Genomic DNA, 57671 nt, shown 5'->3' on the forward strand with positions numbered 1-57671 from the left:
CAGCGGAGCGCCGAAGATCAACGCGCACAGGGTCGGGATCACCAGCGCAATCGCCAGGCCAGTCCAGAACTTGTGGAACGGCACACCGGTTTCTTCGAAGCGCTTGTTGGCCCAGCGGCACATCAGCACGATGCCGACAATGGCCAGCACGATGCTGACCACGAAGGCCCAGAAGCCATCAGCGGCGAGTGCGGCCGGCATGTTCAGGCCACGGCTGCTGACGAAGAAGGTGTCGCCGAAGTTGTGGCTGTTGCGCGGCCCCGGCATGGTCAGGAACACCGCGAAGTACCAGAACAGGATCTGCAGCAGCGGCGGAATGTTGCGGAATACTTCCACATACACCGTCGCCAGTTTGGCGATGATCCAGTTCTGCGACAGCCGCGCCACGCCGACGATGAAACCGAGAATCGTCGCCAGGATCACGCCGATAAAGGTCACCAACAGGGTGTTGAGCAGGCCGATGACAAACACCCGGGCGTAACTGTCCGCTTCGGTGTAGTCGATCAGATGTTGAGCGATGCCGAAACCGGCACTGCGCTCCAGAAAGTCGAAACCGGAGGTGATGCCCCGGTGTTGCAGGTTGGTCTGGGTGTTATCGAACAGATACCAGCCCAGCGAGACCACCGCGATAATCGTGATGATCTGGAATACCCACGCACGCACTCGTGGATCGCTGAGGCTGAGCCTCTGCTTTGGTGCGCCGATTGAATTTTGCATGAAGTGCCCCGGAAATAATGGAACAGAACATCACCCGGTGGTTGGCCCACCGGGTGATAGAACCATCAGCGCACTGGTGGTGCGTATTGAATGCCGCCAGCGTTCCACAGAGCGTTCAGCCCGCGGTCGATTTCCAGCGGAGTGCTCTTGCCGAGGTTTTTCTCGAACACTTCACCGTAGTTGCCGACTTGCTTGACGATTTGTACGACCCAGTCTTTCTTCACTTTCAGGTCTTTGCCGTACTCACCGTCGGTACCCAGCAGACGAGCAACGTCCGGGTTCTTGGTGCCCTTGGCTTCGGCTTCGACGTTTTTCGACGTCACGCCCGCTTCTTCGGCGTTGAGCATGGCGTAGCCAACCCAGCGCACGATGGCCAGCCACTCGTCGTCACCGTTACGCACGACCGGGCCCAGAGGTTCTTTGGAAATGGTTTCCGGCAGAACCACGTAGTCTTTCGGCGAAGCCAGCTTGCTGCGCTGGGCGAACAGTTGGGACTTGTCGGAGGTCAGCACGTCGCAACGACCGGATTCCAGCGACTTGGCGCTTTCGTCGGAGGTGTCGAAAGTGATCGGGGTGTATTTCAGACCGTTGCCACGGAAGTAGTCGGAAACGTTCAGCTCGGTGGTGGTACCGGCCTGGATGCAGATGGTCGCGCCATCCAGCTCTTTGGCGCTCTTGACGCCCAGCTTGTTGTTTACCAGGAAGCCGATGCCATCGTAGTAAGTGATGAAGCCCGGGAATTTCAGACCCATGCCTGCGTCACGGGAGCTGGTCATGGTGGTGTTGCGCGACAGAATGTCGATTTCGCCGGACTGCAGCGCGGTGAAGCGCTCTTTGGCGTTCAACTGACTGAACTTGACCTTGGTCGCGTCGCCGAATACCGCAGCGGCCACGGCACGGCAGTAGTCAGCATCGATACCGACGATCTTGCCGGTGGCGTCTGGAACCGAGAAACCAGGCAGGCCATCGCTGACGCCGCACTGTACAAAACCTTTCTTCTGCACTGCATCCAGGGTCGCGCCCGCCTGAGCGAACCCACTGACGCCGAGTACTGCGGCTGCAGTCACGACTGCCAGGGTGGATTTCAACATCTTCATTCAAACCTCCAGTTTTGCTCTTGTTGTGTCGGAGCGTGAGTCCTGTCGCACCCTTTTGAGGCGTTGTTGACCCGTGTTGGTTTTTTTTAGGGTCAACCGACGTAGGACCGTAGCCATGAGTCTAGTAGGAGAAAATCCACATCATGGACAACTCACTTCTCACCAATCGGCCGAACGGGCTGTAGCCCTTTCACGTTCGCGAAGCCCGTAGCGGCCACTGGCGAACATCCATTACCGGATTTTTTGCTATCCCACTGCCAACAATGGCCTGATAGTGTTACCGACAGTTGTGGGATTCTTCATACGCGCTTCCCTATAGCAAAGCCCGTACCACACCGCCCGCTTAAGCGGTTAAGCGACAGGTCAATAGCAAAACTTGTAACCTTGCGACATCTTCGTAACTGATCAACCAGACACGCACTCACCCCTCGCACTGAATGAGAGCGCATGCACAATATTGGAGCAAACATGACCGAGCCCTTGATCCTAGAACCCGTCAAGCCCGCAGACGCCTGCGTGATCTGGCTCCACGGCCTGGGCGCCGATCGCTATGACTTCCTGCCCGTGGCTGAAGCCCTGCAGGAAACCTTGTTGAGCACACGCTTCGTTCTGCCTCAGGCGCCAACCTGTGCGGTCACCATCAATGGTGGCTACGAGATGCCCAGCTGGTACGACATATTGGCCATGAGTCCGGCTCGCGCGATCAACCGTGAGCAGCTGGAAGAGTCCGCACAAAAAATCATTAAGTTGATCGACACGCAGCGAGCCATCGGAATAGACGCCTCGCGCATTTTCCTGGCCGGTTTCTCCCAAGGTGGCGCGGTGGTCTTGCACACCGCTTTCCTGAAATGGCAGGGACCGTTGGGTGGCGTACTAGCCCTCTCCACTTATGCCCCGACCTTCAGTGACGAACTGGAGCTGTCCGCCAGTCAGCAGCGTATTCCGGTGCTGTGCTTGCATGGCCAGTACGACGATGTAGTGCAAAACTCGATGGGCCGCAGCGCCTACGAGCATTTGAAGCAGCGTGGTGTCACCGTGACATGGCAGGAATACCCAATGGGTCACGAAGTGTTACCCGAAGAGATCCGCGACCTTGGTGTCTGGCTTGCCGAACGCTTGCGTTGAACTTTCCTGCGATTTTTTGCTTAAAACAGCCCTTTGATCCATCCCACTACGCCGCGCCCGTTTCTTGCATTACACTGGCCGGCGTACATTCCTTAACCAATTGATGAGATGACCGTGCTCAAAGCACTCAAGAAAATGTTCGGTAAAAGCGAGACTGAGCAACTCGCGCCAGTCCCCAGCGCTCCGTCTCACACTCCCGGCCACCGCACCGACGGTAAACAGCCTGGCCGGACCGCCCCTGTAGCGGCACCGAAACACGAGCCCAAGAGCGCGCCGGCCGCCGAGCCTGTTGCGCAAACCGCCGCCGAGCAACCGCGCAGCGAAACCCCGAAACCCGTTAAACCCCGCCGTGAACCGAAGCCAAAAGCCCCGGTCATTCCCTGGAAACTCGAAGACTTCGTCGTCGAACCCCAGGAAGGCAAAACCCGCTTCCACGATTTCAAACTCGCTCCTGAACTGATGCACGCCATTCAGGACCTGGGCTTCCCGTATTGCACGCCGATCCAGGCGCAAGTACTGGGTTTCACCCTCGCCGGTAAAGACGCCATCGGTCGGGCGCAAACCGGTACCGGTAAAACCGCGGCGTTCCTGATTTCGATCATCACCCAGCTGCTGCAAACCCCACCGCCGAAAGAGCGCTACATGGGTGAGCCGCGGGCCTTGATCATCGCCCCGACCCGCGAACTGGTCGTCCAGATCGCCAAGGACGCCGCCGACCTGACCAAGTACACCGGGCTCAATGTCATGACGTTCGTCGGCGGCATGGACTTCGACAAGCAGCTCAAGCACCTCGAAGCCCGCCACTGCGACATTCTGGTGGCCACTCCCGGCCGTCTGCTGGACTTCAACCAGCGTGGCGACGTGCACCTGGACATGGTCGAAGTGATGGTGCTCGACGAAGCCGACCGCATGCTCGACATGGGCTTCATCCCGCAAGTGCGCCAGATCATTCGCCAGACGCCGCCAAAGGCCGAGCGTCAGACGCTGCTGTTCTCCGCGACCTTCACTGAAGACGTGATGAACCTGGCCAAGCAATGGACCACTGATCCTGCGATCGTCGAAATCGAAGTCACCAACGTGGCCAGCGAAAACGTCGAGCAGCACATCTACGCCGTGGCCGGTGCCGACAAATACAAACTGCTCTACAACCTGGTCAACGACAACGGTTGGGAACGGGTAATCGTATTTGCCAACCGCAAGGATGAAGTGCGGCGCATTGAAGAACGCCTGGTGCGCGATGGCATCAACGCTGCGCAACTGTCCGGCGATGTGCCGCAACACAAGCGCATCAAGACTCTGGAAGGCTTCCGCGAAGGCAAGATTCGCGTACTGGTTGCTACCGATGTTGCCGGTCGCGGTATTCACATCGACGGCATCAGCCACGTGATCAACTTCACCCTGCCGGAAGTCCCGGACGACTACGTGCACCGCATCGGTCGTACCGGTCGCGCCGGTGCTGATGGGGTGTCCATCAGCTTTGCCGGTGAAGATGACTCCTACCAGCTACCGTCCATCGAGGCGCTGTTGGGCAAGAAAATCAGCTGTGAAACACCACCGACGCATCTGTTGCGGGCGGTTGAGCGCAAGCGTCCGTAACGGACAACGTGCAAAAAAGGCGCAGCCGGAAACGGACTGCGCTTTTTTTTCGTCCGGCTTTTTCGACAGGGCTTGCTCGTTAAAACAAAAAGTCCATAATAGACAAATTAGTTTACTTCCATGTCCGGAGCCGCCCATGTCCAGTACGCCTCATGTGATCACCCAAGCCCAGGCTCGCGATTTGCTGACACAGATCGACGTGCCGCAGATCATGCGCAAACTGTTTCGCGACCTGGCCGCCGGACAAGCCGTGCAACCGGCGCAGCATCTTGTGGAGTTTCCGAATGGCGCGGGCGACTTCATCAACTACTTGGGCGTGCTGGCGCAAGACGGTGTTTACGGCGTCAAGACGTCGCCCTACATCGTGCGCGAACAGGGGCCGTTGGTGACCGCCTGGACCCTGCTGATGTCGATGCAGACCGGTCAGCCGCTGCTGTTGTGTGATGCCGGCGAACTGACCACGGCGCGCACCGCCGCGACTACCGTGGTGGCGGTCGATGCACTTGCACCTTTGAACGTGACTCGCCTGGCGATCATCGGCAGCGGCAAGGTTGCTCAAGCGCACCTGCATTACGCGAAAAACCTGCGCGACTGGCAGAGTATCAGCCTGTACTCGCCAGGCCTGAGCGAAGATGCGCAAACCATGAGCCAGCTCAAGAGCATCGAACCTCGTCTGAAGATCGTCGACAGCCGCGAAACGGCTATCCAGGACGCGGATGTGATCATGCTCTGCACCTCATCGGCCGGCCCGGTGATCGACCCGTCAAACCTGAACAAACCGGCGCTGATCACCTCGATCAGCACCAATGCTCCTCGTGCCCACGAAGTGCCACCACAGAGCCTCAATGACATGCAGGTGTTCTGTGACTATCACCTGACCACCCCAGGCTCGGCCGGTGAAATGCTGATCGCCGGCGAGCAGCATGGCTGGGACAAAAACGCGATCGTCGGCGACCTGGCGGATCTGCTCAGCGAGAAGGTGGCGCGTCCCGTTTACGACCGTCACGTGTTCTTCCGCTCGATTGGCCTGGGCCTTGAAGACATTGCGCTGGCCAATGCCATTTACCGTCTCACCCCTGACATCAGATAAACCCGTAGGAGCAAAGCTTGCTCGCGATGACGGCATGTCAGTCAACACTCATGTTGAATGTGCTGGCGTCATCGCGAGCAAGCTTTGCTCCTACAGGAGTTTTCAACCATTTCGGCAATTGCGCCCCTACAGGAGACGTTCATGAGCCAGGCAGACTTCATCATCATCGGCGGCGGAATTGCCGGCGCCTCCACGGGCTTCTGGCTGTCGCAGCACGGGCGAGTGGTGGTACTCGAGCGTGAATCCCATCCGGCCTATCACTCCACCGGACGTTCCGCTGCGCTGTACACCGCGGCTTACGGCACCCCACAGGTTCGTGCATTGACCCAGGCCAGCCGGGATTTTTTCGACAACCCGCCCAGCGGTTTCTGCGAGCACCCGCTGCTGACGCCGCGCGGTGAAATGACCGTGGACTTCACCGGTGATCCGGCCGAATTGAACAATCAATACCTGAGCGCCAAAGCCACGGTCCCGGAGATGCAATTGCTCAGCGCCGAGGAGGCCTGTGTACGCCTGCCGATCCTGCGCCGGGAAAAAGTCCACGGCGCCATCTACGACCCGACCGCCAGCGACATCGACACCGACGCCCTGCATCAGGGTTACTTGCGTGGCATCCGTCGCAATAACGGCGAAGTGCACACCGACACTGAAGTGCTCGGCCTGAGCCGTGATACCGACGGTGCCTGGCAGGTGCAAACCAACAGCCAGACTTTCAGCGCTCCCCTCATCATCAATGCTGCGGGCGCGTGGGCCGACAAGATCGGCACGCTAGCCGGTGCACAACCACTGGGCCTGCAACCGAAACGCCGGGCCGCGTTCATTTTCGCTGGCCCCGAGGGTGTGGATATCCATCATTGGCCGATGCTGGTCAGCCTCGACGAGTCCTTCTATATGAAACCCGACGCCGGGATGTTCCTCGGCTCGCCGGCCAACGCCGACCCGGTTGAACCCCACGACGTGCAGCCTGAAGAGCTGGACATCGCCATGGGCATCTACCAGATCGAAGAAGCCACCACCCTGACAATCCGCCGCCCGACCCGCACCTGGGCCGGCCTGCGCAGCTTCGTCAGTGATGGCGACTTGCTCTCGGGTTTCGATCCGCAGGTGCCGGGGCTGTTCTGGGTGGCGGCTCAAGGGGGTTATGGCATCCAGACCTCACCCGCGATGGGTCAGGCCAGTGCCGCGCTGGTCCGTGGTGAAGCCCTGCCCGAACAACTGACCCGCTTCGGTCTGAGCGCCGAAATGCTCTCCCTCGCTCGTCTGGGTTGATTCACCACCTCAGGTGACGCGCCGACATGATTGCGGCACACTTTCAGAGCTCCGTATTGCGGGGCGCTGAAGTTGCCCGGAGTTCTACTGTATGAAGAGCCGCACCCCATGAACGCCCCAGAAAATGACCCGGCCCTGAACGACTCGTCCCTGGATAACTTCCATGCGATCGCCGATGCCATCGCCACGTTGTTCTTTCCCCATGCCGAGGTGGTGCTGCACGACCTGCGCACGCAAAAGGTCGACTACATCGCCAACAACCTGTCGAAACGGGAAATCGGCGACGACTCCGCACTGGAGGACATGCTCAGCGACGACGTCAGCGAACGAAACATCGGGCCGTACGAAAAGCTGAATTGGGATGGACAGAAGATTCGCAGTCTCAGCACGGTACTGCGCGACAGCGAAGGTCACCCGCTGGCCGTGCTGTGCATCAACCTGAATATTTCGCTGTTCGAAAACGCCAAGACCGCGCTGGACCTGTTCCTGTCGCCGACCAAGCTGATCCCGCAACCGGACTCACTGTTCCGCGATGACTGGCAGGAACGGATCAACACCTTCCTCCACGCCTGGCTGCGCGAGCGCCAGCTGAGCCTGAACCTGCTGACCCGCGACCACAAACGCGAGCTGGTGCTGGCCCTGCATGCCGAAGGTGCCTTCAAGGGCAAGAGCTCGTCGAACTATGTCGCCAATGTGCTGAACATGGGACGGGCGACGGTGTACAAGCATTTGAAGGAATTGAAGGGTTAGAGATCTGCATTGGCAGTTCCAACCTCATCGCTGGCAAGCCAGCTCCCACAGATTCTGCGGTGATCACATATGTGTGCACGGCGCAGACAATGTGGGAGCGGGCTTGCCCGCGAAAGCGATCTATCAGTCGCCGTAGATATCGGATTTGAAGTACTTCTCGGAAATTTTCTGATACTCGCCATTCGCCCGAATACCGTCGATGGCTGTATTCAGTTGGCTAACCAGTTCGGTATTGCCCTTGCGCACTGCAATCCCCGCGCCCTCGCCCACGTATTTCGGGTCTTTCAGCTCTGGCCCGACAAACGCATAGCCCTTGCCGCGCGGCATCATCAGGAAGTCATTGAGTGGAATGGTATCGGCAAAAATCGCATCGAGACGACCGGCCGCCAGGTCCATGTAGATCTCTTCGTTGTTGCCGTAACGCTTGACGTTGATGCCCTTAGGTTCAAACACCTCGGTGGCATAACGGTCCGTGGTGGTGGCGCGCTGCACTCCGACGGTCTTGCCCTTGAGGCTGGCGTACTGGTCGTCCACCACCGCACCTTCTTTCATCACCAGACGCGATGAAGTGAAGTAGTACTTGTGGGTGAAATCGACTGACTTCTTGCGATCTTCGTTGATGGTCATGGACGACAGGGCCATGTCGATTTTCTTCACTTTCAGGGAAGGAATCAGACCGTCGAACTCGCCTTCGACCCACACACACTTGACCTTCATCTGCGCACACAGGGCGTTGCCGATGTCGTAGTCAAAACCCACAATCTCGCCTTTTTCGGTTTTCGAAGCGAACGGTGGATATGCCGCTTCGATACCGATGCGCAAGGTTTTCTCGGCGGCAAATACAGAGCTGCACGCCAACAGGCTCAGGGCCAGACCGGTGATGAGGGGGAATTTCTTCATGTTCGTTCTCTCGCGGGTTGTTGTTGGTTTGGCAAGACAGAAGAAAGAGCAGAAACAGGGCAAAGCCTTTTTTGTACTTATAATTCCATACTGGACTTTTATGTATAGATCGTCAATCGGACAAATGCAGCCCGTGCCGGCCGGTGGTCGGGTGGTAAATAGATGAGTCGTTGGCGATGCAGATGGCCCCTTCACGGGCAAGCCTCGCCCCTACAGGTTTCGCGTCATGATGGGACGGCGCGAAACTTTTAGGAGCAAGGCTTGCCCGCGATGATTGACTGAAGGACGCTACAGCAATTACTGCTTCCAGCGATCCGCCGCAGCATGATCGCTGTCACGCCCTTCCACCCAGCGCGGTCCGTCGCTGGTATTTTCCTTCTTCCAGAACGGCGCGCGGGTTTTCAGGTAGTCCATGACAAAGGCGCAGGCATCGAACGCCGCCTGGCGGTGGGCGCTGGCGGCGCCAACGAAGACGATCGGCTCACCCGGTTCCAGCGCGCCGATGCGGTGCAACACTTGCAGCTTGAGCAACGGCCAGCGCTGCTCGGCTTCGAGGGCGATCTTGCCCAAGGCTTTTTCGGTCATGCCAGGATAGTGTTCGAGGAACATTCCGGCCACATCGAGGCCGTCATTGAAGTCGCGAACGTAACCGACAAAACTCACCACCGCGCCGACGCCGACATTCGCATCGTGCATGGCGTTGACTTCAGCGCCGGGATCAAACGCCGTGGATTGCACACGAATGGCCAAGATTCAACCTCCGGTCACGGTCGGAAAAAACGCCACTTCATCGCCGTCGCTGACCGGTTCGTCGAGCTGGCAAAGGTCTTCATTGCGCGCGCACATCAGATTCTGCTCGCGGAGCACCTCGGCGCCGTCGCGCTGGGCCAACAACACTCGCACGTCATCGACGGTGGCGAAGTTGCCCTCGACGTTTACCGAATCCACACCCAATGCTTCCCGATACCGGGCAAAAAATTTCACAGTGATATTCATGACGGGTCCGCCTGAAAATGCCCGCTCTTGCCGCCGACTTTTTCCAGCAAGCGTACGCTTTCAATGGTCATGCCGCGATCCACGGCCTTGCACATGTCGTAGATCGTCAGCGCCGCGACGCTGGCGGCGGTCAGGGCTTCCATTTCGACACCGGTCTGCCCGGACAATTTGCAGCGCGCGACAATTCGCACGCTGTCGTCACCTTCGGCACTGAGCTCGACTTTCACACCCGTGAGCATCAGCGGGTGGCACAGCGGAATCAAATCACTGGTTTTCTTCGCCGCCTGAATGCCGGCAATGCGCGCTACCGCAAATACATCACCCTTGGGGTGACCGCCACTGACGATCATTTGCAGGGTTTCGGGGAGCATGCGCACCAGCGCTTGGGCCGTCGCCTCACGGAACGTCACGGCTTTTTCAGTGACGTCGACCATGTTGGCGCGACCTTGGGAATCGAGATGAGTCAGCACGGGATTACTCCTGATCAGGAGCGTCGATTGTAAACCTGCGGGTCAATTTTCCGCACGCACGATTATCGGACGTCCCCCTGTAGGAGCGAGCCTGCTCGCGAAAAACGCAAGAACAACGTGGTCATTCAGGCAACACGCATTATCGTTCACGTCCATCGCAAGCAGGCTCGCTCCTACAGGGGTTATATGTCGGGCATAAGAATCCGGGCGGCTTTGTCGGCCGCCCGGTTTGGGTGAAGGATTACAAATGCGATTCGGCGTATTCGGCCAGGATCGAACGAGGCACCCCTTGCAGGGTGATGTGCACCCCGTTCGGGAAATCCTTGAAGCGCTCAGTGAGGTAGGTCAGCCCGGAACTGGTCGCGGACAGGTAAGGGGTGTCGATTTGCGCCAGGTTGCCCAGGCACACCACTTTCGAACCGGCGCCGGCACGGGTGATGATGGTTTTCATCTGGTGCGGCGTGAGGTTCTGGCATTCATCGATCAGGATCAGACTCTGCTGGAAGCTGCGGCCCCGAATGTAGTTGAGGGATTTGAACTGCAACGGCACTTTGCTGAGGATGTAGTCGACGCTGCCATGGGTGCTTTCGTCATCCATGTGCAAGGCTTCGAGGTTGTCGGTGATGGCGCCCAGCCACGGCTCCATTTTTTCCGCTTCAGTGCCGGGCAGGAAACCGATTTCCTGGTCCAGGCCCTGCACGCTGCGGGTGGCGATGATCCGCCGGTAACGCTTGCTGACCATGGTCTGCTCGATCGCAGCCGCCAGTGCCAGAATGGTTTTACCGGAACCGGCAGCACCGGACAGGTTGACCAGGTGGATGTCCGGATCGAGCAAGGCGAAAAGCGCCAGGCTCTGATAGATGTCACGCGGTTTGAGACCCCAAGCCTCCTGATGCAACAGCGGTTCCTGGTGCAAGTCCAGAATCAGCAGCTGGTCGTTCTCAATCTCCTTGATCCAGCCGACAAAGCCCTGCTCATCAATGATGAACTCGTTGATGTGCACCGCTGGCAAATTGTCGATCAGCTTCACCTGATGCCAGGTGCGACCATGCCCCTGACGAGTCTCGACCTTGCTCACCAGATCCCAGAAGGAGCCCGTCATGTTGTGGTAGCCGTTGGGCAGCAGCGACACATCGTCGACCAGTTGGTCGGTGCTGTAGTCCTCGGCCGCGATCCCGCACGCGCGAGCTTTGAGGCGCATGTTGATGTCTTTGGTGACCAGCACGACAGGTTTTTTCGGGTCGTGGGTATGCAGATCGATCAACTGGTTGATGATTTTATTGTCGTTCAGATGCTCGGGCAGAATGATGCTGGGCTCGGCACGCTTACTCATCAGAATTGACAGCAAACCTTTCGGCCCGCCCTTGCCCCGCTGAATCGGCACGCCCTGCTCAACGTCCTCGGGTGAGGCATCGCCCAGGGTCTTGTCGATCAGCCGGATCGCCTGACGGCATTCGGCGGCAACGCTGTGATGGCCGCTCTTGAGCTTGTCCAGCTCTTCCAGCACGGTCATCGGGATGGCGACGTGGTGTTCTTCGAAATTAAGCAGGGCGTTTGGATCGTGAATCAATACGTTGGTATCGAGTACATAAAGGATTGGCTGGTTGGAAGAAGAGCTACGTCCGTGATCATCCATACTCGGTCACCTTTGTGGGAGCCAGTCGACGCAGTACCATGACAGTGCTGCGCCTCGAAGTGGCCACCGAATTCACCTGCGAGGAGTCAAGTGAACTGCACACAAACTGGGTCTTGGGAGACGCCACCTGTGTTGCAGGTTTCGGCGGTCTGTCTTCGTAATACTCCAAAACCCATGACAGAAAAAAGCACTTTGACGTTTTTTTGAAGTTTATTTTTCAGAGTGACGAAAAGCGCTTGGCGGACTGCCATCACCCGTTTAAAGTCGGAGATCAACCTGCAACGAATCCCCTCCTGAAATCGCCTTTTGCCCAATGTTTACGGGGTTTTGACCTTTTCAGCGAAACCCGCTCTGACAGTCTTCCCAACCGATCCCGCTTTGCGACGTTTGCGTCATCAGCCAAGGCAGCGCCGTTTTCACGCCATCCTGCTTCACATTGAAATTGATCACGCCATGACGCCACAGCAGCATCAAGGTCAGCACCCGCTGTGCGCTCTGATTGGCCTTGAGTTTGCCTGCGCCGTCCTGGGCATCGATATCCCATAGCGCCACCTGCAAGCCCTGAGCCTTGAAGAAACCTTCGGCATCGGCGCGGCGCTGACCATCGGGCGGGCGAAACAGCGGCACAAAATTTTCCGGCAGCTTGCCTTTGATCAGCTCGACACTGCGCCGCACAGAGTCCTGCCAGTCCTGCCAGTGGCTGTGGGAACGAAACTCCCAGCCTTGCACACCGACGCATTGGGCCGAGTACGTCGATTGCAGGCTGGCGACCGAACGCTCCGTCAGCCGGGCCTGGATGTCCCTGCCGAGCACGAAGAACGTGCCGCTCATGTTGGCCTTGCGCAGGTATTCGCTGACCCAGGCCGTGTTATCCGGTGCTGCATTGGCCGCGCTGTCGAACGTCAGCAAAAACAACCGGTCATGCATTGCCTCGCCGTTGCGCTCAAAGTCACCAAAACGATCGACTTCGCTGCTGGTCTGCGGGAAGAGCGCAGCCTTGCGCAGTTGCTCGTCGAGGTACTGGCCATGGAACGCACGACTCGGTTCCGCCCAACGGGTGTAGTAGCTGTCTTCGCTGATCTGGAACTTGGCGGCTTGTTCACGCAGGGTGGGCATGTCCTCGACCAGGAAACAGAAGGACGCATCCTGATCGCAGCTCTGTTGAGCGAAATTGTAATTGGCAAGCAAGCGCTGCCACAGGCGTTGGCGAACCCGGTTGACCGAGTCCAGATTGATCGTGCGCAAGCCCAAACGCTGGGCCAACGCGGGTTCGTCGAGGGACTCGCTGGCCAGCAGCACACTGGCGAACATGAGGATTTCCGCACGCGAGGCGACATCGAACAATGTCGGGTTGCCGAGTTGTTCCGGCCAGGTGCTGCGATCGAGCGTCGCCACGTCGCCCGGCGCCGCCAGGGCGCCGAAGCTCAAAAGCCAGGCCGAGAGTAGAAAAACAATGCGCAATGGGATGTCTCCATAACAAAACCCGCGCGGCACTATAGCTGATCCGACCGCAACTCCCGCAGCCAAGCCGAACGCCTTGTGCGAGGGAGCTTGCTCCCGCAGCCAAGCCGACTCATTGTGGCGAGGGAGCTTGCTCCCGCTGGGCTGCGAAGCAGACCCAACCCGGCGACCTCATTCCGCCAGGCTAAATACGTGCCCCCTCTTGCGACCGCTTCGCGCTCGAGCGCGAGCAAGCTCCCTCGCCACAGAAGCCCATCCTGGCAAACCATCGATCACCTATCACCTTGATAGCTGGAGTCATTGAGGCCAACCCCCTAGAATCGCCGCCACGATTAAAGGAGACGACTTCATGCTGATGGTGATTTCCCCCGCCAAGACCCTCGACTACGAAACACCGCCGGCGACGCAGCGCTTTACCCAGCCGCAGTATCTGGACCACTCCCAGGAACTGATCATGCAGCTGCGCGACCTGACGCCGGCGCAGATCAGCGAGTTGATGCACGTCTCCGACAAAATCGGTGGCCTCAACGCTGCGCGCTTCGGCAGCTGGACACCCGCCTTCACTCCGGATAACGCCAAGCAGGCGCTACTGGCGTTCAAGGGCGATGTGTACACCGGGCTGAATGCGCAAACCTTCAGCGAAGCCGATTTCGATTACGCCCAGCAACACCTGCGCATGCTGTCGGGCTTGTACGGCCTGCTGCGCCCACTGGATTTGATGCAACCGTATCGGCTGGAAATGGGCACCAAACTGGCCAATGCCCGTGGCAAGGACCTGTACGCCTTCTGGGGCACGCGGATCAGCGAATGGTTGAACGAAGCCCTGGCCGATCAAGGTGACGACGTATTGCTCAACCTCGCGTCCAACGAGTATTTCTCGGCGGTCAAACGCAGCGCCTTGAACGCGCGCATTATCAATACCGAGTTCAAGGACCTCAAGAACGGTCAGTACAAGATCATCAGCTTCTATGCGAAAAAGGCCCGAGGCATGATGAGTCGCTTCGTCATCGAAGAACGCATCGACGACCCGGCAGCGCTCAAAAACTTTGATGTGCAGGGCTATCGTTACAGCGCCGAGCAGTCAAAACCGGACAGTCTGGTGTTCCTGCGCGACCACGCACCAGAGTGATGCGCAAGCACCGCGCAGGAAGGGTCAACCCCCCTCCTGCGCCGTCACTGATCGTCCGACAATCTCCCCGCCAGTTCGCCAGTCAATTGGCGCCAAAAAACCATCGATCATTTTTCTAACTTTAGTTTCACTCGACTTCAATCATTTTTTTACGTAGTGGCACTGACTTTTTTTAACAGTAGTGGCACAAAAATATCCCCTCCGACGATCCGCCTATATATAAAGGGCGAAACGGCAAGTGCTATCAAAATGAGAGCAGTGCCATCTTTCTCAATATTTCAAAAAATTTCAGATTTCGCGATGGGCGGGCTGGAACTATGTCCAAATGCACCGCTCATACCACCGGTAACGATTCTCGCCGAGACTGTACGAGATAACTTACGCAGAGAAGTGATTCATGTAGCGAAGTTGCAATACAAACTTTCGCCAACTAATCCCTGATTTGGGCAACATCAAGCGGACAGGAGATAACGCATTAACACTATCCCCTACAAGGCCAAGGCCGCGCCCCTATAAACGTGCTCACCCGAGCACCCAACCGCTTGATCCACGGGCTATCTGCCTGAGATCGAGCGCGCAGCACCCGTGCACGAACACCCTCTGAACAGGGGGGGGTGGCTGCATAACAGGGCAAGTCATAACAACAAGGCCTAGTTGCGCACACCTTGAGTGCACTTATTTAGACACTCGGAACTTTTATGCCAGCACACGGCACAGCTGCGCCTGTAAGCCGCACTTCCGAGTGCACTTTGACCGCTGAAAACATTAACTCCGGCCATCTAATGGCTTGGTAAAACACAAGCTTGATAACGAGGTAATTTCGATGCGCATCAGCATATTTGGTTTGGGTTACGTTGGCGCAGTGTGTGCCGGTTGCCTGTCTGCACGGGGTCATGACGTCGTTGGCGTCGATGTTGCCAAAGACAAGATCGATATGATCAACGCGGGCAAATCGCCAATCGTTGAACCAGGCCTGGGTGAACTTCTGGCGCAAGGTATCCAGACCGGTCGCCTGCGTGGCACCACCAATTTCGCCGAGGCGATTCGCGACACCGACCTGTCGATGATCTGCGTCGGCACGCCGAGCAAGAAGAACGGCGACCTGGAGCTGAACTACATCGAAGCCGTGTGCCGCGAGATCGGTTTTGTCCTGCGTGACAAGTCCACCCGCCACACCATCGTGGTGCGCAGCACAGTGTTGCCGGGCACCGTGGCCAACGTGGTCATCCCGATTCTCGAAGACTGCTCCGGCAAGAAGGCCGGCGTTGATTTCGGCGTGGCCGTGAACCCTGAGTTCCTGCGTGAAAGCACCGCGATTGCCGACTACGACCAGCCGCCGATGACCGTGATCGGTGAGTTCGACAAAGCATCGGGCGACGTTCTGCAATCGCTGTACGAAGAACTCGACGCGCCGATCATCCGCAAGGACATCGCCGTTGCCGAGATGATCAAGTACACCTGCAACGTATGGCACGCCACCAAGGTGACCTTCGCCAACGAGATCGGCAACATCGCCAAGGCTGTCGGCGTCGACGGCCGCGAAGTGATGGACGTGGTCTGCCAGGACAAGACCCTGAACCTGTCGCAGTACTACATGCGTCCAGGCTTCGCTTTCGGCGGTTCCTGCCTGCCCAAAGACGTGCGTGCCCTGACCTACCGCGCCGGTTCGCTGGACGTGGAAGCGCCGCTGCTGAACTCGCTGATGCGCAGTAACGAATCCCAGGTTCAGAACGCCTTCGACATCGTTTCCAGCCACGACAAACGCAAAGTCGCCCTGCTGGGCCTGAGTTTCAAGGCCGGTACCGACGACCTGCGCGAGAGCCCGCTGGTTGACCTGGCGGAAATGCTGATCGGCAAGGGCTTCGACCTGAAGATTTACGACAGCAACGTTGAATACGCCCGCGTCCACGGTGCGAACAAGGACTACATCGAGTCGAAGATCCCGCACGTCTCGTCCCTGCTCGATTCCGACTTCGACGCGGTGATCAACAACTCCGACGTGATCATCCTGGGTAACCGTGACGAGAAATTCCGCGCCCTGGTCAAGGACGTTCCGCACGGCAAGCAGGTGATCGACCTGGTCGGCTTCATGTCCAAGGCCACCAGCGCCAGCGGCCGCACCGAAGGCATCTGCTGGTAACACGGAATCCCGTCTCGGATAGCGCACTTTCGCGCATGAAAAACCTGTAGGAGCAAGGCTTGCCCGCGATGGCGATCTCAAGTGTGTCATCGCCGGCAAGCCGCGCTCCTACAGGGGGCGAGGGGCTCGCAAATGACTTTAGGATTCCGATTATGCACAGGCTAAAGCACGGCCTACTCCAGGCCGCCGGTTGGCTGTTTTATCTAAGTTTACTGATGGGCATCGCCATGGCGTTGCCTGTGTCCACATTCGACTCCGAGTCGAAGGACTTCATTTTCCTGATCGGTATCGTCGGTATCTGGCGCTACTCGATGGGTGCCACGCACTTCCTGCGCGGCATGCTGTTTCTGTACGTGGTCTACCCGCACCTGCGGCGCAAAGTGCGCAAGCTGGGCAAGGCGGCGGACCCGTCCCATGTCTTCTTGATGGTCACCAGTTTCCGTATTGACGCCCTGACCACCGCGCAGGTCTACAGCTCGGTGATTCGCGAAGCGATCGACTGCGGCCTGCCGACCACCATGGTCTGCTCCATCGTGGAAATGTCCGATGAGCTGCTGGTGAAAAGCCTGTGGAAACGGATGAATCCGCCACCGCATGTGAAGCTCGACTTCGTGCGCATTCCCGGCACCGGCAAGCGCGATGGCCTGGCTTACGGTTTCCGCGCCATCTCCCGTCACCTGCCGGATGACCGCGCGGTCGTGGCGGTGATCGACGGCGATACCGTGCTCGGCGAAGGCGTCGTGCGCAAGACCGTGCCGTGGTTCCAACTGTTCGGCAACGTCGGCGGCCTGACCACCAACGAGTTCTGCGAAGTGCGCGGCGGCTACATCATGAGCGAATGGCACAAGCTGCGTTTCGCCCAGCGCCACATCAACATGTGCTCGATGGCCCTGTCCAAGCGCGTGCTGACCATGACCGGGCGCATGTCGGTGTTCCGTGCCACCGTGGTGACCAACCCGGAATTCATCGCCGACGTGGAAAGCGACTCGCTGCAACACTGGCGCCTGGGTCGCTTCAAGTTCCTGACCGGCGACGACAAATCGAGCTGGTTCAGCCTGATGCGCCTGGGCTACGACACGTTCTACGTGCCCGATGCCGCGATCAACACCGTTGAGCATCCGCCGGAAAAGAGCTTCATCAAGGCCAGCCGCAAGTTGATGTTCCGCTGGTACGGCAACAACCTGCGCCAGAATTCCCGCGCCCTGGGCCTTGGCATCAAGCGCCTCGGTGCGTTCACGTCGGTGGTGCTGTTCGATCAGCGCGTGTCGATGTGGACCTCGCTGCTCGGCCTGACCGTAGCGCTCATCGCCAGCTTCAAGTACGGCACCGCCTTCATCCTGGTGTACCTGCTGTGGATCGGTATCACTCGCCTGATCCTGACCCTGTTGCTGTCCTGTTCCGGCCACCGGATCGGGCCGGCTTACCCGGCGATTCTCTATTACAACCAGATCGTCGGCGCGCTGGTGAAGATCTACGTGTTCTTCCGCCTCGACCAACAGTCCTGGACTCGCCAGCCCACATCCCTGACCCGTGATCTCGCCAGCTTTCAACGTTGGTTCAACACCTGGTCGTCTCGGACCATGACCTTCTCCGCCGGCAGCATTTTTGTCGCCGTGCTGCTGATGATGGTCTGACCGCCCCCTTATTGAATTAACAAGGAAATCGCCTCTATGAATACCGCCGTCAATGCCAACGTAGTCCATGAATCCGAAGCCCAGCGCCAACACGCCCGCGTGAAAATTCCGGCCAAGCTGCGTTTCTTCGGCCCCGACCGGACACCGGTCGAAGCGCGAGTGATCGACCTGTCCGCCGGTGGCCTGGCCTTCAATGCCGGGCAACTGCCACTGAAGGTCGGCGACAAATACAAGGCTCGTCTGCAATTCGTCATCGACAACCTTGGCCTGGCCATGGATGTGGAGCTGCAGGTGCGCTCCAATGATCGCGAGACCGGTCGTACCGGTTGCCAGTTCCAGAACCTGGAACCGCAAGACATCTCGACCTTGCGCCACCTGATCACTTCGCACCTGGCCGGCGACATCGTCACCATCGGCGAAGTGCTGGCGACCCTGCAGCGCGACAACTTCACCAAGGCGCGCAAGAGCAAGGACGGCGGCCACGGCATGAGCGCGTTCGGCCGCATGAAAGCCGTGACCTTCAGCCTGGGCATTTTCGTCGTCGGCCTGGCGGCATTCGGTTTCATCTTCAAGTCGGTGTACGGCATGTACTTCGTCAGCCACGCCCAGGCCGGCCTGGTCAGCGTGCCGGGCGTGAACATCACCATGCCCCGCGACGGTACCGTGCAGAGCCTGGTGAAGTCCGACGGCGTGGCCGCCAAAGGCGCACCGCTGGCGACGTTCAGCACCAGCATGCTCGACGTGCTCAAGGGCCATCTGGAAGACGACCAACTGTCGCCAGCCAAAGTTGAAGAGCTGTTCGGCAAGCAAATGACCGGCACCCTGACCTCGCCATGCGATTGCACCGTGGCCCAGCAAATGGTCGCCAACGGTCAGTACGCCAGCAAGGGCGACGTGATCTTCCAACTGGTGCCGCGCAACACCGAAGCCAACGTTGAAGCGCGCTTCACCTACCGCCAGTTCGCTGACGTGCTGCCAGGCACCGCCGTGCGCTTCCAGATCGCCGGTGAAGACAAGACCCGCACCGGCAAGATCGTCAGCAGCACCAGCCTGAAAAGCGCCGACCTGTCGTCCGACATTCGCGTGCTGATCCAGCCTGACGAAGCCCTGGACAGCACCCTCGCCGGCCGCCCGGTTGAAGTCAACAGCGACCGCGGCCCGAACCTGAACTGGCTGATCGACAAAGCCATGGCTGCTGGTCTGTAACCGGAGGACATGCCCGTGACTACCCCACCAACCCCAAGAACACCGCTGTCCCTGTGGGAGCGAGCCTGCTCGCGATGGGATCCGCGCGGTTTGTCTGATGCACCGAGCCGTCTGCATCGCGAGCAGGCTCACTCCTACAGGGGTTCTCTGTGTGCCGTCGCATTGGCCGTCAGCCTTGCCGGTTGCGCCGGCCTGCCTGACCAGCGCCTGGCCAACGAAGCGCTCAAGCGCGGCGACACAGCCACCGCGGCAGCGAACTATCAACAGTTGGCAAGCCTGGGTTACAGCGAAGCCCAGGTCGGCCTGGCCGACATTCAGGTCGACAGCCGCGACCCGGCGCAAATGAAACAGGCCGAGGCGACCTACCGCGCCGCTGCCAGCGTTTCGCCGCGGGCCCAGGCGCGTCTCGGTCGCCTGCTGGTGGCCAAGCCCGGCTCCACCGAAGCCGAGCAGCACGAAGCCGAGACTCTGCTCAAGAAAGCCGCCGCCGCTGGCGAAGGCAACACCTTGATCCCGTTGGCGATGCTGTACCTGCAGTACCCGCACAGCTTCCCCAACGTGAATGCCCAGCAGCAGATCAGCCAATGGCGCGCCGAAGGCAAGCCGGAAGCCGGTCTGGCGCAAGTGCTGTTGTATCGCACCCAAGGCACTTACGATCAGCACCTGGACGACGTGGAAAAGATCTGCAAAGCCGCGATCAACACCACCGATATCTGCTACGTCGAACTGGCCACGGTCTACCAGAAAAAAGCCCAGCCTGAACAACAGGCCGAGTTGATCAAACAGATGCAGGCCGGTCATGCCCGCGGCACCGTAACGGCCCAACGTGTCGACAGCGTCGCCCGTGTCCTGGCCGATGCGAACCTCGGCACGCCTGACGAAAAAACCGCACAGTCGTTGCTCGAACCGATCGCTCCGGGTTACCCGGCATCGTGGGTCACCCTCGCGCAACTGCTCTACGACTTCCCCGAACTGGGCGACGTCGATCAGATGATGAAGTACCTGGACAACGGCCGCGCTGCCGACCAACCGCGTGCCGAGTTGTTGCTGGGCAAACTCTACTACGAAGGCAAGATGGTCCCGGCCGACGCCAAGGTCGCCGAAGAACACTTCCAGAAAGCCGTCGGCCGCGAAGTCGCCGCCGATTACTACCTCGGCCAGATCTATCGCCGTGGCTACCTGGGCAAGGTCTATCCGCAAAAGGCCCTCGATCACCTGCTGACCGCTGCGCGCAATGGTCAGAACAGCGCCGACTTTGCCATCGCCCAGCTGTTCTCCCAAGGCAAAGGCACCAAGCCTGACCCGCTCAATGCGTACGTCTTCAGCCAATTGGCCAAGGCCCAGAACACTCCGCAGGCCACCGAGCTTGCACAAACACTCGAAGCGCAACTGCCGCCTGCGCAACTGGCCCAAGCCCAACGTCTGTTGAAACAGGAACAGGCCGTGCGCGGCAACTTGAGCCAGAACACGCTGCCGCTGCATGCCCTGCAAGAAGAAGATGGCGAGGAATCCCTATGAAATTGAATCCATTCATGAAGGCCGGTATCGGTCTCACGTTCGCGCTGATCTGGTCTTGCCCGACACTCGCGGCGATGACTGAAGACACCAAGAACTTTGGCCTGGACGTGAAGATCACCGGTCAGTTCGAAGACGACCGTGACCTGGGCACCCAGAGCGGTGGCGATGTCAACGGCCTCGGCCTCGACTTGCGTCCGTGGGTCTATGGCGAAAGCGGCGCGTGGAGCGCCTACGCCATGGGTCAGGCGGTGACGTCTACCGACATCATCGAGACCGACACCCTGCAACAGTCCGACGGTGCCGAGAACAGCAACAACAACGACCGCGAAACCAAGAAAAACTACCTGGCGATGCGCGAGTTCTGGGTCGGCTACAGCGGCTTCACGCCCTACCCCGGCGAGATCCTGAAGTTTGGTCGCCAACGCCTGCGCAATGACGACGGCCAGTGGCGCGACACCAATATCGAGGCCCTGAACTGGACCTTCGACACCACGCTGTTGCGTGCCAACGTGGGTATCGCCGAACGCTTCAGCGAGTACCGCACCGACTTGAAAGAACTGGCCCCTGAAGACAAGGATCGCCTGCACGCTTACGCCGACGCGGCGTACCAGTGGACACCGGGCAACTGGGTCGGCATTCGTGGTCATCACACCCACGACGATGGCAAGCTCGATTACCCGACGCCCGGCGAAGCCAGCGATTCGCTGGACAAGAAACAGAACGGCGACATCAGCTGGCTGGGCCTCACCGCCGACAGCGACGCCTACAACTGGCGCAACACCAACACCGTCAACTACTGGGGCAGCATCACCGGCATGAGCGGTGACCGCGACACGGTCAACCCGCTGAACGCCGATGGCAGCGCTCCGGCGCAAGCCAAGCGCAGCGGCGATGTCGACGGCTGGGCCACGGACCTGGGCGTGCGTCTGCGCCTCGATCCGCAATGGCAAGTGGGTGCTGCCTATGCCCGTGCCAGCGAAGACTACGAACAGAACGGCCTGGAAAGTAACCGCTCGAACTACACCGGTACCCGCTCGCGCGTGCACCGTTTCGGCGAAGCGTTCCGTGGCGAAATGAACAACCTGCAATCGGCCACGCTGTTCGGTTCGTGGATGCTCAACGACGAATACGACGCCAGCCTGATCTACCACAAATTCTGGCGTGTCGACGGCAACAAACCGGTCGGCAGCAACGGCATCGACGCGGTGCAGAACAACACCGACGACGTGACCGGCGCAATCCTTTCCAGCACCTCCCTGCCGCTGAACGATGGCGAGAAAGACCTCGGTCAGGAAATGGATCTGGTCGTCACCAAGTACTTCAAGCAAGGCTTGCTGCCGGCCTCGATGAGCCAGGCGATCGACGAGCCTTCGGCGCTGGTGCGCTTGCGTGGCGGCGTGTTCAAGCCGGGTGATGCGTACGGCAAGGAAGTCGACTCGTACATGCACCGCGCATTCATCGACGTGATCTGGCGCTTCTGATGCACATTGCGAAGGGAGTCTCCCAGATGAATCATCAAGCCCGAAAAGGCTCGATCAGCCTGTTGGCCGGCGCCATGCTGCTGGCCAGCGCGACTGCCTTCGCCAATGTGGAGCCAGCGGCTCCTCTAGCCGGCAAGCAGGCGACCGTGGCCAAGGAGCTGCAACAGGCCAAGACCTATACCGTCAGCAGTGCACCGACCGCGCCGCTGGAACTGGCCACGCCGAAGCTGCCGGACGTTTCCGGCTACACCGCCGAGGCCATCGCGGCGAAAATCGTGCGCGGCAAAGCGGGCAAGATCAGTGTGCGCCGGATGATGCAGGAAGACGCTCTGAAGGACTTCATCGGCGGCGACAACAAGATGGCCGAATGGGTGGTGCGCCAGCACGGCATCCCTCAGGCGATCTTTGTCGACGACGGCTACATGAACCTCAAGGACCTGGCGAAGAAGCTGCCCAAGCAGTATTTCAGCGAAACCTCGCCGGGTGTGTTCCTGGCCAGATTGCCGATCGTGGTCGGCCGTAACGGCATCCTCGAAATCGACAAACAGACCCAGGAATTGCGTCTGTCCCAGGAAGCCGGTTCGTTCCTGGTCAACGACGGCAAATTGTTCGTGCGTGACACCAGGATCACTGGCTGGCGCGAGAAGGACAACGGCCCGGCGACGTTCAAGTCGCCAAAGGAATTCCGTCCGTTCCTGCTGGCATGGGGCGGCACCGAGACCTACATCGCCAACAGCAAGCTCGCCAGTTTCGGTTATGCCAACAGTAAGTCCTACGGCGTGAGTATTTCCCAGTACACGCCGAACATGGCCAAGGTGCTCAAGCGTCCTGAGCCGACCGGCTGGATCGTCGGTTCCGAATTCTCGGACATGTGGTACGGCTTCTACTGCTACGAAACCAGCAACTTCGTAGTCAAGGGCAACACCTACAAAGACAACATCGTCTACGGCATCGACCCCCACGACCGTTCCCACGGCCTGATCATTGCCGACAACACGGTGTACGGAACGAAGAAGAAGCACGGGATCATTATTTCCCGTGAAGTCAACGACAGCTTCATCTTCAACAACCGCAGCTACGACAACAAGTTGTCGGGCCTGGTGATCGACCGTAACAGCGTCAACAACCTGATCGCCTACAACGAGATCTATCAGAACCACACCGACGGCATCACCCTCTACGAGAGTGCCGACAACCTGCTGTGGGGCAACAAAGTCGTCAGCAACCGCCGCCACGGCATCCGCATTCGTAACAGCGTGAACATTCGTCTCTACGAAAACATCGCCATGGCCAACGGTTTGACCGGCGTCTATGGCCACATCAAAGACCTGACCAACACCGACCGAGACATCAAGCTCGACCCGTTCGACGCCCAGGTGTCGCTGATCGTGGTCGGCGGTGAACTGGCGGCCAACGGCAGCGGCCCGCTGTCCATCGACTCGCCGCTGAGCGTCGAGTTGTATCGCGTGTCCATGCTCGCCCCGACCAAATCCAGTGGCATCAGCTTCTCGGGGATTCTCGGTGAGCGCCAGGATGAAATTCTCGACTTGCTGGTACGCCAGCAGAAAGCCGTGCTGATCGACCCTGTCGAACGCCAGACCGAAATGCAGGACTGAGGATAATTTTATGCACCCACACTTGATCAAATTACTCAGCCTGTCGGCCCTGACCGCGGGCATTCTCGCGGCCAGTGGCGGCGCCCGTGCCGATGAAGTCCAGGCACCCAAATTTTCCGCTGAACCGTGCTGCAGCCTCTGCCCGGCCGCTCACGATGCGAAGAATTACACCACACGTTATCAGCAGAATTTCACCACGCTGGTGCAGGCCCAGGGCGACTGGTTGTTCCGTACGCAAGAAGACTTGCGCACCGAGTTCGACACCACCCCCGCCGGCTACAAACGCATGAAACAACTGCACGATGCGTTCAAGAGCAAAGGCGTGGAACTGGTCATCGTTTACCAGCCGACCCGTGGCCTGGTGAACCGCAACAAGCTCAACCCGGCGGAGAAAGCCAGCTACGACTTCGACAAGGCGTTGCGCAACTACAAGACCATGCTCGGCCGTTTCGCACAGATGGGTTACGTAGTGCCGGACCTGTCGCCGCTGACCAACGAACAACTGCCCGAGACCCTGCCCGCTCACGACTTTTACTTCCGTGGCGACCAGCACTGGACACCGTACGGCGCGCAGCGCACAGCGAAAATCGTTGCCGAAAAGGTCAAGCAGATCCCGGCCTTCGCCGACATTCCCAAGCGTGAATTCGAGACCCATAAGTCGGGTCGCATGGGCAAGACCGGAACATTGCACAACATGGCCGGTCAACTCTGTGGCACCAGCTACGCGATCCAGTACATGGATCAATTCACCACCGAGCCAAAAGGTGAAGCAGGCGATGGCGATCTGTTCGGCGACTCCGGCAATCCGGAGATCACCCTGGTCGGCACCAGCCACAGTGGCAAGAACTACAACTTCGCCGGTTTCCTCGAAGAGGCCATCGGCGCCGACATTCTAAACGTGGCGTTCCCCGGCGGTGGCCTGGAAGGTTCGATGCTGCAGTACCTGGGCAGCGAGGAGTTCCAGAAGAACCCACCGAAAATTCTCATCTGGGAATTCTCGCCGCTCTATCGCCTCGACCAGGAAACCATCTACCGCCAGATGATGGCGTTGCTGGACAACGGTTGCGAAGGCAAGGATGCACAGATGTCCGGGAGCGCCACCCTGAAGCCGGGCAAAAACGAATTGATGGTCAACAGCAAAAACCTCGACCTGCGTAACAGCAGTCACCAGGTCGACATCCGCTTCGCCGACACGTCGGTGAAAACCTTGCAAGCCACCCTCTGGTACATGAACGGTCGCCACGAGGACATCAAGATCGAAAAACCGGAAACCTCCGAGACTGACGGACGTTTCGCCTTCGAGTTGCGCACGGACGAAGACTGGGCCTCGCAGAATCTGCTGGCCGTTGAAGTCCAGGGCCCGGAAAAAGCGGGCGCCGCGCCACAGAAAGTCGAAGCGAAAATCTGCAAACGCAACGTGTTCCCGGGCGCTGAGCAACGTACCGCTTCAGCCGGGCAATGAGGTCTGCTATGCGAAATCCGAAACTGGCAACACTGACGCTTTTGAGCCTGGCGATGTTCGCCGGTGCGACCCAGGCGGCGGCGCCTTTGCGTCCGCCACAGGGTTACTTCGCGCCGATCGAGAAAGTCAAAAACGGCGACAAGAGCGAAGGCTGCGAAGCAATGCCGACGCCGTACACCGGCTCGCTGCAATTTCGCAGCAAGTACGAAGGTTCGGACAAGGCCCGTTCGACCCTGAACGTGCAATCGGAAAAAGCCTTCCGCGACAGCACCGCCGATATCACCAAGATCGAGCGCGGCACCAGCAAGCGCGTCATGCAATTCATGCGTGACGGTCGCCCGGAACAACTGGAATGCACGCTCAACTGGCTTACGGCATGGGCCAAGGCGGATGCGTTGATGTCCAAGGACTTCAACCACACCGGCAAGTCGATGCGCAAATGGGCACTGGGCAGCATGGCGTCCTCGTACATTCGCCTGAAGTTTTCCGACTCCCGTCCGCTGGCCAATCATCAGCAAGAGTCGCAGCTGATCGAGGCCTGGTTCAGCAAGATGGCCGACCAGGTGGTCAGCGATTGGGACAACCTGCCGCTGGAAAAAACCAACAACCATTCGTACTGGGCCGCCTGGTCGGTGATGGCAACCGCCGTCGCCACCAACCGCCGCGACCTGTTCGACTGGGCCGTGAAGGAATACAAGGTCGGCGCCAATCAGGTCGACGCCCAGGGCTTTTTGCCTAACGAACTCAAGCGTCAGCAACGTGCGTTGGCCTACCACAACTATGCCCTGCCGCCACTGGCGATGATCGCCAGTTTCGCCCAGGTCAACGGAGTGGACTTGCGTCAGGAAAACAACGGCGCACTGAAACGCCTGGGTGATCGGGTACTCGCCGGGGTCAAGGATCCGGACGAATTCGAGCAGAAGAACGGTAAGGAACAGGACATGACCGACCTCAAGGTCGATTCGAAATTCGCCTGGCTCGAACCGTTCTGCTCGCTCTACACCTGCGCGCCGGACGTACTTGAGAAGAAGCATGACATGCAACCGTTCAAGACTTTCCGTCTGGGCGGTGACTTGACCCGGGTCTACGACCCGGCCAATGAAAAGGGCAAAAAGGGTTCATGAAGCTGACTGTATTCACCTGTGGCGAGGGAGCTTGCTCCCGCTCGGCTGCGAAGCAGTCGTAACCCAATGAACGCGTATTGACTGACACACCGCGTCATCGGGTTTCAGGGGCGCTTCGCACCCTAGCGGGAGCAAGCTCCCTCGCCACGGGCAAAGACGCAGCATGCAACACATCCTCCTGATTTCGGTGGGGGGTTTGGGGGGGCCGTTGGCCCTTGACTGTTGGTTCAAACAAGGAGAGATCGGGATGGTTTTTTCGTCCAACGTGTTCCTGTTTTTGTTCTTGCCGATCTTTCTCGGCTTGTACTACCTGAGCGGGCAACGCTATCGCAATCTGTTGCTGCTGATTGCCAGCTACGTGTTCTATGCCTGGTGGCGTGTGGACTTTCTGGCGCTGTTCGCAGCGGTCACGCTGTGGAACTACTGGATCGGCCTGAAGGTCGGTGCCGCCGGTGTCCGGACCAAACCGGCACAACGCTGGTTGCTGCTCGGCGTGGTTGTCGACCTGTGCATCCTCGGCTACTTCAAGTACGCCAACTTCGGCGTCGACAGCATCAACGCGATGATGACGTCGGTGGGCCTGGAGCCGTTCATTCTGACCCACGTGCTGTTGCCGATCGGTATCTCGTTCTACATCTTCGAGTCCATCAGCTACATCATCGACGTCTACCGTGGCGACACCCCGGCGACCCGCAACCTGATCGACTTCGCGGCGTTCGTGGCGATCTTCCCGCACTTGATCGCAGGTCCCGTGTTGCGTTTTCGCGACCTCGCCGACCAGTTCAACAACCGCACGCACACCCTCGACAAATTCTCCGAGGGCTGCACGCGGTTCATGCAGGGTTTCATCAAGAAAGTCTTCATCGCCGACACCCTCGCGGTGGTGGCCGACCATTGCTTCGCCCTGCAAAACCCGACCACGGGCGATGCCTGGCTGGGGGCACTGGCCTACACCGCGCAGTTGTACTTCGACTTCTCCGGCTACAGCGACATGGCCATCGGCCTGGGCTTGATGATGGGTTTCCGCTTCATGGAAAACTTCAAGCAGCCGTACATCAGCCAGTCGATCACCGAGTTCTGGCGCCGCTGGCACATCAGCCTGTCGACCTGGTTGCGTGACTATCTGTACATCACCCTGGGCGGCAACCGTAAAGGCACGCTGACCACCTATCGCAACCTGTTCCTGACCATGCTGCTCGGTGGTCTGTGGCACGGCGCCAACATCACCTACATCGTTTGGGGTGCGTGGCACGGCATGTGGCTGGCGATTGAAAAGGCCCTGGGCCTGAACACTTCGCCGCGCAGCTTCAACCCGATCCGCTGGGCGCTGACCTTCCTGCTGGTGGTGATGGGCTGGGTGATCTTCCGTGCAGAAAACCTGCACGTCGCCGGTCGCATGTATGGCGCGATGTTCAGCTTCGGCGACTGGTCGCTGTCGGAACTCAACCAGGCCAGCCTCACCGGTCTGCAAGTGGCAACGCTGATCGTCGCCTACGTGACCCTGGCGTTCTTCGGCCTGCGTGACTTCTACAGCAACCAGCCTGCGGTCAAGACCAAGCCTGCGGTGAACGTGGACAGCGACGGCCCGGCCGCCAGCGAACCGGGTCTGATCAAGGCCGCGCCTGGGGATAACCCGGCGAGCATCCACCAGCCTGGCTACACCGTCGGCGTCGACGCCCAGGTGCAACCGGCCTACTGGACCGCTGACTGGTCGCGTTATGTGATGCGGGCGCTGGTGCTGCTGCTGTTCATCGCCTCGATTCTCAAACTCTCGGCGCAAAGCTTCTCGCCGTTCCTTTACTTCCAGTTCTGAGGGATCTGACCATGACCCGCTCATTACGCATCTTCTACATCGCCCTGTTCCTGGTGACGCTGCTCGCCCTCGGCCTGTGGTCGGTTCGCAGCTTCCTGGGCTTCAGCACCAATGCCGATGCGACGGTGCTCAACGGCCGCTGGACCAAGGCGGTGGAAACCCACTACGACGACGAGTTTCCGATCAAGCGTCTTGGCACCAACCTCTGGGCGGCGCTGGATTTCAAACTGTTCAACGAAGGTCGTCCGGGCGTGGTGCTCGGGCGCGACCAGTGGTTGTACAGCGATGAAGAATTCCACCCGACCGTCAACGAAGAGCTGAACCTGCAAGGCAACTACGCGCTGGTCGAAGGCGTACGCCAGACCCTCAAAGAGAAAGGCGTGAAACTGGTAATGGCGGTGGTACCGGCCAAGGTGCGTCTGTATCCGGAGCATCTGGGCGAGGAAAAACCGGCCAGCATCCACGCCAACCTTTACCAGGACTTCCACAAGCGTCTGGCTGCCGACCGCATCCTTGCTCCTGACCTGCTTGGCCCGCTGCAACAGGCCAAGCAGAACGGTCAGCAGGTGTTCCTGCGCACCGACACCCACTGGACACCACAAGGTGCCGAGATCGCGGCCAACCGTTTGGCCAAGACCATTGCCGACAAGTACCCGCTGAGCGGCGAGCCACAGCGCTTCGTCACCGAGCCTGCGGAAACCGTTACGCACAAGGGCGACCTGCGGCTGTTCCTGCCACTGGACCCGCTGTTCGAAAACCTGATGCCCAAGCAGGAGCCTCTGCAGAAGCGCAATACGGTCGCGGCTGAAGATCAAGCGGCCGGTGACGACGCTTTGTTCGCCAACACCGAAGTGCCGGTGGCCCTGATCGGCACCAGTTACAGCGCCAACCCCAACTGGAACTTCGTCGGTGCGCTCAAGCAAGCGCTGAACAGCGACGTGGTCAATTACGCCGAAGACGGCCACGGCCCGATTCTGCCAATGCTCAGCTACCTCAAAAGCGATGCTTTCAAGAACAGCCCGCCACAAGTGCTGATCTGGGAGTTTCCTGAACGATATCTGCCTGTGAACAACGAAATCGGCGACGCCGACCCGCAGTGGGTCGCAGAGCTTAAACAAGCCGGCGCCCGCCAACAAAACGTAGCCGCAAACACTAAATCCGAGACGCCCGACCGGGCGCAAAACTGAAAGAGAGAGGTACTACCATGACTTTCACTACTCCTCGTCGTCTCGCCAAGACCTTTGCACTGGTTGCTGGTATGAGTGTGCTCTCGATGCAGGCCTTCGCCGGTGGCGATGCTGCGCTGTACGGCCCGACTGCACCGAAAGGTTCATCCTTCGTGCGTATCTACAACGCCAGCAACGCCGAAGTCAGCGCCACCGTCGGCAGCACCAGCCTGAGCGACGTCGCACCGCTGTCCAGCAGTGACTTCAGCTTCATGCCGGGCGGTGACTACAGCGCCAAGGTCGGCAGCCAGACCCTGCCGGTGAAACTGGCCGGCGATCACTATTACACCCTGGTCAACAACGCCAGCGGCGCGCCGCAACTGATCGAAGAGCCGCCGTTCAAGAACAAGCAGAAATCCCTGGTGCGCGTGCAGAACCTCAGCGACAAGGCACTGACCCTGAAAACCGCCGACGGCAAGACCGATGTGGTGCCGAACGTCGCACCCAAGGGCCGTGGCGAACGTGAAATCAACCCGGTGAAAGTCAGCCTGGCGCTATACGATGGCGCAACGAAAGTCGGCGACGTGAAACCCGTCGCCCTGGAACGCGGTGAAGCGGCAGTGCTGTACGTCACCGGCAACGGCAGCAGCCTGTCGCCAGTCTGGGTAAAACGCCCGGTATCGACGCGCTAATTAATTCGTCCGGTTGACCCATTTCCCTGTGGGAGCGGGCTTGCCCGCGATGCAGACGACTCGGTGAAACAGATGCACCAAGTTGATGCCATCGCTGGCAAGCCAGCTCCCACAGGGATCGAGGAATCAACGGGGACACGGAACAAGAACAAGAGTGAAACGACAGAACGAAGTAGCTCTAACCAAACGATTTTCAAGGAGTAACAACATGATTCCGGTGATCTTGTCAGGTGGTAGTGGCTCACGTCTTTGGCCGCTTTCCCGTAAGCAGTTCCCTAAACAGTTCCTGGCGCTGACCGGCGAACACACGCTGTTCCAGCAAACCCTGGAACGCCTGGTGTTCGAAGGCATGGACACGCCGATCGTGGTCTGCAACAAGGACCACCGCTTCATCGTCAATGAGCAACTGGCGGCCCGCAAACTGGAAACCCAGCGCATCCTGATGGAGCCGTTCGGTCGCAACACTGCGCCGGCCGTGGCCCTGACCGCGATGATGCTGGTTAACGAAGGTCGTGACGAACTGATGCTGGTGCTCCCGGCCGATCACGTACTGGAAGACCAGAAAGCCCTGCAACGCGCCCTGGCCCTGGCCACTGTGGCGGCGGAAAACGGCGAAATGGTGCTGTTCGGCGTACCGGCAACTAAACCGGAAACCGGTTACGGCTACATCAAGTCGACCAACGATTCGCTGCTGCCTGAAGGCGTCAGCCGTGTATCGCACTTCGTCGAAAAACCCGACGTGAAACGTGCCACCGAATACGTGCAATCCGGCGGCTACTTCTGGAACAGCGGCATGTTCCTGTTCCGCGCCAGCCGCTTCCTCGAAGAACTGAAAAAGCACGACCCGGACATCTACGACACCTGCCTGCTGACCCTGGAGCGCAGTGCCCAGGACGCTGACACCGTCAGCATCGACGAAGCCACTTTCGCCTGCTGCCCGGACAACTCCATCGACTACTCGGTGATGGAAAAAACCCAACGCGCCTGCGTCGTACCGCTGACGGCCGGCTGGAGCGATGTCGGCTGCTGGTCGTCGTTGTGGGAAGTGAACGAAAAAGACGCCAACGGCAACGTCACCAAAGGCGACGTGGTCATCCAGGACAGCAAAAACTGCATGATCCACGGCAACGGCAAACTGGTGTCGGTGATCGGCCTGGAAAACATCGTCGTGGTCGAAACCAAGGACGCCATGATGATCGCGCACAAGGACAAGGTCCAAGGCGTGAAACAAATGGTCAACACCCTCAACGAACAGGGCCGCACTGAAACCCAGAACCATTGCGAGGTCTACCGTCCGTGGGGCTCCTACGACTCGGTGGACATGGGCGGCCGCTTCCAGGTCAAGCACATCTCGGTCAAGCCGGGCGCGTGCCTGTCGCTGCAGATGCACCACCACCGTGCCGAACACTGGATCGTCGTCAGCGGCACCGCCGAAGTGACCTGCGACGAAAACGTGTTCCTGCTCACCGAGAACCAGTCGACCTACATTCCGATTGCTTCGGTGCACCGCCTGCGTAACCCGGGGAAGATTCCACTCGAGATCATCGAAGTGCAGTCTGGTAGTTACTTGGGTGAGGACGATATCGAGCGGTTTGAAGATATCTACGGTCGCTCGACCCCGATCGAGCGTGGCGTGTCGGTGAAAACTATCGCGCAATAAACTTCTGTAACTTAAGCCCTCGACCAACTCGCTGCGTTCCCTATCCGCAGCGGTTTGGCCGGGGGCTTTTTTTGTCCGGATTCTTTCGCTGGCTCGACTGGCGCCATCGCTGGCAAGCCAGCTCCCACAGGTTTGTGAGTCGGTCACAAATTCTGAGCACATCCGTCCACTGTGGGAGCTGGCTTGCCAGCGATGGGGCCGGCACGCCCTGTAAAAAGATCTCGCCCATCGCCACCTCATCTGCGCTTAGGTAGGATGACCTCCTCTGCTCCCGAGGTTTTCGCGTCATGTTCATCGGCATCCTGCTGGTCATTACCTGGCTGATCCTGTTGCTGCGCTATCCGGCCAAAGCCTTGCCGGTGTCCATGGCCGCCGCCGCAGGGCTGGGCATCGTTGCTACTTGGGTCATCTGGATGGACCACCGCGAACTCAAGCAATTGCAACGCCTGGAGCTGCGCATCAGCTATGCGCCGCAGCACTGCCCCGCCGACCGGCCGTTGCAATTGACCCTGAACAACGGCAATGACGTACCGCTGACCGAACTGCGTTGGCGAGTCGCTGCCTATGCGCCGGGGGACACGGTCAACCTGGCCGACAATCAATACAGCGCCCCGCGTTATCGTGGCCCCGGCGAACTGCAGGCCGGCGGCAACTGGGAAGACTGCTTGCCACTGCCGCCGCTGCGCCCCGGCTACCGTCCGGAAACCCTGGAGTTTCGCGCCGAGCGATTGCAGGGTAGTTTCTCCGATTGATCTCTTTTCCATTCTGCACAAGGACCGCGCCATGCCCGTTGCGTTGATTACCGGTTGTTCCAGCGGCATCGGCCGCGCCCTCGCCGATGCCTTCAAGGCGGCCGGCTACGAAGTCTGGGCCAGTGCGCGCAAGGCTGAAGATGTCGCCCTGCTCAGCGCTGCCGGATTTGTCGCCGTGCAACTGGACGTCAACGACGGTGCTGCGCTTGAGCAGTTGAGCGAGCGCATCAACCAGCAATGCGGTGGCCTCGACGTGCTGATCAACAACGCCGGTTATGGCGCCATGGGGCCGTTGCTCGACGGCGGCGTACCGGCCATGCAACGCCAGTTCGAGACCAATGTGTTCGCCATCGTCGGTGTCACTCGGGCGATGTTTCCCGTGCTGCGCCGGACCCAAGGCATTGTGGTGAATATCGGCAGTGTGTCCGGTGTCCTGGTCACGCCGTTCGCCGGTGCCTACTGCGCGTCCAAAGCCGCCGTGCATGCCTTGAGCGATGCCCTGCGCATGGAGCTGGCACCGTTCGGTGTGCGGGTCATGGAGGTTCAGCCTGGTGCCATCGCCTCCAGTTTCGCCAAAAATGCCGGCCACGAAGCCGAGCAACTGATCAGCGAACAATCGCCATGGTTCCCGCTGCGCGAAGGCATTCGCGCACGGGCCAGGGCATCCCAGGACAAACCGACACCGGCCAGTGAATTTGCCGCCGGGCTGCTCAAGGCTGTGCAGCAGGACAAGCCGCCACGATTGATTCGCCTGGGCAATGGCAGCCGGGCGTTGCCAATGCTGGCAGCCTTGTTACCCAAGGGCTTGCTGGAATCGGGATTGATGAAGCGGTTCGGGTTGCGGGGTCAGCTCTAGTTCCGCGAGATCGTTCTTCGCGGGCAAGCCTCGCTCCTGCAGGATATTGAATTGGCATTAATCCTGTAGGAGCGAGGCTTGCCCGCGATGGCGTCAGCACCGTCACCACCGACTTCAGGAATCCATCATGAGCGACTACACCGAATACTTCGACGAAGTGATCCAGGCCCACGTAGCCATCGAACAATGGCTGGCCGAGGAGCGCGACGCTGTCGAACTGGAACAACTGCTGGCGCGTTTCTCACCGCAATTTTCCATGGTCTCGCCGCTGGGGCGGGTGCTGGATTTCGACGCGCTCAATGAGCTGTTCATGCTGGCGGGCGGCAAGAAGCTCGGGTTCCGCATCGAGCTCAGCGAACTGTCTGGCGTGGCGCTGCACGACGGCGGCGCAACGGTCAGCTACCGCGAACAACAGACCGATGCCACCGGTCTGCATTCCGATCGCCGCTCCACCGTGGTGTTCGAGAAGATGAAAGGCAAGATCTTCTGGCGGCATTTGCAGGAGACTTTTTGCCAAGGCTGACGCAATCGCTTTTTTTGTGGCGAGGGAGCTTGCTCCCGTTGGACTGCTCGGCAGTGCCATCCTGGGGCCGCTACGCAGCCCAGCGGGAGCAAGCTCCCTCGCCACAAGAGCGTTTCTGTCTTGGTTTTATCCGCCTGCCGCAGGATTCACCACCACGGTGCAGGTAATCCCCGCCGCCAACAGCACACCCTCCGGCACTTCATCGATGTGTATCCGCACCGGCACCCGTTGCGCCAGACGCACCCAGTTGAACGTCGGGTTCACGTCCGCGATCAGTTCGCGGCTCTCTGGATTATCGCGATCGTAGATACCGCGCGAGATGCTTTCCACGTGGCCCTTGAGCACTTCGCCGCTCATCAGCTGCATGTCGGCTTGGTCGCCAACGCGCACATGGGGCAATTTGGTTTCTTCGAAAAAGCCATAGACCCAGAACGAGTTCATGTCGACTACCGCCATCTTCGCTTCACCGATGCGTGCGTAGTCGCCGCGATGCACATTGAGGTTGGTCACGTAACCGTCCACTGCTGCGCGGACCTCGGTGCGTTTGAGATTGAGTTCAGCCGCTTCCAGTTGCGCTTGTGCATGCTGATAATCGGCCAGCGCCGAGTCGGCGAGGTTGCTGGCGTCGTCGCGGTTTTCCCGGGAGATCACCAGGTTGTCCATATCCGCGCGACGATGGGCGTTGACCTTGCGCATTTCCCAGGTGGCCTTGCGCGAAGCCACCAGCGACTGCGCCTGTTTGACCGCAAGCCGATAATGTTCGGGATCGATTTGCATCAGCAGGTCGCCCTTTTTCACCAACTGATTGTCGCGGACCGGCACGTTCACCACTTCGCCGGTGACATCGGCGGCGACATTGATGATATCGGCGCGCACCCGGCCATCGCGAGTCCATGGGGTTTGCATGTAATGCACCCACAGGGTCCGGCCGATCCATATCGCAAGGGCCAGCACCAGCAAGGTTGCGAGCAGGCTGAAAAGCTTTTTCATCAGGGCCTTCTTCAGAGATAGAGAGTCAGTGGTAGACCGTCAGCGCCAGCGCGCCGAACAGACAGGTAAACAGGCTCAGACGCAGCAGCGCCGGGTGCCAGAAAAAGCGGTACAGGTCGAACCCGGAGAGGAACCTGTCCAGCGCCCAGGCCACCACTGCGGCAATCAGGAACATCAGGGTCATGGTCGGCATGTACACGCCGTGGAAGGCGATTTCACGAGGCATGTTCAAGTCCTTCAGGCTTGGCATTGGCGTGGGCGGCAAGGGGCGATTGCGGGTCGAGCAGCGATGTGCGGATGAAGTGCAGGTAGCTCTTCACCCGACGCAACGCCGAGGTGTCGAAGTGCGGAGCAAAAGGTTCGTCAGTGGACTGCACTCGGCTGATCGCGTGGTCGACAGCGATCAGAGCACGTTCGAGGTTGCTGCTGCCCGGTTGCAAAAACAACCGCACCAGCGCGCGCCCCATCACGCGGATCGCCTGGCGCCAGGGCTGGGATTCGGCATACGCCGGGTGCACCGGCAGGATCGCCTGTTCCTTGCGCAATTCGATGATCGCGTGACCGACTTCCAGTACCACAAACATCCAGCGCAGCAGGTTGCGCTGCACCTGTGGCTGGCCCGCCGCGAAGCCGTAGGCCTGGTGCACCAGGTCGCGGGTGCGACTTTCGAAACTCGACGCCAGCCCCTTGAGCTTGCCGCTGATGGCGTACACCACCTGGCCACGCAGATCCTGCTCCAGTCGGCGCCACAGCCAGCGACTGTTGGGCGGCAGAATGATCGCCCCCGCCGCCGCGCACACCAGCATGCCGAGCACCATGGCGATGTAGTCGTTGATGAAGGTGTAGGGGTTGTAGACGGTGAGGTTGTCCGGCACCGAACCGGTACTGAAAAAGATCAACAAGCCCAGGCCGACGCCGGCATATTGCGGTCGCGACGCCAGGAATGATCCGAGCACGATGACCGGGGCGAGCATCACGCACAGCAAGGCAAAACCATCGATCCACGGGAAGATGAAAAACATCTCGACGAAGCCGATCAACGCGCCGAGCAGCGTGCCGCACGCCATCTGAAACGCCATGCGCTTGGGGTTCGGCGTGGCGGCGGACAGGCCCACAGTGGCGGCGGCGATCAGGGTCATGGTCGCCCCGCTCGGCCACGCCGTTGCCACCCAATAGCTGCCCAACACCACCAGGATAAACGCCGCGCGAATGCCCGAGGCCGCCGACACCAGCCAATTGGTCTGCGGGGTGAACGGCTCGTCCCAGCGCTCCCGTTCATGACTGTGATCGGCCAGGGATGCGTGAGTCTGTGCATAACTGTGCAGGTCGTCGACGAAGCGATACAGCAGTTCATACGCGGTGTGGAAGTCCAGCAGTTCGTCGTCGCTCGGCCCGCTCTCCTGAAAAATCGCCCGCAGGCTGCGCACCCGCGCCGGCAACCCTGCCTGATAAACGTTCAGCGCCGTGACCAGGCGTGCCGCGTCGGCGCTGGTCAGCGCTCGGCCACTGAAGCCGTCGAGTAATTCGGCAAGGTCTTGCAAGCCCGGTTTGATCGCCGCCACCGCGTGGTCCGTGTCGTGGCTGCGCAGGCGTTCGAGCAACTGGTGCAAGGCATTGAAACGCGTAGTGATGCCCATGAATTCACTGTTCAGGCGGCTGAGTCGGCCATTGCGTCGACGCATGTGCGGGTCTTCGAATACCGTGACGCTGCGCAGCCCTTCCAGGCCGACAGCCTCGGCAATGAAGCGCACATTGCCGGCTTCGAACGCCTCGCGTTGACTGCGACCGCGCAAGCCATCGGTGACGAACAGGGCAAACACGCCGAAGCGCTGATACAAGGCGTTGCGCATGGCGGCGCTGGCGGTTTGCGGGAGGATCGCGGCACTGATCAGGGTCGAGCAGAGAATCCCCAGGGAAATTTCCAGCACCCGCCACACCGCCGCCATGAATGCACCTTCCGGGTGAGCCAATGCAGGCAGCCCGACCATCGCCGCGGTGTAGCCGGCCAGCACAAAACCATAGGCGCGAAAGTTGCGGCAGCGCGCCGCACCGGCGGTGCAGATGCCAACCCAGATCGCCAGTGCGCCGAGAAACAGTTCGGTGTTTTGCGCAAATAACGCAATCAGCGCCACCATCACCGCCGACCCCGTCAGGGTGCCGAGGAAGCGGTAGAAACTCTTGGCGAACACCTGGCCGCTCTGCGGCTGCATGACGATGAACACGGTGATCATCGCCGTGCGCGGTTGTGGCAATTCCAGGCGCATGGCCAGCCACAGCGTGAGGAACGCCGCGATCAGCACCTTGAAAATGTAGACCCAGGTCACGCCGTCGCTGCGTGCCCAATCAAAGAAACCCCGGCGCCATTCCAGGGAGTACAGCCAGCGCAGAGGGGCGGGCAAGGGAGTCATGGAGTCTTGTTCACTCAGGAAAGTCTGGAAACGATTGAAACCCTGTGGCGAGCGCGCTTGCTCGCGCCGGGCAGCGAAGCGGCCCCAGAACTCTGGTAGCCCAAAGATCTTGTGAGTGCTTCGCACTCAAGCGGGAGCAAGCTCCCTCGCCACAAAAGTGGCCTTGCCTGACGAGTCACTTCAGAAGGCTCGGGGTTTTCGGTGGCTGGGTCTGCTGGGCATTCGGCACATCGTCGCCCGCACCAAGCCCACCGCCCAATGCCGTCACCAGCTCGGCATGGGCGCTCAAACGCGCCGCCTGCACCTGCTGCTGCACCTGTTGCTGCTTAAACAACAAGGTCTGTGCGTTGAGCACATTGAGGTAATCGGTAAGCCCGCGCTGATAGGCAATCATCGCGATGTCGTAGGTCTTCTGCGCAGTGGCTACCGACTCGGCAGCGAAAGTTTGCTGCTTGTCCATCGACTCGCGACGGATCAACTGATCAGAGATGTTTTTCAGCGCGTTGACCAGGGTTTGGTTGTAATGCGCCACCGCGATGTCGTACCCGGCCGAGGCTTCACCCAACTGCGCGCGCAAACGCCCGCCATCGAAGATCGGCAAGGAGATCGCCGGGCCAACGCTGTAGTTGAGCTTCTTGCCGGTCAAAAACTCCAGCGCCCCGCCGCCGGTGGCCATGTAGCCGAGGCTGCCGACCAGATCGACGTTCGGATAAAAACCGGCATGAGCGACATCGATGCCGCGGGCCTGCGCCGCCACCTGCCAACGACTGGCGACCACGTCCGGCCGTTGACCGAGCAACTGCGCCGGCAGCGCCGACGGCAGCTTCAGCGCCGCGCCCAACGACAGCGTTGGCCGCTGAAGCTGCGCGCCCTCCCCCGGACCTTTACCGGCGAGCGCGGCCAATTGATTGCGACTCAGGGCGATTTCTTCGTCCAGCGCATCGATCTGCCGATGGGTTTCCGGCAACGGCGTCTCGGCCTGGCTCACTTCGAAATGGGTGCCGATGCCGCCGCTCAAACGCTTCTGCGCCAGCTCGAGAATTTGCTGTTGCTGCTTCAGCGTCGCTTCGACGATGTCCCGTTGCGCGTAGTGCAACGACAGCTCGATGTAGACGCGCACGATATTGTTCTGCAATTCGAGTTGGGCCTGGCGCGCTTCGGCGACCGTCATATGGGCCAAATCCACGGCGCGCTCGGTGGCATTGCTTTCACGGCCCCAGAGGTCGAGGGCATAGCTGAAACCCAGCGCGGCGTTGTTATCCCAAGTGGTGCTGTTGGCCAGGTCACCGGGACCGTAGAACGGATCGGTGGGCCAGTTGTGGCGTTTGAGCGTGGAATCGCCGTTGATCTGCAACGACTCTGCTGCTTCGGCGATGCCGGCCATCGATTTGGCTTGACGCACCCGTGCGGCGGCCATGGCCAGGGTCGGACTGCCTTGCATGGCGGTTTCGATCCAGCGGTTCAGTTGCGGATCGCCATACGCCTGCCACCATTGTGCGGTGGGCCAATGCGCATCCTGTGCGGCGCTCTGGATGGCTTCGTCGGTGACCAGTGAATCGGCCTCCAGCGCCTTGCCCTGCGGGCCAATACCTCCGGTTCCGATGCAGCCGCTGATTGCCAGGGTTAAAGCGAAAACACTGAGCGGCTGAAGCGCTCTGCTGATGCGACGCGGCACTGCTGCGATTTCCTGAGGTGGGGAGTTTTGCGGGATGCGCAATTCTATGGGGCCACCGGAAGGGCGATAAGCTGGGAATCCTGTGAATCTTTGTTACCGTTAACGAGATAATCCGGAAGTCATCTTTAGTCGCCTGTAAAAAAACAGAAACTTCGTGTCACAATTTGCTATTCGCCAAGAGAGCACCCCATGGACACATTGCAAAACATGCGCGCCTTCAGTTACGTGGCCGAGGCCGGCAGTTTCACCGCCGCCGCGGTGCAACTGGACACCACCACGGCCAACGTCTCGCGCGCGGTCTCCAACCTGGAAGCCCACCTGCAAACCCGTCTGCTCAACCGAACGACCCGTCGCATCGCCCTGACCGAAGCCGGCAAGCGTTATTTGCTGCGCTGCGAGCAGATCCTGGCCTACGTCGAAGAAGCCGAAGCCGAAGCCAGCGACGCCCACGCACGCCCGGCCGGGCAGCTGAAAGTGCACACCATGACCGGCATCGGCCAGCACTTCGTGATCGACGCCATCGCCCGCTATCGCAAAACCCATCCGGACGTCACCTTCGACCTGACCATGGCCAACCGCGTACCGGACCTGCTCGACGAGGGCTACGATGTCTCCATCGTGCTCGCCAGCGAACTGCCGGACTCGGGCTTCGTCTCCCAGCGCCTGGGCATCACCTACAGCATCGTTTGCGCCTCGCCGGCCTACGTCAAAGCCAACGGCTGCGCACAAAAACCCAGCGACCTGCTCAACCATGCCTGCCTGCGCCTGGTGAGCCCGGTCATCCCCCTCGAGAAATGGGCCTTCGACGGCCCGGATGGCCAGGAAATGGTCACCATCAACAGCTCACCGTTCCTGGTCAACTCCGCCGACGCCATGAAAACCGCGATCACCAGCGGCATGGGCGTCGGCGTCTTGCCGCTGTACGCGGCCATCGACGGCCTGCGCGACGGCACGCTGGTGCGTGTGATGCCCAAATACCGATCCCAGGAACTGAACCTGTACGCCATCTACCCTTCGCGGCAATACCTGGATGCGAAGATCAAGACGTGGGTGGAGTACCTGCGTGGGTCGCTGCCGGAGTTGTTGGCGGCGCATCAGGCGGAGTTGGCGGCGTATGAACTGAGCGGGAGCCTGGGTGGGGTTCGGGTGGCGAATTGAGGTTGGCGGTGCCGAGTGGAACTTGATTGAGTGCATATCCATGCTCGGGGGGCGGGCTACCGGCCGGCCTAATTGCTTGGGCATATGATGATCCCCTGTAGGAGCCAGCCTGCTGGCGATGGTCGTCAACGATAATGTGTCCTGTCTGAATGAACGCAGTGTCTGGGGTTTTTTCGCGAGCAGGCTCGCTCCTACAATGGGATGGGGGGCATATGGTGGAAATTGGTCGGCTGGCAGGCCGCCATCGCTGCGATGCGGCGACCCGACAAGCCAGCTCCCACAGAAGGGCAAAAGCAAGCAAAAGCAAAAGTAGAACACCATACAACCGCCGTTGCTTCTCACCACTCAACAGGCCGAGCGTTAGCTCGCCTGCAGCTTTTGATCTTGATCCACCCGCCCCCTCGGCAGGCTGAGTGGAGGCGTTTATCCGGGGGTGGGCGCGCAGCGCCGTGCGGCGCAGCCGCACACATCGAGAGGAGGTCGTCGCGAAGCAGACCGGAGGCGATGCCCCCGGATGAATGCCGGAGCGAAGGAACCCCGAGCCTCAGCGAGGGGCCGTACGTCAGGGGCAAGCGTTTTTTTGGTTACTTTTTTTTGGCGCTTGTAAAAAAAGTCACTCGCCGTAAGGGCGAAACCCTAAGCCGCCGTTACCGCAGCAACGGATATGTACACGTTCTATCCAACGCCTGGCCGGCCCAGAGGCCGCCAAGGCAAGGCCAAACTGACAGCGCCGTCAGTTAGCAGTCACCTTCCCGACCCCCAAACAGGTTTATAAAGGGACATACCCTTCGCCCAAAAACCAGCCCCGGCGCCCCACTCGCATGCGAATCCAGCAAAAACCCGCCCTGCTCGTCGCCCTCCTGATTCTCCTGGCAGCGCTGGGCGTGTGGTTCGCCACCAAACCCGCCAAGGCAAAACTGGCCACCCCCACCGCCATCCCTGTGCGCGTTGTCAACGTCACCGAAAAAGACGTCCCGCGCTTCGTCAGCGGCATCGGCTCGGTGCTGTCACTGCACAGCGTCGTGGTCCGCCCCCAAATCGACGGCATCCTCACCAAAATCATGGTCAAGGAAGGCCAATTGGTGAAAAAAGGCGACCTGTTGGCCACTATCGACGATCGCTCGATCCGCGCCAGCCTTGACCAGGCCCGGGCGCAACTGGGCGAAAGCCAGGCGCAACTGCAAGTGGCGCAGGTGAACCTCAAGCGCTACAAACTGCTGAGTGTCGACGACGGCGTTTCCAAGCAGACCTACGACCAGCAACAAGCGCTGGTCAACCAGCTCAAGGCCACCGCTCAAGGCAACCAGGCCTCCATCGACGCCGCTCTGGTGCAACTGTCCTACACGCAGATTCGCTCTCCGGTGACCGGTCGCGTCGGCATTCGCACTGTGGATGAAGGCAACTTCCTGCGCATGACCGACACCCAGGGCCTGTTCACCGTGACCCAGATCGACCCGATCGCTGTGGAGTTCTCGCTGCCGCAACAGATGCTGCCAACCCTGCAGGGCCTGATCAACGACCCACAGCGCGCTCAAGTAAAGGCTTACATCGGTGCCGATACCGACGGCGAAACCGGCAATCTGCTGGGCGAAGGCCATTTGACCTTGATCGACAACCAGATCAACGCCAACACCGGCACCATCCGCGCCAAGGCCGAATTCAACAACCCGGGACAGAAGCTCTGGCCCGGCCTGCTGGTGACGGTAAAAATTCAGACCGCACTGGATAAAGATGCGCTGGTCGTACCGCCCAACGTCGTACAGCGTGGCCTCGATCAGCATTTCGTCTACCGCCTCAAGGGCGACAAGGTCGAAACCGTCCCGGTGCAAATGGTCTATCAGGACAGCGGCCAGAACATCATCAAAGGCGTACAGCCCGGGGATAAGCTGGTCAGCGACGGTCAATCGCGCCTCAAGCCCGGCTCGACGGTGCAGGTGCTGACCGATCCGCCGCAAGTAGTGCAATCGGAGTCGGCGCCATGAAGGGCCATGGTTCGGTTTCAGCCTGGTGCATCGATCATCCGGTGGCGACCATTCTGCTGACCTTTGCCCTGGTGCTGCTGGGCGCGATTGCCTTCCCGCGTTTGCCCATCGCGCCGTTGCCGGAAGCGGAATTTCCGACCATCCAGGTGGCCGCGCAATTGCCAGGTGCCAGCCCGGAAACCATGGCGTCGTCGGTGGCCACGCCTCTGGAAGTGCAATTCAGCGCCATTCCCGGCGTGACCCAGATGACCTCGAGCAGTGCTCTGGGCTCGACCAACCTGACCCTGCAATTCACCCTCGACAAGAGCATCGACACCGCCGCCCAGGAAGTCCAGGCCGCGATCAACACCGCTGCCGGCAAACTGCCCAAGGACATGCCGAACCTGCCGACCTGGCGCAAGGTCAACCCGGCCGACAGCCCGGTGCTGATCCTCAGCGTCAACTCGTCACTGATGCCCGGCCCGGAGCTCAGCGACCTGACTGAAACCCTGTTGTCCCGTCAGCTCAGCCAGGTCGATGGTGTCGGACAGGTCGCCATCACCGGTCAGCAGCGTCCGGCAATTCGCGTCCAGGTCTCCGCCGATAAACTGGCGGCCATCGGCCTGACCCTGGCCGACATCCGTCTGGCCATCCAGCAAACCAGCCTCAATCTGGCCAAAGGCGCGCTATACGGCGAGTCAAGCATCTCGACGCTTTCGACCAATGATCAACTGTTCCATCCCGACGAATACAGCCAACTGATCGTTTCCTACAAGGATGGCGCACCGGTTCACCTCAAGGATGTCGCCAAAGTCGTCAACGGTTCGGAAGATGCCTACGTTCAAGCCTGGGCGGGGTCGCAGCCGGGGGTCAACCTGGTGATTTTCCGCCAGCCAGGCGCCAACATCGTCGAGACCGTGGATCGCATTCAGGCGGCACTGCCGGCGCTGGAAGCCATGTTGCCGGCTTCGGTGCAGGTCAAGGTGCTGATCGACCGCACCCAGACCATCCGCGCGTCCTTGCATGAAGTGGAAATCACCTTGCTGATCGCCGTCCTGCTTGTAGTGGCGGTGATGGCGCTGTTCCTGCGCCAGTTGTCAGCCACGTTGATCGTGTCGGCGGTGCTTGGTGTGTCGCTGATCGCCAGTTTTGCCCTGATGTACGTCATGGGCTTCAGCCTGAACAACCTGACGCTGGTGGCGATCGTGGTGGCCGTGGGGTTTGTGGTCGACGATGCGATCGTGGTGGTGGAGAACATTCACCGTCACCTGGAGGCCGGCGACGGTATGCGTGAGGCGGCGATCAAGGGTGCGGGGGAAATCGGCTTCACCGTGGTCTCGATCAGTTTCTCGCTGGTGGCAGCATTCATTCCGCTGCTGTTCATGGGGGGCGTGGTCGGGCGGCTGTTCAAGGAATTTGCGTTGACCGCCACCTCCACCATCCTGATCTCGGTGGTGGTGTCCCTGACGTTGGCGCCGACCCTGGCCGCGCTGTTCATGCGCGCACCTGTGCATCACGCCCACGATAAACCGGGCTTCGGCGAGCGTCTGCTGGCGTGGTACGAAAAAGGTCTGCGCCGCGCCCTCGCCCACCAGAAAACCATGATCGGTGTGTTTGCGTTGTCGCTGGGGCTGGCCGTCGCTGGTTACATCTTCATTCCCAAGGGCTTTTTCCCGATTCAGGACACCGGTTTCGTCCTCGGCACCACTGAAGCCGCCGCCGATATTTCCTACGGCGACATGGTGAAAAAACACCTGGCAATGGCCGAAATCGTCGCTGCCGACCCGGCAGTCGAAACCTTCTCGCACTCGGTCGGGGTGTCAGGCAGTAACCAGACCATCGCCAACGGACGGTTCTGGATCACCCTGAAAAAACGCGGTGACCGCGATGTCTCGGCCAGCCAGTTCATTGACCGGATTCGCCCGCAACTGATGAAAGTGCCGGGCATCGTCCTGTACCTGCGCGCCGGCCAGGACATCAACCTCAGTTCCGGCCCGAGCCGTGCCCAATACCAATATGTGCTCAAGAGCAACGACGGCGCGACCCTGAGCACCTGGACCCAACGCCTGACGGAAAAACTGCGCGCCAACCCGGCCTTCCGCGACATTTCCAACGACCTGCAGTTGGGCGGCAGCATCACCCACATCAACATCGACCGTAGCGCCGCGGCCCGTTTCGGCCTGACCGCCAGTGACGTCGACGAAGCGCTTTATGACGCGTTTGGCCAACGCCAGATCAATGAATTCCAGACTCAGGTCAACCAATACAACGTGATCCTGGAACTGGACACCCAGCAACGCGGCAAAGCCGAAAGCCTCAACTATTTCTACCTGCGCTCGCCCCTGAGCGGGGAAATGGTGCCGTTGTCGGCCCTGGCCAGGTTCGAAGCGCCGACCATAGGCCCGCTGTCCATCGCCCACGACGGCATGTTCCCCGCCGCCAACCTGTCGTTCAACCTGGCCCCCGGCGTGGCGTTGGGCGATGCGGTGATCATGCTCAACCAGGCCAAGGCCGACATCGGCATGCCAACCGCCATCAGCGGTAACTTCCAGGGCGCGGCCCAGGCGTTCCAGAGTTCGCTGGCCAGCCAGCCTTGGCTGATTCTCGCGGCGCTGTTGGCGGTGTACATCATTCTCGGTGTGCTCTACGAGAGCTTCGTGCATCCGCTGACGATCATTTCGACCTTGCCTTCGGCGGGCCTCGGCGCAGTGATCATGCTGTGGATCTGCGGTCAGGATTTTTCGATCATGGCCTTGATCGGCTTGGTGCTGTTGATCGGTATCGTCAAGAAAAACGGCATCCTGATGATCGACTTCGCCCTCGAAGCGCAGCGCAATGGCGGCCTGTCGCCGGAAGAGGCGATCTTCAAGGCCTGTATCACGCGCTTCCGGCCGATCATCATGACCACCCTCGCCGCCCTGCTCGGCGCCCTGCCGCTGATGCTCGGCTACGGCACCGGCGCCGAATTGCGCCAGCCGTTGGGTATCGCTGTAGTCGGCGGCTTGCTGGTGAGCCAGGCGCTGACGCTGTTCACCACCCCGGTCATATACTTATGGCTGGAGCGGTTGTTTCACAAACACACTCCTTCACCAGCGCCTCCGCCCGTACCGGCGCTGGCGACCACAGACTGAGGCGGGGTCATGCGCGTCCTGATTGTCGAAGACGAAGAAAAAACCGCGGACTATCTGCACCGCGGCCTGACGGAACAGGGTTACACCGTAGACCTGGCCCGCGATGGCGTGGAAGGCCTGCACATGGCGCTGGAAAGCGACTACGCGGTGATCGTCCTCGATGTGATGCTGCCGGGCCTCGACGGCTTTGGCGTCCTGCGCGCCTTGCGTGCGCGCAAGCAGACACCTGTGATCATGCTCACCGCCCGCGAGCGAGTAGAAGATCGCATCAAAGGCCTGCGCGACGGGGCCGACGATTACCTCGGCAAACCGTTTTCCTTCCTTGAACTGGTAGCACGCCTGCAAGCGCTGACCCGGCGCAGCGGCGGTCATGAACCGGTGCAAGTGAGCATTGCCGACCTGTGGATAGATCTGATCAGCCGCAAGGCTACTCGCGGCGGCGCACGGCTGGACCTGACCGCCAAGGAGTTCTCGCTGCTCAGCGTATTGGCCCGGCGCCAGGGTGAAATCCTCTCCAAGACCGCCATCGCCGAGATGGTCTGGGACATCAATTTCGATAGCGACGCCAACGTCGTCGAAGTCGCGATCAAACGTCTGCGGGCCAAGCTCGACGGCCCTTTTGAAGAAAAACTGCTGCACACGATTCGTGGCATGGGTTATGTGCTGGAGAGCCGTGGTGTCCAGTAACTCGATCGCCCTGCGCCTGAGCGGGATGTTCACACTGGTGGCGCTTCTGGTGTTTCTGCTGATCGGCTGGGCACTCTACCAACAGGTCGACAAAGGCCTGGGGTTGTTGCCCGAGGCCGAACTGGACGCGCGTTACAGCGTGCTCGAATCAACGGTCGGCCGCTACGGCACGCCCGAGCACTGGGTGAAGATCAACAACAAACTCAAGCTGCTGGGCGAAGAAGACAAACGCATCAGTTTCTGGATCGTCAGCGGCGATCCGCGCTACGAATACGGCAATCCGACACCGCAGATCCGCGAGTTCTCCCAAGGGCCGCTGGGCATGCGCGACATGACCCTGCCCGGTCAGCCTTACCCGCTCAAAGTGCTGGTCAGCCAGTTCCCGGCCAAGGACCAGCGCCCGCCACTGCGCTTCATGATCGCCATCGACACCGAGACATTTCACCAGACCCAGCATCAGCTGCTGATTGCCTTGATTGCCTTGGCTATCGTTGGCGTGCTGATGGCCTCGGCACTGGGCTATTGGGTGGCACGTATCGGCCTCAAGCCGTTGATCAAACTGTCCCATGAAGCCCAGCGCCTGGCCCCGCCGCTGCGTTCGGGACGCTTGAGGTTATCGCCCTTGCCGCCGGAACTGGATCAGTTCGTCAATGCTTTCAACGCCACCCTTGAGCGGGTCGAACAGGCTTACTCGCGCCTGGAGTCGTTCAATGCCGATGTCGCCCATGAACTGCGATCACCGCTGACCAATCTGATTGGCCAGACCCAGGTGGCACTGACCCGCGGACGCTCGGCGGAACATTATTTCGAAGTGCTGCAATCGAACCTCGAAGAACTCGAACGCTTGCGCTCGATCATCAATGACATGCTGTTCCTCGCCAGTGCAGACCAGGGCAGCAAAGCGACCAAACTGACCTCGACTTCGCTGGCCGATGAAGTGGCCACGACCCTGGAGTATCTGGATTTCATTCTCGAGGACGCCCGGGTTGAAGTGCAGGTCAGCGGCGATGCCCTGGTGCGCATCGAGATCGCCCATTTGCGTCGGGCGTTGATCAACCTGCTGAGCAACGCAGTCCAGCACACCGAGCCCGGGCAGGTGATTGAAGTGCGGATCGAAGCCGGGGAGCATCAGGTCAGCATCGGTGTCGCCAACCCCGGTTCGCCGATTGCCAGCGAACATCTGCCGCGCTTGTTCGAGCGTTTCTACCGCGTTGACGCTTCGCGTAGCAACAGCGGCAACAATCACGGGTTGGGTCTGGCGATCGTCAAGGCGATTGCACTGATGCATGGCGGTGATGTGTTTGTGCGCAGTGATCACGGGATGAACACGTTCGGCATTCACCTCCCCGTCTGAAACACTACCGTGGCGAGCGAGCTTGCTCGCGCTGGGCTGCGAAGCGGCCCTGAAACCTGTGCACGCGTCCTTTCAGTCAGCATTGTGCTCCCTGGATTCACGACTGCACCACAGCCGAGCGGGAGCAAGCTCCCTCGCCACAGAAAAACGCTTGGCATTACAACTATTGCCGTAACCGCAACAGTCCTTTCATGAATCCGGCCTTTTTCCCAACGCCGGACATCCTTATCTTTGCCCGCACCAAACAGCACTTGCCAAGCAAGAAGGTTTTAAAGATGTCCAACAGTATGGGTATTGCCAGCGCTTTCGTTTTGTCCTCTTTGTTCCTGTCTCCGTTCGCCATGGCTGAAGAGTCGCAAGCCTTCGTCGCGCAAAACAGCGCACGCGCCGCCGTGTACGCGCAGCACCAGAGCGAGATGACGGCCAAAGCACAGGACGCCACCCAGGCCCCGCAAGCAGCGAGCACTCAAGGCCGGGTCGAGAAAGACAGCTGATTGCTGCGCATCGCTCCCATTTCCCTCGACGCTTTTCATCGGCTCTTCCCTTTGAAAAGTTGTCTTCAAAGCCGCTGCCATCAGCGGCTTTTTTTCGCCTTTTCCACGCCACTTCACGCTATCGATCAGGCATAAAAAAAGGCCACCCGAAGGTAGCCTTTAAAAAACTAGAGAGGTTTTTTACTTACACGGCCGCAACAGGACGCATGTAAGAGATCGGTGCAGTGCTGGCGTCTTCGAAAGTCACGACTTCCCAAGCATCTGTCTGCTCAATCAACTTGCGCAGCAGCTGGTTGTTCAATGCATGTCCGGACTTGAAGCCCTTGAACTCACCAATCAGGCTATTGCCCAGCAGGTAGAGGTCACCAATTGCATCGAGGATCTTGTGCTTCACGAATTCGTCTTCATAGCGAAGGCCGTCTTCGTTCAGTACACCATCCGCGTCGACCACAATAGCGTTTTCAACGCTGCCGCCGAGTGCGAGGTTGTGCTTGCGCAGGTACTCGATGTCACTCATGAAACCAAAGGTACGGGCGCGGCTGACTTCTTTTACGAACGAAGTACTGGAAAAATCCACGCTTGCACTTTGTGTGCGGTCACGGAAAACAGGGTGATCGAAATCGATCTCGAAGCTCACCTTGAAACCTTCGAAAGGGACGAAAGTGGCGCGCTTGTCGCCGTCTTCCACTGTCACTTCACGCAGGATGCGGATGAACTTCTTGGCGGCTTCCTGTTCTTCCAGGCCAGCCGACTGAATCAGAAATACGAAGGGTCCAGCGCTACCATCCATGATCGGGACTTCGGACGCGGAGAGCTCGACGTAGGCGTTATCGATGCCCAGGCCAGCCATGGCCGAGAGCAAGTGCTCCACCGTATCCACTTTGGTGTCACCGTTGACCAGAGTGGTCGACATCGTGGTTTCACCAACGTTTTCCGCGCGCGCCGGGATCTGCACCGCAGGGTCCAGGTCGGCACGAACAAACACGATGCCGGTGTCGACAGGCGCAGGCTTGAGGGTCAGGTAGACCTTCTCCCCGGAGTGCAGACCTACACCTGTGGCACGGATAATATTTTTCAGTGTGCGTTGTTTAATCATGGCTTGGGCCGCTTCAGCGCAAATTGCGAACTGGTATCAACAAAGGCTGGCGATGATAGCAGACCATGCCTTTGCTGAACACCAATCACCTTCATAGCCCTGATACATTTCATCAATCGGCCTGACGACGCAGGAATGCTGGAATGTCCAGGTAGTCCAGATCATCTTGCGGATTCATCTTCGCGGCAGCCGCAGCACCGGCCTGAGCCTGGTTGCGCATGACGGTCGGACGGTCCAGGTCACGGTAGTTCACCGCTGGAGCTTCCTGACGAACAGGGGCTTGTTGTTGTGGCTGCGACGCCATCGACGTGTGAACGGTATTGTCGATGACCTTCACAGGCTTCTCGATTTTAGCGCCCAGGCCGGTCGCCACGACAGTCACGTGCAGCTCGTCGCGCATGTCCGGATCGATAACGGTACCGACCTTGACCATCGCGTGCTCGGAAGCGAAGGCTTCGATGATGCTACCCACGTCGGAGTACTCACCCAGGGACAGGTCAGGACCGGCGGTGATGTTCACCAGGATGCCGCGTGCGCCTTGCAGGTTCACGTCTTCGAGCAACGGGTTGCGGATGGCTGCTTCAGTGGCTTCACGTGCACGGTTCGGACCGCTGGCGCAGCCAGTGCCCATCATCGCCATGCCCATTTCACTCATCACGGTACGCACGTCGGCGAAGTCGACGTTGATCATGCCCGGACGCTTGATGATGTCGGAGATACCGCGAACGGCACCGGCCAGTACATCGTCAGCCTTGGCGAAAGCCGACAGCAGGCTGGCGTCTTTACCGAGGATGGTCAGCAGCTTCTCGTTGGGAATGGTGATCAGCGAGTCGACGCTTTCCGACAGCAGGCGGATGCCCTCGTCGGCCAGCTGCATGCGCTTGCGACCTTCGAACGGGAACGGACGGGTCACCACCGCAACGGTGAGGATCCCCATTTCCTTGGCCACTTCGGCAATGATCGGCGCAGCACCGGTACCGGTACCACCGCCCATGCCAGTGGTGATGAACACCATGTTGGTACCCTGCAGGACTTCGGCAATGCGCTCACGGTCTTCGAGAGCGGCCTGACGACCTACTTCAGGGTTGGCACCGGCACCCAGACCTTTGGTCACGCCGGTACCCAGTTGCAGGATGGTCCGCGCGCTGATGCTTTTCAGCGCCTGGGCATCAGTGTTGGCGCAGATGAACTCGACGCCTTCAATGTTGCTCTTGACCATGTGATTCACAGCGTTGCCGCCGCCACCGCCAACACCGATAACCTTGATTACCGGACTTGCGGGGATGTTGTCTACGAGTTCGAACATTTTCCCTCTCCTTTACGTTCTCTAGTTTTTTTCGCCTACTGCGTATATCTACAACGGTGCTGCGGTAAATCTTTAGAAATTTCCCTGTACCCAGCTCTTGATGCGATCGAGCAAGGCGCCTTTCGGCTCTTCGTTGCTGTAGCTGTCGCGACTGCCGATGCCCGAGAACGAAATGCCGTCGGATTGCTTCTGCAGGCCGTACATCAACAGGCCAACGCCGGTGGAATAAATCGGGTTGCGAACTACGTCATCCAGGCCCCTCACACCGTGAGGCACGCCCAGGCGTACTGGCATATGGAAGATTTCCTCGGCCAATTCGGTGGCGCCTTCCATCTTCGACGTACCACCGGTCAGCACGATGCCGGCCGGGATCAGGTCTTCGTAGCCGCTGCGGCGCAGCTCGGCCTGGATCAGCGTGAACAGTTCGTCGTAGCGCGGCTCGACCACTTCGGCCAGGGCCTGGCGAGACAGTTCGCGCGGCGGACGGTCGCCAACACTCGGCACCTTGATGGTTTCACCGGCACCGGCCAGCTTGGCCAGGGCACAGGCGTAGCGAATCTTGATTTCTTCGGCGTACTGGGTCGGGGTGCGCAACGCCATGGCGATGTCGTTGGTCACCTGATCGCCCGCGATTGGAATCACTGCGGTGTGGCGGATCGCGCCCTCAGTGAAGATCGCGATGTCAGTGGTGCCGCCGCCGATATCCACCAGGCACACGCCCAGTTCTTTTTCGTCGTCGGTCAGCACCGAATAGGCCGACGCCAGTTGCTCGAGAATGATGTCGTCGATTTCCAGGCCGCAGCGGCGCACGCATTTTTCAATGTTCTGTGCGGCGTTGACGGCGCAGGTGACCACGTGAACCTTGGCTTCCAGACGTACCCCGGACATGCCCAGTGGCTCGCGCACGCCTTCCTGGTTATCGATCACGTAATCCTGCGGCAGGGTGTGCAGCACCCGCTGGTCAGCCGGGATCGCCACGGCCTGGGCGGCGTCGAGCACGCGTTCAAGGTCTGCAGAGCTGACTTCGCGATCACGAATCGCCACGATGCCGTGGGAGTTCAGGCTGCGGATGTGATTGCCGGCCACGCCGACAAATGCCGAGTGGATGCGGCAACCCGCCATCAGCTGGGCTTCTTCAATCGCGCGCTGGATCGATTGCACGGTGGATTCGATGTTCACCACCACGCCTTTCTTCAGGCCACGGGACGGATGCGTACCGATCCCGACGATTTCCAGCGTGCCGTCGTCCGAAACCTCGCCTACCAGCGCCACCACCTTGGAGGTGCCGATATCGAGACCGACGATCATTTTGCCGCTTTGCACGTTTGCCATGGGTCCTGCCTCTTCTTAATTCTTCGCGACAGCGGGTTGGGCTGCCGTCGGCGCTACGGGTTCCCGCCAGCCAACAGCGAGGCCGTTGGCGTAGCGCAGATCGATACGCGCAATGTTCGTAATCTGTTCTTTAAGCGTCTTGTCGTAGATGGCAATGAAGCGGCGCATCTTTTCCACCTGGTTGCCGCGCCCCAGCAGCAGTTCGATTCCGGGGCCCGCACTGCCTGGGCCGGTGGTCAGGAACCAGCTGCCTCGTTCACGCAACTCCAGGCGTGCAATCGAGAAGCCCAGCGGCCGGAGCATCTGGCTCAGGACCTGGTATTGCTGCATCACCTGCTGTTGAGCCCGTTGTGGACCGAACAGCTGCGGCAAGTGTTCGTAGTTCGCCAGCTCACGCGGGGTAAAGGCCTGACCCTGGTTATTCAACAGCGACTCGTCACCCCATCGGGCAACCGGCAGTTGCTCTTCCAGGCGGATCACCACTTGATCCGGCCACACCCTGCGCACTTCGGCGTGGGCAATCCATGGCATCTGCTCCAGCTCGGTGCGCATGCTCGCCAGGTCGATGGTGAAGAAACTCGACGCCACGAATGGAGCGATCCGTTGCTGCACCGCTTGCTGGCTGATGTAGCTCAAGTCGCCCTGCACGTTGATTTTGGTGATCGGCCGGTCAGCGTACGGCAGCAAACGCTGCGCGCCTTCGTATGTACCGAACCCCAACGCCACCAGCAGCACCGGCCAGAACAGACTCTTGAGAAAACCGAAATTGGCTTTCGGCAGGCGCGCAGACATCGGCTCTTTGGCCACCATTCGGCTGGCACCCCGCGGCACCGGCTTGCGGCCGGGTACGGGTGGCTGATGTCTGACTTGAGCGCCATGCATGGTCTTAACCTCTTGCCTCGATACTTGCGGCCAGGATCGCCAGAACCAATTGCTGGAAATCCAGACCGGCAGCACGGGCCGCCATCGGAACCAGACTGTGATCGGTCATGCCCGGTGCGGTGTTCACTTCCAGAAACCAGAACTGCCCGTCGGCGTCCTGCATCACGTCCGCCCTGCCCCAACCGGCGATACCCAGCGCCTCACAGGCCTTGGCCGTGAGTTCCATGAGTTCCTGTTCCTTGGCCGCGTCGAGCCCGCACGGAATGCGGTATTGGGTATCGTTGGCGATGTACTTGGCGTCGTAGTCGTAGAACGTGTGCGGTGTACCCAGGGCGATAGGAGGCAACACCTGGTCACGCAGGGTGGCGATGGTGAACTCCGGACCTTGAATCCATTGCTCGACCAACACTTGCGAATCGTAGGTACTGGCCGCTTTCCAGGCGTCGATCAATTCGGACGCGGAAGTCACTTTGGCCATCCCGATACTTGAACCTTCATGCGCCGGTTTGACGATCAAAGGAAAGCCCAGTTCCGTCGCTGCCGAAATACAATCGGCCTCGCTGCGCAGCACGGCGTGACGTGGCGTCGGAATCCCGAGGCTGTGCCAGACCTGCTTGGTGCGCAGTTTGTCCATGGCCAGTGCCGAAGCGAGAATGCCGCTGCCGGTGTAAGGAATGCCCAGGCATTCGAGCAGGCCCTGCATGCTGCCGTCTTCACCACCGCGACCGTGGAGGATGATGAAGGCGCGGTCGATCTTTTCACTCTGCAGACGCTGCAACAGGTCGTCGCCCACATCGAGGCCGAACGCATCCACGCCCGCACTTTGCAGCGCGTCGAGAACGGCGTTGCCCGATTTCAGGGACACCTCGCGCTCGGCACTCTTGCCACCGAACAACACGGCGACGCGGCCGAAGTCCTTCGGCGCGACAGTGGAAACGAGGTTGGCGTACGCAGCAATCATTTCAACTTTCCCTCTACCGATGCCGCCACGGCACCCGTGAACAACGAACTCTTCAACAAACTCGGGGCAAGACCGCCCACATCACCCGCGCCCTGGCACAGCAGGATGTCGCCGGCACGCAGCAGCGGCTTGACGATCGGCGCCAGGTCGGCACCGCGCTCGATGTAGATCGGATCGAGCTGGCCGCGCTGGCGGATGCTGTTGCACAGCTTGCGGCTGTCAGCACCCGGGATCGGCTCTTCGCCGGCCGGATAGACTTCCATCAACAGCAGCACATTGGCGTCGGCCAGGACATTGACGAAATCGTCGTACAGGTCGCGGGTGCGGCTGTAACGGTGCGGCTGGTAGACCATCACCAGTCGGCGCTCCGGCCAGCCACCGCGCACGGCCTTGATCACCGCCGCCACTTCGGTCGGGTGGTGACCGTAGTCGTCGACCAGCATCACGCTGCCGTCGTCCACCGGCAGTTCGCCGTAGACCTGGAAGCGCCGGCCGACACCCTGGAACCCGGACAGGCCCTGAACGATGGCTTCATCGCTGACGCCCTCGTCGGTGGCGATGCAGATGGTCGCCAGTGCGTTCAATACGTTGTGGTTGCCCGGCATGTTCACCGAGACATCGAGCGGCTCGCGATCCGGACGCAGCACGGTGAAGAAGGTTTGCATGCCTTGCTGGCGCACATTGATCGCGCGCACGTCGCAGTCGTCGCCGAAACCGTAAGTCACGGTCGGACGCTTCACTTGCGGCAGGATTTCACGCACCACCGGATCATCCAGACACACCACGGCCAGACCGTAGAACGGCAGGTTGTGCAGGAACTCGACGAAAGTTTTCTTCAGCTTGTTGAAGTCACCGTCGTAGGTCGCCATGTGATCGGCGTCGATGTTGGTGACCACGGCGACCAGCGGTTGCAGGTGCAGGAAACTCGCATCGCTTTCATCGGCTTCGGCGATCAGGTAGCGGCTGGTGCCAAGCTGGGCATTGGTGCCTGCGGCGTTCAGACGACCACCGATGACGAACGTCGGGTCCAGGCCACCGGCGGCGAACACCGAAGCGATCAGGCTGGTGGTGGTGGTTTTGCCGTGGGTACCGGCGACGGCGATGCCGTGGCGATAGCGCATCAGCTCAGCCAGCATTTCTGCACGCGGTACCACCGGGATGCGGCGTTCCAGTGCAGTGGCGACTTCCGGGTTGGACGTGTTCACGGCACTCGACACCACCAGCACGTCGGCAGCGGCAGCGTTTTCGGCACGGTGGCCGATGAAAATCTGTGCGCCGAACGTTTCCAGGCGCTCGGTGACCGGCGAAGCCTTCAGGTCGGAACCGGACACTTCATAGCCCAGGTTCAACAACACTTCGGCAATCCCGCACATGCCCACACCGCCGATACCGACGAAGTGGATACGGCGGATGCGGCGCATTTCCGGTTGCGGCATGGCTTTCTGATTCTCAACCATGGGCCACCTCCAGGCAGGTATCGACGACGTTACGGGTAGCATCGGGTTTGGCCAGGCGGCGTGCCGCAGTAGCCATTTCTTCGAGTCGTTGCGGTTGCATCAGGACCTCTGTCAGGCGAGCGGCAAGATCCGCTGCGCCAGTCGTTCTTTGCGGCATCAGGAAGGCAGCGCCTTCGCGGGCCAAATAATCGGCGTTGCGGGTCTGGTGATCGTCGATCGCGTGGGGCAAAGGCACCAGCATCGAGGGCAGACCGGCGGCAGCCAGTTCACTGATGGTCAGCGCGCCTGCGCGACATACCACCAGGTCGGCCCAGCCATAGGCTTGGGCCATGTCTTTGATGAAAGGCTGCACTTGCGCCTCGACGCCAGCCGCGCGATAGCGCTCTGCAGTCACTTCATCGTGGTTTCTGCCAGCCTGATGGAACACGTCCGGACGCAGGTCGACAGCGACTTGCGCCAGGGCTTCAGGCAGCAACTTGTTCAACGGCTCCGCGCCCAGGCTACCGCCGAGGATCAGCAAACGCGCCTTGCGCCCAGCCAGGGCTGGTCGCGATGTTTCGAGGAACAGCTCGGTGCGCACCGGATTACCGGTGGTCCGTCGGCTGCTCGACAGGGTAAAGGTGTCGGGGAACGCTTCACACACCCGGGCGGCGAACGGCACCAGCAACCGATTGGCGGTGCCGGCCACGGCGTTCTGTTCGTGAACGATCACCGGCACACCGGCCAGTTTCGCCGCAATGCCGCCAGGACCGGTCACATAACCACCAAAACCGACCACGCAGGCCGGCCGCAGCCGTCGAATGATCGCCCGCGCCTGCCAGACCGACTGGAGCAACATCAACGGTGCCTTGAGCAGGGACAACTTGCCCTTGCCGCGCAAGCCACTGGCGTTGATCCGATGCAATTCGATGCCGGCCGCAGGAACCAGATCGTTTTCAATACCCCGTGGCGTACCGAGCCAGTGCACGGTATAGCCGCGAGCCTGGAATTCGCGGGCACAGGCCAGCGCCGGGAACACGTGGCCTCCGGTGCCGCCCGCCATGATCAATACGTTAGCGCCCATGGGTCGGCTCCTCGGCGAAGTCGCTCTCATGGAACTCCATCTCTTCACTGCCCAAATGGGTTCGACTCTCCCACTCAATGCGCAGGAGCAAACCGAGACAGGCACAGCAGATCACCAACGAGCTACCGCCATAACTGAGGAACGGCAATGTCAGGCCCTTGGTCGGCAGCAGGCCGACGTTCACGCCGATGTTGATCAGGAACTGGCCGATCCACAGGAACGACAACCCGTAGGCAACATACGCGGCGAAGAACTGCTTGGCCTTCTCGGCCCACAAGCCGATGTACATGCCGCGAATACATACGAAAACGAACAGCGCGACGGTGCACAGGGAACCGACAGCCCCCAGTTCTTCGGCGAGCACCGAGAACACGAAGTCAGTGTGGGCTTCCGGCAGGTAAAACTGTTTCTGCACGCTGTTGCCCAGGCCAACGCCCAGCCACTCACCACGACCGAACGCGATCAAGGCCTGGGACAGCTGATAACCGGCACCGAACTGGTCGGCCCATGGATCGGCGAAGTTGGTCAGGCGCGCCATGCGATAAGGCTGCATCTGAATCAACAGCACCACGGCCCCGACGGCCAACACCACCATCAACGAGAAACGGAACAGCCCGACGCCGCCAAGGAACAGCATCGCCGCCGCAGCGCCCATCATCACCACGGTGGCACCGAAGTCCGGCTCCATCAGCAACAGGCCCGCCATGGGCAGCAGCACGATGAACGGCTTGAAGAAGCCCATCCAGCTTTCCCGCACTTCTTTCTGGCGACGTACCAGATAACCGGCGAGGTAGATCACCACGAACACCTTGGCGATCTCGGAAGGCTGGACGTTGAAGAAACTGAAACCAATCCAGCGCATCGAACCGTTCACTTCCCGGCCGATGCCCGGGATGATCACCATCACCAGCAAGCCAAACGCACCGATCAGCATCAGCCAGCCCAGGCGTTGCCATGTAGCGATCGGGATCATCATGGTGACGATGCAGGCACCCAGCCCCAGCACCACATAGATAAGGTGGCGGATCATGTAATACAGGGCACTGCCCGACTGAACCGCCGCCACCTCGGTGGACGCCGATGCGATCATGATCAGGCCCAGACCAATCAACGCCAGGCAACCGACAAGCATCGGGAAGTCTAGGTCGATGCCGCGCCCGGTGATCAATGGCGAAGGGTACGGCTTGATGATGTTCATCAGGCTCATGCCAGTTCCTCCACGGCTTGGACGAACTGGTGACCACGGTCTTCGTAGTTCTTGAACATGTCGAAACTGGCGCAAGCCGGCGACAGCAGCACCACGTCGCCCGGTTGGGCAGCGGCACGGCATTGCGCCACGGCTTCGACCAGTGAGCCCGCCCGAATCAGCGGCACGGCATCGCCGATCGCTTCGCCGATCTTGTCGGAGTCGCGGCCCATGAGGATCACGGCGCGGCAGTTGGCCGCCACCGGATCGCGCAGATCCTTGAACTCGGCACCCTTGCCGTCGCCACCGGCGATCAGCACGATCTTGCCGTCGATGTCCGCACCCAGGCCTTCGATGGCCGCCAATGCAGCGCCAACGTTGGTGGCTTTGGAATCGTTGTAGTAACCCACGCCGTCCAGGTCGCGCACCCACTGGCAACGATGCTCAAGCCCGGCGAAGGTGCGCAGGGCCGACAGCATGGCATCGAACGGCAGGCCGACCGCATGGCCGAGCGCCAGGGCTGCCAACGCATTGGACTGGTTGTGGGCGCCCCGAATTTTCAGCTCGCGCACTGGCATCAGGTTCTGGAATTCGAAGGCCAGGTACTTCTCGCCGTCTTCTTCGCGGATACCGAACGCCTTGAAATCGGGT

General features: G+C 60.1%; 48 protein-coding genes (1 of these 48 running past the window's edge). 27 read left to right on the top strand and 21 right to left on the bottom strand.

The genetic code is table 11. From position 1 onward, the window contains the following. Both D8U69_RS19255 and D8U69_RS19260 read right to left on the bottom strand, forming a co-directional pair. Positions 1-717 (bottom strand): ABC transporter permease subunit (locus D8U69_RS19255; RefSeq protein ID WP_153189009.1); only part of this gene is annotated, 717 nt, incomplete at its 3' end. A 65-nt stretch (positions 718-782) separates the two neighbouring features. Next, a complete protein-coding gene (locus D8U69_RS19260) occupies positions 783-1814 on the bottom strand; it encodes an amino acid ABC transporter substrate-binding protein (protein ID WP_056853650.1) in 1032 nt (343 codons plus the stop codon). 468 nt (positions 1815-2282) lie between these two features. Here D8U69_RS19260 and D8U69_RS19265 point away from each other — a divergent pair, with 468 nt between their 5' ends. The 5 genes from D8U69_RS19265 (at position 2283) to D8U69_RS19285 (ending at position 7644) form a co-directional block, all read left to right on the top strand. Then, entirely contained in the window at positions 2283-2939 is a 657-nt protein-coding gene (locus D8U69_RS19265) for an alpha/beta hydrolase (protein ID WP_056853651.1), read from the top strand. A gap of 108 nt (positions 2940-3047) precedes the next feature. Beyond that, the gene (gene rhlB / locus D8U69_RS19270; protein ID WP_130903622.1) at positions 3048-4535 is read left to right on the top strand and encodes an ATP-dependent RNA helicase RhlB; all 1488 of its coding nucleotides are present in this window, start codon (positions 3048-3050) and stop codon (positions 4533-4535) included. A 136-nt stretch (positions 4536-4671) separates the two neighbouring features. Then, entirely contained in the window at positions 4672-5625 is a 954-nt protein-coding gene (locus D8U69_RS19275) for an ornithine cyclodeaminase family protein (RefSeq protein WP_130907924.1), read from the top strand. Positions 5626-5766: 141 nt separating this feature from the next. Then, complete coding sequence (locus D8U69_RS19280) at positions 5767-6894, top strand: FAD-binding oxidoreductase (protein WP_130887016.1); 1128 nt, start codon at positions 5767-5769, stop codon at positions 6892-6894. 108 nt (positions 6895-7002) lie between these two features. Continuing rightward, positions 7003-7644 (top strand): PAS domain-containing protein, encoded by a 642-nt coding sequence (locus tag D8U69_RS19285; protein WP_130907925.1) that lies wholly within the window; start codon positions 7003-7005, stop codon positions 7642-7644. Between the two features lie 123 nt (positions 7645-7767). Here the strand turns inward: D8U69_RS19285 and D8U69_RS19290 are convergent, their stop codons facing one another. The 6 genes from D8U69_RS19290 to D8U69_RS19315 form a co-directional block, all read right to left on the bottom strand. Further along, positions 7768-8544, bottom strand: a complete 777-nt coding sequence (locus D8U69_RS19290; RefSeq protein WP_056853656.1) for an ABC transporter substrate-binding protein — start codon at positions 8542-8544, stop codon at positions 7768-7770. A gap of 297 nt (positions 8545-8841) precedes the next feature. After that, entirely contained in the window at positions 8842-9294 is a 453-nt protein-coding gene (moaE, locus tag D8U69_RS19295; protein WP_056853657.1) for a molybdopterin synthase catalytic subunit MoaE, read from the bottom strand. Between the two features lie 3 nt (positions 9295-9297). Further along, positions 9298-9540, bottom strand: coding sequence for a MoaD/ThiS family protein (locus tag D8U69_RS19300; RefSeq protein WP_130907926.1), 243 nt, complete (start codon positions 9538-9540; stop codon positions 9298-9300). Then, a complete protein-coding gene (moaC, locus tag D8U69_RS19305) occupies positions 9537-10010 on the bottom strand; it encodes a cyclic pyranopterin monophosphate synthase MoaC (RefSeq protein WP_008060536.1) in 474 nt (157 codons plus the stop codon). The genes D8U69_RS19300 and moaC overlap by 4 nt, the downstream gene beginning before the upstream one ends. A gap of 241 nt (positions 10011-10251) precedes the next feature. Next, positions 10252-11646, bottom strand: a complete 1395-nt coding sequence (locus tag D8U69_RS19310; RefSeq protein ID WP_130903620.1) for a PhoH family protein — start codon at positions 11644-11646, stop codon at positions 10252-10254. Between the two features lie 336 nt (positions 11647-11982). Beyond that, the gene (locus D8U69_RS19315; RefSeq protein ID WP_056854496.1) at positions 11983-13107 is read right to left on the bottom strand and encodes a polysaccharide deacetylase family protein; all 1125 of its coding nucleotides are present in this window, start codon (positions 13105-13107) and stop codon (positions 11983-11985) included. A gap of 349 nt (positions 13108-13456) precedes the next feature. Between D8U69_RS19315 and yaaA the strand changes: the two genes are divergently transcribed. The 16 genes from yaaA (at position 13457) to D8U69_RS19395 (ending at position 33879) form a co-directional block, all read left to right on the top strand. Next, a complete protein-coding gene (yaaA, locus tag D8U69_RS19320; protein WP_130907927.1) occupies positions 13457-14236 on the top strand; it encodes a peroxide stress protein YaaA in 780 nt (259 codons plus the stop codon). Between the two features lie 823 nt (positions 14237-15059). After that, complete coding sequence (locus D8U69_RS19325; RefSeq protein ID WP_130903618.1) at positions 15060-16376, top strand: nucleotide sugar dehydrogenase; 1317 nt, start codon at positions 15060-15062, stop codon at positions 16374-16376. A 149-nt stretch (positions 16377-16525) separates the two neighbouring features. Then, positions 16526-18010: a mannuronan synthase gene (alg8, locus tag D8U69_RS19330; protein WP_177434584.1), complete on the top strand. Its 1485-nt coding sequence runs from the start codon at positions 16526-16528 to the stop codon at positions 18008-18010. Positions 18011-18046: 36 nt separating this feature from the next. Next, a complete protein-coding gene (locus tag D8U69_RS19335; RefSeq protein WP_130903617.1) occupies positions 18047-19216 on the top strand; it encodes an alginate biosynthesis protein Alg44 in 1170 nt (389 codons plus the stop codon). 9 nt (positions 19217-19225) lie between these two features. Beyond that, positions 19226-20734, top strand: a complete 1509-nt coding sequence (gene algK, locus D8U69_RS19340) for an alginate biosynthesis TPR repeat lipoprotein AlgK (protein WP_177434583.1) — start codon at positions 19226-19228, stop codon at positions 20732-20734. Next, a complete protein-coding gene (locus D8U69_RS19345) occupies positions 20731-22215 on the top strand; it encodes an alginate export family protein (RefSeq protein WP_130907929.1) in 1485 nt (494 codons plus the stop codon). The genes algK and D8U69_RS19345 overlap by 4 nt, the downstream gene beginning before the upstream one ends. 26 nt (positions 22216-22241) lie before the next feature. After that, complete coding sequence (algG, locus tag D8U69_RS19350; protein WP_056854502.1) at positions 22242-23831, top strand: mannuronan 5-epimerase AlgG; 1590 nt, start codon at positions 22242-22244, stop codon at positions 23829-23831. A 10-nt stretch (positions 23832-23841) separates the two neighbouring features. Next, positions 23842-25293: an alginate O-acetyltransferase gene (locus tag D8U69_RS19355; RefSeq protein WP_056854503.1), complete on the top strand. Its 1452-nt coding sequence runs from the start codon at positions 23842-23844 to the stop codon at positions 25291-25293. An 8-nt stretch (positions 25294-25301) separates the two neighbouring features. Continuing rightward, complete coding sequence (locus tag D8U69_RS19360) at positions 25302-26417, top strand: mannuronate-specific alginate lyase (protein WP_130907930.1); 1116 nt, start codon at positions 25302-25304, stop codon at positions 26415-26417. Between the two features lie 247 nt (positions 26418-26664). After that, on the top strand, positions 26665-28230 hold the full coding sequence (locus D8U69_RS19365) for an MBOAT family protein (protein WP_130907931.1): 1566 nt from the start codon (positions 26665-26667) through the stop codon (positions 28228-28230). An 11-nt stretch (positions 28231-28241) separates the two neighbouring features. After that, positions 28242-29417: an alginate O-acetyltransferase gene (locus D8U69_RS19370; protein WP_130903615.1), complete on the top strand. Its 1176-nt coding sequence runs from the start codon at positions 28242-28244 to the stop codon at positions 29415-29417. A 17-nt stretch (positions 29418-29434) separates the two neighbouring features. Continuing rightward, positions 29435-30088, top strand: coding sequence for an alginate O-acetyltransferase AlgF (locus tag D8U69_RS19375; RefSeq protein WP_056854507.1), 654 nt, complete (start codon positions 29435-29437; stop codon positions 30086-30088). Positions 30089-30296: 208 nt separating this feature from the next. Beyond that, the gene (locus D8U69_RS19380) at positions 30297-31748 is read left to right on the top strand and encodes a mannose-1-phosphate guanylyltransferase/mannose-6-phosphate isomerase (protein ID WP_056854508.1); all 1452 of its coding nucleotides are present in this window, start codon (positions 30297-30299) and stop codon (positions 31746-31748) included. Between the two features lie 287 nt (positions 31749-32035). Continuing rightward, positions 32036-32500: a hypothetical protein gene (locus tag D8U69_RS19385; RefSeq protein ID WP_056853178.1), complete on the top strand. Its 465-nt coding sequence runs from the start codon at positions 32036-32038 to the stop codon at positions 32498-32500. 31 nt (positions 32501-32531) lie between these two features. Then, entirely contained in the window at positions 32532-33356 is an 825-nt protein-coding gene (locus D8U69_RS19390; protein WP_130907932.1) for an SDR family oxidoreductase, read from the top strand. Between the two features lie 127 nt (positions 33357-33483). Further along, entirely contained in the window at positions 33484-33879 is a 396-nt protein-coding gene (locus tag D8U69_RS19395; RefSeq protein ID WP_130907933.1) for a DUF4440 domain-containing protein, read from the top strand. Between the two features lie 126 nt (positions 33880-34005). On the opposite strand, the gene D8U69_RS19400 is transcribed toward D8U69_RS19395, so the two are convergent. From D8U69_RS19400 to D8U69_RS19415, 4 genes are all read right to left on the bottom strand, one after another. After that, positions 34006-34869 (bottom strand): HlyD family secretion protein, encoded by an 864-nt coding sequence (locus D8U69_RS19400; RefSeq protein ID WP_056853181.1) that lies wholly within the window; start codon positions 34867-34869, stop codon positions 34006-34008. A gap of 25 nt (positions 34870-34894) precedes the next feature. Beyond that, complete coding sequence (locus D8U69_RS19405; RefSeq protein ID WP_056853182.1) at positions 34895-35095, bottom strand: DUF1656 domain-containing protein; 201 nt, start codon at positions 35093-35095, stop codon at positions 34895-34897. Next, complete coding sequence (locus D8U69_RS19410; protein ID WP_130907934.1) at positions 35085-37277, bottom strand: FUSC family protein; 2193 nt, start codon at positions 37275-37277, stop codon at positions 35085-35087. The genes D8U69_RS19405 and D8U69_RS19410 overlap by 11 nt, the downstream gene beginning before the upstream one ends. A gap of 175 nt (positions 37278-37452) precedes the next feature. Then, positions 37453-38952 (bottom strand): efflux transporter outer membrane subunit, encoded by a 1500-nt coding sequence (locus D8U69_RS19415; RefSeq protein ID WP_130907935.1) that lies wholly within the window; start codon positions 38950-38952, stop codon positions 37453-37455. Positions 38953-39141: 189 nt separating this feature from the next. Between D8U69_RS19415 and D8U69_RS19420 the strand changes: the two genes are divergently transcribed. The 6 genes from D8U69_RS19420 (at position 39142) to D8U69_RS19455 (ending at position 47737) form a co-directional block, all read left to right on the top strand. Beyond that, positions 39142-40110 (top strand): LysR family transcriptional regulator, encoded by a 969-nt coding sequence (locus D8U69_RS19420; protein ID WP_056853185.1) that lies wholly within the window; start codon positions 39142-39144, stop codon positions 40108-40110. Positions 40111-40931: 821 nt separating this feature from the next. Further along, complete coding sequence (locus D8U69_RS19435) at positions 40932-42092, top strand: efflux RND transporter periplasmic adaptor subunit (protein ID WP_130903608.1); 1161 nt, start codon at positions 40932-40934, stop codon at positions 42090-42092. Then, positions 42089-45202 carry a multidrug efflux RND transporter permease subunit gene (locus D8U69_RS19440; protein ID WP_056853187.1) on the top strand — a complete coding sequence of 1038 codons (3114 nt, stop codon included), beginning with the start codon at positions 42089-42091 and terminating at the stop codon, positions 45200-45202. The genes D8U69_RS19435 and D8U69_RS19440 overlap by 4 nt, the downstream gene beginning before the upstream one ends. 9 nt (positions 45203-45211) lie before the next feature. After that, positions 45212-45889: a heavy metal response regulator transcription factor gene (locus tag D8U69_RS19445; RefSeq protein WP_056853188.1), complete on the top strand. Its 678-nt coding sequence runs from the start codon at positions 45212-45214 to the stop codon at positions 45887-45889. Further along, positions 45879-47243 carry a heavy metal sensor histidine kinase gene (locus D8U69_RS19450; protein ID WP_130903607.1) on the top strand — a complete coding sequence of 455 codons (1365 nt, stop codon included), beginning with the start codon at positions 45879-45881 and terminating at the stop codon, positions 47241-47243. Before D8U69_RS19445 ends, D8U69_RS19450 begins: the two co-directional genes overlap by 11 nt. 275 nt (positions 47244-47518) lie before the next feature. After that, positions 47519-47737, top strand: a complete 219-nt coding sequence (locus D8U69_RS19455) for a hypothetical protein (RefSeq protein ID WP_056853190.1) — start codon at positions 47519-47521, stop codon at positions 47735-47737. A gap of 184 nt (positions 47738-47921) precedes the next feature. Here the strand turns inward: D8U69_RS19455 and lpxC are convergent, their stop codons facing one another. The 9 genes from lpxC to murD all read right to left on the bottom strand — a co-directional run. Beyond that, the gene (gene lpxC, locus D8U69_RS19460; RefSeq protein WP_056853191.1) at positions 47922-48833 is read right to left on the bottom strand and encodes a UDP-3-O-acyl-N-acetylglucosamine deacetylase; all 912 of its coding nucleotides are present in this window, start codon (positions 48831-48833) and stop codon (positions 47922-47924) included. Between the two features lie 112 nt (positions 48834-48945). Next, positions 48946-50139: a cell division protein FtsZ gene (gene ftsZ / locus D8U69_RS19465; RefSeq protein ID WP_053154973.1), complete on the bottom strand. Its 1194-nt coding sequence runs from the start codon at positions 50137-50139 to the stop codon at positions 48946-48948. A gap of 72 nt (positions 50140-50211) precedes the next feature. Then, entirely contained in the window at positions 50212-51471 is a 1260-nt protein-coding gene (gene ftsA, locus D8U69_RS19470; protein ID WP_056853192.1) for a cell division protein FtsA, read from the bottom strand. A 15-nt stretch (positions 51472-51486) separates the two neighbouring features. Continuing rightward, positions 51487-52353 carry a cell division protein FtsQ/DivIB gene (locus tag D8U69_RS19475; protein ID WP_056853193.1) on the bottom strand — a complete coding sequence of 289 codons (867 nt, stop codon included), beginning with the start codon at positions 52351-52353 and terminating at the stop codon, positions 51487-51489. Between the two features lie 4 nt (positions 52354-52357). After that, complete coding sequence (locus D8U69_RS19480) at positions 52358-53314, bottom strand: D-alanine--D-alanine ligase (protein ID WP_130907936.1); 957 nt, start codon at positions 53312-53314, stop codon at positions 52358-52360. Beyond that, positions 53311-54771, bottom strand: a complete 1461-nt coding sequence (murC, locus tag D8U69_RS19485) for a UDP-N-acetylmuramate--L-alanine ligase (protein WP_056853195.1) — start codon at positions 54769-54771, stop codon at positions 53311-53313. The genes D8U69_RS19480 and murC overlap by 4 nt, the downstream gene beginning before the upstream one ends. Further along, entirely contained in the window at positions 54764-55834 is a 1071-nt protein-coding gene (gene murG / locus D8U69_RS19490; RefSeq protein ID WP_130903606.1) for an undecaprenyldiphospho-muramoylpentapeptide beta-N-acetylglucosaminyltransferase, read from the bottom strand. Before murG ends, murC begins: the two co-directional genes overlap by 8 nt. Next, the gene (gene ftsW, locus D8U69_RS19495; RefSeq protein WP_177336556.1) at positions 55824-57035 is read right to left on the bottom strand and encodes a putative lipid II flippase FtsW; all 1212 of its coding nucleotides are present in this window, start codon (positions 57033-57035) and stop codon (positions 55824-55826) included. Before ftsW ends, murG begins: the two co-directional genes overlap by 11 nt. A 2-nt stretch (positions 57036-57037) precedes the next feature. Next, positions 57038-57671 carry the end of a UDP-N-acetylmuramoyl-L-alanine--D-glutamate ligase gene (gene murD, locus D8U69_RS19500; RefSeq protein ID WP_130907937.1) on the bottom strand. It continues 713 nt past the right edge of the window, so 634 of the gene's 1347 nt are visible here — the last part of the coding sequence; its start codon lies beyond the right edge, outside the window; its stop codon occupies positions 57038-57040.

Origin of the sequence: Pseudomonas sp. Sample_16 (assembly GCF_004307665.1) — a bacterium.
GTDB lineage: Bacteria > Pseudomonadota > Gammaproteobacteria > Pseudomonadales > Pseudomonadaceae > Aquipseudomonas.

Bases quoted from the DNA above. Each gene is read 5' to 3' on its own strand.
- D8U69_RS19410 (WP_130907934.1), bottom strand. From the start codon at position 37,277: ATGACTCCCTTGCCCGCCCCTCTGCGCTGGCTGTACTCCCTGGAATGG.
- D8U69_RS19385 (WP_056853178.1), top strand. From the start codon at position 32,036: ATGTTCATCGGCATCCTGCTGGTCATTACCTGGCTGATCCTGTTGCTG.
- D8U69_RS19440 (WP_056853187.1), top strand. From the start codon at position 42,089: ATGAAGGGCCATGGTTCGGTTTCAGCCTGGTGCATCGATCATCCGGTG.
- D8U69_RS19290 (WP_056853656.1), bottom strand. From the start codon at position 8,544: ATGAAGAAATTCCCCCTCATCACCGGTCTGGCCCTGAGCCTGTTGGCG.
- D8U69_RS19325 (WP_130903618.1), top strand. From the start codon at position 15,060: ATGCGCATCAGCATATTTGGTTTGGGTTACGTTGGCGCAGTGTGTGCC.
- D8U69_RS19355 (WP_056854503.1), top strand. From the start codon at position 23,842: ATGCACCCACACTTGATCAAATTACTCAGCCTGTCGGCCCTGACCGCG.
- D8U69_RS19395 (WP_130907933.1), top strand. From the start codon at position 33,484: ATGAGCGACTACACCGAATACTTCGACGAAGTGATCCAGGCCCACGTA.
- D8U69_RS19335 (WP_130903617.1), top strand. From the start codon at position 18,047: ATGAATACCGCCGTCAATGCCAACGTAGTCCATGAATCCGAAGCCCAG.
- D8U69_RS19390 (WP_130907932.1), top strand. From the start codon at position 32,532: ATGCCCGTTGCGTTGATTACCGGTTGTTCCAGCGGCATCGGCCGCGCC.
- D8U69_RS19455 (WP_056853190.1), top strand. From the start codon at position 47,519: ATGTCCAACAGTATGGGTATTGCCAGCGCTTTCGTTTTGTCCTCTTTG.
- ftsZ (WP_053154973.1), bottom strand. From the start codon at position 50,139: ATGTTCGAACTCGTAGACAACATCCCCGCAAGTCCGGTAATCAAGGTT.
- D8U69_RS19480 (WP_130907936.1), bottom strand. From the start codon at position 53,314: ATGATTGCTGCGTACGCCAACCTCGTTTCCACTGTCGCGCCGAAGGAC.
- D8U69_RS19475 (WP_056853193.1), bottom strand. From the start codon at position 52,353: ATGCATGGCGCTCAAGTCAGACATCAGCCACCCGTACCCGGCCGCAAG.
- D8U69_RS19280 (WP_130887016.1), top strand. From the start codon at position 5,767: ATGAGCCAGGCAGACTTCATCATCATCGGCGGCGGAATTGCCGGCGCC.
- D8U69_RS19435 (WP_130903608.1), top strand. From the start codon at position 40,932: ATGCGAATCCAGCAAAAACCCGCCCTGCTCGTCGCCCTCCTGATTCTC.
- D8U69_RS19265 (WP_056853651.1), top strand. From the start codon at position 2,283: ATGACCGAGCCCTTGATCCTAGAACCCGTCAAGCCCGCAGACGCCTGC.
- D8U69_RS19345 (WP_130907929.1), top strand. From the start codon at position 20,731: ATGAAATTGAATCCATTCATGAAGGCCGGTATCGGTCTCACGTTCGCG.
- rhlB (WP_130903622.1), top strand. From the start codon at position 3,048: ATGACCGTGCTCAAAGCACTCAAGAAAATGTTCGGTAAAAGCGAGACT.
- D8U69_RS19375 (WP_056854507.1), top strand. From the start codon at position 29,435: ATGACTTTCACTACTCCTCGTCGTCTCGCCAAGACCTTTGCACTGGTT.
- D8U69_RS19365 (WP_130907931.1), top strand. From the start codon at position 26,665: ATGGTTTTTTCGTCCAACGTGTTCCTGTTTTTGTTCTTGCCGATCTTT.
- D8U69_RS19300 (WP_130907926.1), bottom strand. From the start codon at position 9,540: ATGAATATCACTGTGAAATTTTTTGCCCGGTATCGGGAAGCATTGGGT.
- D8U69_RS19310 (WP_130903620.1), bottom strand. From the start codon at position 11,646: ATGGATGATCACGGACGTAGCTCTTCTTCCAACCAGCCAATCCTTTAT.
- algK (WP_177434583.1), top strand. From the start codon at position 19,226: ATGCCCGTGACTACCCCACCAACCCCAAGAACACCGCTGTCCCTGTGG.
- D8U69_RS19360 (WP_130907930.1), top strand. From the start codon at position 25,302: ATGCGAAATCCGAAACTGGCAACACTGACGCTTTTGAGCCTGGCGATG.
- D8U69_RS19420 (WP_056853185.1), top strand. From the start codon at position 39,142: ATGGACACATTGCAAAACATGCGCGCCTTCAGTTACGTGGCCGAGGCC.
- algG (WP_056854502.1), top strand. From the start codon at position 22,242: ATGAATCATCAAGCCCGAAAAGGCTCGATCAGCCTGTTGGCCGGCGCC.
- D8U69_RS19380 (WP_056854508.1), top strand. From the start codon at position 30,297: ATGATTCCGGTGATCTTGTCAGGTGGTAGTGGCTCACGTCTTTGGCCG.
- D8U69_RS19400 (WP_056853181.1), bottom strand. From the start codon at position 34,869: ATGAAAAAGCTTTTCAGCCTGCTCGCAACCTTGCTGGTGCTGGCCCTT.
- D8U69_RS19260 (WP_056853650.1), bottom strand. From the start codon at position 1,814: ATGAAGATGTTGAAATCCACCCTGGCAGTCGTGACTGCAGCCGCAGTA.
- D8U69_RS19285 (WP_130907925.1), top strand. From the start codon at position 7,003: ATGAACGCCCCAGAAAATGACCCGGCCCTGAACGACTCGTCCCTGGAT.
- D8U69_RS19275 (WP_130907924.1), top strand. From the start codon at position 4,672: ATGTCCAGTACGCCTCATGTGATCACCCAAGCCCAGGCTCGCGATTTG.
- lpxC (WP_056853191.1), bottom strand. From the start codon at position 48,833: ATGATTAAACAACGCACACTGAAAAATATTATCCGTGCCACAGGTGTA.
- ftsA (WP_056853192.1), bottom strand. From the start codon at position 51,471: ATGGCAAACGTGCAAAGCGGCAAAATGATCGTCGGTCTCGATATCGGC.
- D8U69_RS19445 (WP_056853188.1), top strand. From the start codon at position 45,212: ATGCGCGTCCTGATTGTCGAAGACGAAGAAAAAACCGCGGACTATCTG.
- murC (WP_056853195.1), bottom strand. From the start codon at position 54,771: ATGGTTGAGAATCAGAAAGCCATGCCGCAACCGGAAATGCGCCGCATC.
- murG (WP_130903606.1), bottom strand. From the start codon at position 55,834: ATGGGCGCTAACGTATTGATCATGGCGGGCGGCACCGGAGGCCACGTG.
- D8U69_RS19405 (WP_056853182.1), bottom strand. From the start codon at position 35,095: ATGCCTCGTGAAATCGCCTTCCACGGCGTGTACATGCCGACCATGACC.
- yaaA (WP_130907927.1), top strand. From the start codon at position 13,457: ATGCTGATGGTGATTTCCCCCGCCAAGACCCTCGACTACGAAACACCG.
- D8U69_RS19370 (WP_130903615.1), top strand. From the start codon at position 28,242: ATGACCCGCTCATTACGCATCTTCTACATCGCCCTGTTCCTGGTGACG.